The organism is Halonotius sp. GCM10025705 (assembly GCF_042662885.1).
GTDB lineage: Archaea > Halobacteriota > Halobacteria > Halobacteriales > Haloferacaceae > Halonotius > Halonotius aquaticus.
The window spans coordinates 778,196-834,429 of sequence record NZ_JBHSZD010000001.1 but is presented as its reverse complement, the minus strand read 5'-3'; the positions used below and the strand labels follow the sequence as shown (position 1 = coordinate 834,429).

Genomic DNA, 56,234 nt, shown 5'->3' with positions numbered 1-56,234 from the left:
TGGTCGGTGTGGCGACCGACGAAAAACAGCATGGGGCCGTCGATCCCGAGTTCACTCTTGATGTCGACGCCGCTGGGTTCGACCGAGGTAAACCCGTTGTGGACGACATGGGAGTCCGCGCCGTAGAGCTCTAAGACGTCTTGGCGGACGATGTCGCTGACCGAGATCAACACGTCGGATTGGTCGGCGACGCGCTGTTCGGTTTCGACCTCTCGCTCCGGTGGGTTGATATTGCGATCCGGCGACAGCGAGTGGAACGACGACACCCACGTGGCGTCGGTTTCGCGTTTAGCGCGCAGTCCCGGGCCATACCCGAACCAATCGTTGGTGTGGGCGATATCGACCGTGTCGGCGAGTTCAACGAATTTGTCGCCCATGCGGCCGACCCGGGAGATGATATCGCCGTCGCCGGTGTCGACGCTGTAGATGTTGTCGTAATCGTCAGGGGCGTACTCCGCGGGAAGCAGCAGTTTCTGCTCGATGCCCTTCCGCTCGAAGGCATGGAACACTTCAGCGACGTAGGTGTCGAGACCGCCGGTCACGTTCGGTGGGAATCCCCAGCCCAGTGTGAGTACGCTCGGAGCCATATCAGTCCAGTCCACCCACCACCACTTAGGGGTTGGCCATAGGGCGATCCGTTCGCGGGGGACACCAGTCGATGATCGCGGCCGTCGGATGACCGATATCTTAACAGTCGGCAGGCCAAACTGCACCGTATGAGCCTCGAAATCGAGCAGTACTGTCCGGAGTGTGAGACCGAACAGACGTTTTACCGCACGGCGAGTACGACGCTGCATCTCGGTGAGAAAACAAAGTGGGCCTGTGAGGACTGCGGCTATGCCTTTGCGAGGGTCGGCGACATCACGACGCTGCCGGCCTGATCGAGTCACTGCACGCCCATCGAACCAGCGTCGCCGTCACGATGGCGACACGGCTAAGACACGTCCGCCCGTACAGATCGCTATGGGCAGGGCTGGCAGGTCATCGGGAGTGAGCGCGGGCTATGGCTGACGAGGAGTACCAGATAGCCGATGCCACAGGCCGGTTCACGATCGCGGTCAAAGACGGCCGCAAGCTCAACAACATCTCTTGGGAGAACGGCCGGATCCTGCTGTCGAACAAACGGCTCATTCTCGCGGGCAACGATGGCAAACGCACGATCAGACTCTCGGATGTCACGGGGCTCTCGGGACGGGAAGACGCCACCCAGTCGATCGCCGCGCTGTCGAACTATCTGAGCGTCAAGGTCGGCGACGACGTGATCATCATCGCTCCCAACGACCATGAGGCGTTCAAGACCGCCTTTTTTACCGCGATGCTCGGGGAAACGGTCATCAAGGCCAAACATCCGGCTGTCGAAGGCGGGGTCGTCCAAGACAGTCCATGGGAGAAAGCTCGCCTCGCTGTTGAACCCGAATCCCTGCTGGTCACCTTAGAGAGTGGCACGCTCGTCGAGTTGGAGCTCGATGAGATCAGCGAGATCGACACCGAACAGCGAACCGTCGACGGCGGGAAGCGAACGGTCATCGAGGTCTCACACGTAGAGGGGACAACGAACGTCGAAACGCATCTCACCGGCACAACACGAACCTGCATCTTCGCTCAGGCGTTTCTCAAAGAGGGAGAGCGACGCAGCGAAACAAACGTTGATCTTGCGCCCGCCGAGGAAGAGGTGCTGATGGCATTGTATTCGGGTGTGTCACCGTTTAGCATCCCGGAGTTCATCGACCAAGATGTCGAGACGGTTGAGGAAACCTTTGAGAAGCTGATCGAACTCGATATCGTCGATAAGGTGCGGGAACGACGGGAAGTGACGCTCAACTCACGCGGGCGCAACATCGCCAGCGAGGCGATGGGCGACCAATAAGGGAGATTGCGGGCTGCTGTCACGGTATGTGTACCTGAGTCAGTTGACAGGTGTGTTTATAATGGCTCCCGGCCAAGGGTACGATATGCCAGAGGAAGTGCTCTTCAGTTCGGAACAGCAGTACAGCCGCGAGGAGGTCGCTACGTACCTCCACAATGTCGCCGACAAACTCGCAGCCGGCGAGGCGATCACGCTCAGTTCCGGTTCGGAGTCAACGACGATGGATCCACCGGCGCGGCCAACCTTTGAGGTCAAAGCCGAGCGAGAGGGGCCGGCGGCGGGCCCAGCCGAGTTGAGCATCGAGTTTGAACTTGAGTGGGACGAAGGTGACAGCGGAAGCGAGAGCTCCGACAGCGAGTTGCGGATCGAGTGAGTCGGCTGTCAGCACTACAATCCTGATTTGAGTCTGGAACGCACGCAAATAGTTCGGCTGTGAAGCCACGCCACAATGGCCGATTTCATCGAGCGACTCCAACAACGATCGAGTGAGCCGACCCAGCAGCCTCGCATCATGGAGATGGACGACGAGGGTGCCGATGAGGTGCTGTCAGCGTTGTCGCCGACCACACGTCGCCGTGTTTACCGGGCCCTGTTTACCGAGCCACAGACCACCTCCGAACTCGCCGAAAGCGTCGACACCTCGATCCAAAACGTCCAGTATCACTTAGAGACACTCCAAGACGCCGGTCTCGTCGAACCGGTCGAGACAGTCTACTCCGGGAAAGGCAACGAGATGACCGTTTTCGCGCCTGCCAGCGATCCGCTGGTTTTCGTTGGCGACGCGGATCGACTGCCGGCGATCAAAGAATCGCTCCACCACGTCGTCGGCGGATTGGCCGTGTTGGGTGTGGCGAGTCTCCTCGTGCAGTGGCTCGTTACGCGTGAGTTCGCGGTGCGCCCGCAGGCCCGCGAGGCTACGACGATGACAGCCACCGAGGATGCGGCGATGGAAGCGGCCGCCGAAGCAAGTACCGACCCAACGCTCCAGTGGCTCATTATCGAGGTGCTTGAACCTGGACTGGTGTTTTTTGTTGGCGGCCTTGTTGTGGCCGCACTCGTCGTATGGTTCCGCCGAGCATGAGCGACGGCGGCGTGTGATTTGGCAGTGGCTTCGCGCTGTGAAATCCGCCATCGCGGTTTATCTGGATTGTCTACGCAGGGTCACTCGTGCAACGACGCTGCCCTCCACGACAGACCGGCTGCGACAGCCTAGTCGCTACCGGTGACTGCAAGGCAACCTCCCATCGACTGACGATGGTCGATCGTAACGATTCACAGAAAGCAACCATCCACAACGACGCAGGGTCAACACCCGACCACCGTGACGCCCGACCGGAGGCCAGCGATGGCGACAACTGACCGCCTCCAAGCGGCTGGCGGCACCACAAAGCGATACCTCGCGGCCCTCGGCATCAGCGGGTGGCTCACACTCGGTGTCGTCGTGCTCCTGTTTTCGATCGGTGCGGGGGTCGGGATGAACACGCTCGGTGTCCTTACCCCTGAGCAGCCAGTGGAATCAGTCAATTGGCAACAAACCACTGGCCCACTGCTATCGCACTCCTGCTTGTCGGTGTCGTCGGATACGTGGCCGCCGTTGCCGAGTTTGTCTTTGTCGCCTCGCTGCGCTCCGGGCGGCTCCCGGTACGATCATACGTCAGAGCAAATCTCCGGCGGGCCGGCTGGCTGATGGCGTTTCGTGCGGCTCTCATCCTCGGTGCAATCGCAGTCGTCGCGGCGGTGGTCGCCGCAACTGTTGGGATCACGCAGCCGCCAGCAGCCGGAGAGCTGACCGACAGCGATATCCTCCTCATCGGAGTGACCGCAGCCGTGGCGGCCGTCGGCTGGCTCGTCACCAGTACGCTGACCAACGCCTTTGTCGTGCCGATCATGCAGTACGAACATCGCGGCCCACTCGGTGCGTGGCGGCGGTTCACCCGCGCGATCAGCGGCCACTGGACGGCCGTGGCCGTATTTCTGCTCGTTGCCGTCGTGATCAGTATGGTGGTCGGCGTCGCGCTGTTCATACTGAGCTTCTTCGCGATGACCATCGGTGGCTTGCTGTTGGTCGGCGGTGGCGTCCTTGTCACCGAGAGCGTTCCCGCACTCGAACCGGTTGTAGCGGCCGGGGTCATCGCCGGCTATCTTGGCTACCGGTATGTGGTATCACTGATACGGGCTCCCGTCCGGAGCTACCTGCGGTACTACGCGCTGTTGCTCCTTGGTGACGTGGAGCCGTCGTTGGCGATGATCACCGACGACCTAACCGGCGGAAGCGATACAACCGAAGGAAGCAGTGCGGGCACAGCCGTCGTTGAAACCGAACCTGACGACGGAGCCGACAACAGCAATCCTGGCGACGACACGGCCGATAGCAATGCTGGTGGTGACGAAACAGCCACCAAGCCTCAGGTTGGCGACGACGACGAAACCACCGCTGACGACGAGACAGCTACCACCGAGTAACTCGGGTGTAGCACTGAACCACACACCGACTACAGCCAGCGCGGCCTACAGTTCCTCGACGGGTTGAATCCGGTCAGCGAACTCGGACATCCGGACGAAATCGATCGTCACCCAGTAGTCGGTGCCATCGTAGCGCGTGAGCCACTCGGCTTCCGAGTCATACTGGGTAAACAGCGCCGGCTGGCGCACGAACTGCTCGGCGACACCCTCGAAGACACCGTCGTCCACGTCGTCAAAGCCACCCTTGTAGAAGGAGCCCTCCTCGATGACCATCTCGAAAAACTCACGTTCAGCATCGTTGAGCCCGGTCAGCGGAAACCGGTGGGCCGATCGAAGCTCCCGGCCGAACGCCGCTAGCGACGACGCCCGTTCGGTCGCGGTGTAGGCAAAGACGTCAAGCTTGACGGTGACCGGTTCGACCGTCACCGTCACCGGGTAGCCGTTAACCTCAATGGTATCATACGCTGGCTCGGGCACCAACGCTGACGCCTCGCGGTCAGCCGGTGGATACCACGCCTGCCGCTCGAAGAGCTCCGGGAGGCCGGCGGTTTCGTTTGCCTCTTCGATCTGGCCGATAACGCGTGGAAGCGGGGTCAGCCGTTCCTGATCGACAGCCGGCAGTTCGTCGAAGCTGATCTCGGGGGCATAGTCGCTGTCAGCGTCGTGGATGGTCACCGAGAGGAGATACTCGGTGCGCTGTTGTTGTCTGCCGGTGGCATTCCAGTTGAGATCGTAGACCGTGCCGTTGTATCGAACCGGCCGATCGGGTTGATACGGTGGGTTCCCGCGGTCGTTCCGGCTGGTGCGGTTCGTGCCGCCGGCGACGGTTTCAGCGACCAACTCGGCTGTCTCAGCATCACGGCTGTCCGGTGCTGTCGTCGCCTGCGTTGCGATGTCGGTAGCGGCGGGAACCGATTCAACATACATCACCGCATCGGGATCGGCACAGCCAGCCAGGCCGGCGGTTAGTCCGGCCGCACAGCCGGCCAACAGCTTACGTCTGGACAGGGAGGGCATAGCCGACGGACGCGTCGCCACCGACATAGGTCTGTGGGCGTGTTTCCGAGGCTGAAACACGGTCGCTCAGCCCGCGTCATCAGATTCGTCGGCGAAGGCAGTAAGGGCAGCTTGATCGTCGGTCGCGTCGTCAGTCGCGTTGGTGTCGGTCGCCGCAGCTTCGGTGCCGGTACCCTGACCGCTGACCCGAACCGGCGTTGGCTCGTCGCCGTCGGCGATCGTGGCCATCACTGACTCCGCGGTGGCGACGGCCTCGTCGCGGGTGACAGCCTCAGCAAAGATCGGATAGCGCGGCCCGTAGCCAGCCAGCCCCTTCACCGTCCACGACTCAACGGCTTCGGGGTCGGCTGAAGCGGGTGTAGGCTCGGTCGGCCGAACGAGCAGTGAGCGGCCATCCGGACGGTACAGTAGGCTGAGATGTGTTGGCTGGGAAGTGCTGACAAGCCAGCCCGAGGGGCAGGTTGGGGGCATCGACATAGATGCGTTGTCTCGGGCGGAGGGCTCAAAGACATCGGTTCACGCCGACGCAGCGTCGGATGCTGGGAGCGTCGCCCCTGACACCATCGTCACACGTTCGGGCGCGGGTGAACGTATGAACGCGTTGTACGAGTTCGATATATCGTTTTGCCGGACTGTTGGGTGATATTTATATGTCCATGATAAATATAGACATTCGTATGCCAACAGATCAAACACGACGGCGGTTCATTGCAACGACTGGTATCGCAAGTGTCGCGGCCTTAGCCGGCTGTGCAGGTAACGGCGACGGCGGCGATGGCGGCGACGGCAGCGAAGAAGACGGTGGCGATGGCGGCGGCGGCACCGCCAACCGGCTGAGCTGGCACGCCGGCGGCACCGGCGGGACGTATTTCCCGCTGTCTAACGAGATCAAGACGATCGTCGAGGCAAACACGGACTTCTCGCTGAACGTCCAGTCGACGGGCGCCAGCGTTGAGAACGTCGGCAGCCTCTCGGATGGCTCAGCGGACTTCGCGCTCATCCAAAACGACATCGCCTCCTTCGCGAAAAACGGCACCGGGATCGATGCCTTCGAGGGGAGTCCGATCGAGTCACTGCAGGGTGTCGCCACGCTGTATCCGGAAACGATCACGCTCGTCACGTTGGCCGGCAACGACATCTCGACGATCGACGACCTCAGCGGCGCGACGATCAACACCGGCGACCTCGGCTCGGGGACACAGGTTAACGCCAACCAGATTCTCGAATCCGCGGGCATCAGCGACTACAACGAGCAGAACGCCGGCTTCTCGCAGGCCTCCGAACAGCTCGCCAACGGCGACATCGACGCGGCGTTCGTCGTCGGCGGCTGGCCGGTCGGTGCGATCGAGGATCTCGCCAACACCAACGATGTCCAGATCGTTCCCATCGACGGCGAGGTTCGAGAGACCGTCAAATCCGACGCCTCGTGGTTCGCCGACGACACCATCCCCGGTGGCACCTACAGCGGCGTCGAGGAAGATGTCGAAACCGTCGCCGTCCAGGCGATGATCGCCACCCACAGCGGCGTCGACGCCGACACTGTCGAGACGGTCACCGCGGCCATCTTCGACAACCTCGATGAGCTGACGATCAAGACTGACTTCATCACGGTCGACAGCGCCCAAGATGGCATGTCGATCGAGCTCAACGACGGCGCGGCAGCGTACTTCGACGCCTAAGTGCACGCCCGCGGTGGCGACGCCGCCGCTGCGGTCGACTGCTGTCGCCGCGACTGATCGACCGAGCATCGCTGTCGACGGGCAACTGACTATCGATAGCGGTGCTCGAAAAACGACGGAACCCATGTGACAACGCAGAGTGGTTACCAAACGATTCACAGCACTGCGTCAGGGCGTCTCCGGGCGATGGTGGCTCCTCGCTGTCCTCGTAGCCGCGGTGCTCGGGGCCGGACTTGTCGGGACGCTGCCAGCCGAGCGTGTCCTGATCGTCGAGGATATCGACACCGGCGAGCAGTACCTCTCAGAGCCGGTCGACAACGAGAGTATCGTGGCCCTCGAATACACCCACAGCGTCGAGAAATCCCGCGTCTACGACCGGTATCACGTCGAGGGAACGACGCTGGTCAACACCCGCATGGAGTTCGAATCCTACGGCTGGGGGTTGCCCGCCCGTGTTAACGTCACGAACGTCAACGGGACGCTTGTGTACGCCCCCGAGGAACCGATCACCAAACTTGAGGAGTTGTTGGTGTCACCTGGCCGCGTCGCCGACCATACATTGATAATCGATGGCACACGACATGACCTCGTTGCCGTGAGCGACACCCGGGACGTCCGTCTCCACATCGAACGACGATCTCTCATCGAGCACATCCTATGAGCACATCCACACCCGCCGACGGCGGCGACGAATCGGAGCAAGAACTCTCACAAGCGGAGGCCGACGAGCTGATCGACGAGATCGAACGGCGGCGATCGTTACAAGGCATCGCCGCCGTCGCCGTCGCAGCCATCGGCATCCTGTTTTCGCTGTTCCAACTGTTCCTTGCCGCACGGAGTTTCACCTTCGTCGTCCCGCTGCCGTTCGTTGAAAACTTTCAGGTCTCCCTGCAGTTGCTACAGGCGAATGCCGTCCACGTCGCCTTCGCGCTCGTCATCACCTTCCTGCTGTTTCCATCAAGCACCGGCGATGGGATCGTCGTCCGGAACCTGGGCCGTATCGTCCCCGCGCTGGCCGACGCTATCGGCGAACAGAATCCACTCACGCGGGCGGCAGCCATCCTGCGGCGTGGCTTCCGGTGGGCCTTCGTCGACCCCGAGATGGAACGGGTCACCGCCTTCGACATCGCCTGCATTATCGGGGCGGTGTTGTCAGCGTTTTACTTCCTGACGGAGTTCGCCGAGATCCAGAATATGCGGGTCTTCGGGATCGACTCCGGGCGGCCGGTGACGGCGATCTACACGTTCCTCCAGCCGCTTTTCGGCGGTGTTCCCTTTGTCAGCGAATACTCCTATGCGATGGCCCTCGGCGTGATCGGCATCCTGCTCGTCTTGGAGGCGACCCGGCGAACACTCGGCCTGCCGCTCATGCTGATCGTGGCGAGTTTCATCGTCTACGCGCGGTGGGGCTACCTCATCAGCGGCAACACGCCGTTTCTTGGCCTGCTGGCGATCCCGGAGCTAACGTGGCCAGATATCATTCAAAATCTGTGGTATAACACTGAAAACGGCGTCTTCGGAATCCCGGTGACCGTCTCGGTGAGCTTTATCTACATCTTCATTCTCTTTGGCTCGTTCCTCGAAATGAGCGGTGCGGGTCAGTGGTTCATTGATCTGGCCTACGCTGCGACCGGCCAACGCAAAGGCGGCCCGGCGAAGGCGAGTATTCTGGCCAGTGGCTTCATGGGGACAATCTCGGGGTCGTCGATCGCCAACACCGTGACGACCGGTGCGTTCACGATCCCCTTGATGAAGCGATCAGGATACTCCCCGGAGTTCTCCGGGGCTGTTGAGGCCTCAGCCTCCTCGGGTGGGCAGATCCTCCCGCCGGTGATGGGCGCGGCCGCGTTCCTGATGGTGCAGTACACCGCAACACCGTTTGCGGATATCATCATCCTCGCGACGATCCCAGCGATCGTTTTCTTCTTCGGCGTCTGGGTGATGGTTCACCTCAAGGCTGTTCAGGAGGGCATCGGCGGGCTTGAAGAAGAGACAGTGTCGATGGGCGAGCACCTCAAACGAGGCTGGTTTTACCTTGTGCCGATCGGCCTGCTGTTGTACTACCTTATCATCGAACGGCTGTCGGTCTCTCGGTCAGCGTGGTTCACGTTGGTTGCGCTCGTCGCGTTGGTCGCCCTCGTCTCAGCGTACAGCAAAGAGACACGTGGGCGACTCCTCGGCGTCCTCATCGCTGTCGTCGCCGCTGAGTTGGCGAGTTTCACGCTCGCCGGTGTGCCGGTTACCGGACTACTCGGAGGGGCCACCGCGGGCATTCCACTCGGTGAGGCCGCAGGGATTGTCGGCTCCCGACTCGGCTGGTATATGATGATCGCGGGGGCGGTCACACTGGTCTCGAAGCCGGATCTCGATGCGTCGCTGCTCAACCTTAATCCGAAGGTCACCGAAACGACGACGATGCTCTCGGAGAAGACCGGACGTGATCTCGACACCCAGCCGGCCCGCCTCGGTGCGTTCATCGTCAAATCAATGGACGAGGGAGCCCGCACCGCGGTGCCGGTCGTCATCGCAGTCGCCGCCGCCGGTATCATCCCCGGCGTCATCAGTGTCTCTGGACTTGGGCCGAATCTCACCTCCCTGCTGCTCGCGCTGTCGGGTGGCTCGATTGTTATCATGCTCCTCGTGACTGCTGTCGCCAGCATCATCCTCGGGATGGGGATGCCGACAACCGTGACCTACATCATCCTCATCTCGATGTTGGCGAGTCCGCTCGTCGAGTTCGGGATTCCGCTGTTGGCGGCCCACCTCTTCATCCTGTACTTTGGCGTGATCGCCGACATCACGCCGCCGGTGGCGGTGGCGGCCTACGCGGCCAGCGGCGTCGCCAAATCCGATCCCTTCGAGACCGGCGTCAAGGCGTTCTCGCTGTCGTTGAACAAGGCGGTTGTCCCCTTCGCGTTCGTGCTCGCCCCGGGGATCGTCCTGCTGCGAAAGAAAGCCAACGCCGCCGAGTTGCCGATCCGCGATCAGTACCGCGTTATCGGCCTCAACGATCTGGCCGAGCTATCCTACTCAGTGCCGGAGATTCTCATCCCGGTGATCGGCGTCTTCCTTGGGGTGATCGCCCTCGGGGCAACCGTGATCGGGACACTCTACACCCGTGTTGGTGCGGCCGGTCGGGCTGGCTTCGCGCTCAGTTCGCTGCTGTTGATGGCCCCACGGCTCATCTCCGAGAGCGTCTTCGATCTGCTGGGGCTGGTCGGGGTGAACATCTCGGTGAATGCGTTGCTGTTGGATCTGACACTCCGCACGGTCGGCTTTGGGATCTTCGCCGCCCTCGTCGTGCGGAACCGGCGGAAACGCGATGACGAGCCAGACAGCGATGACAACCTCACTGCCGCCAGCGCGTCGAACTGACACCGACGCCGCTACGTTTAGCACGCTGTAGCCCCGATGTCGACTATGTTTGCGGCACTCGATGATCTCCTTCGGTTTGACCCCGGCGAGCGTGGCATCGGAGCGCTACACGCTGCCGCGACCCACGACACACCGCCGGTCGAAGCCGCCGCACGAACGCTCCGAGAGGTGGCAACTGCGGGCGACGCTGTGTTGTTGACGACGGGGTTCCCGATCCCACCGGATTGGCAGCCGGAAACTGACGGCCCGCCAGGGACGGTTGTGCTGGCACGCGCGCTCAAGGAACTCGGTGCCCAGCCGGTGATCGTCGCCGAGCCACGGGTAGAGGCACCGATCGATGCGGCTGCTGAGGTGTGTGGGCTTGCTACCCTGCCGTTCGAGCCGATACCACCGGACGCAACGACGACAGCGACCAGCGAAGCACTCATCGATCGCTACGAGCCGGGGGCTGTCATCGCTATCGAACGGTCAGGGGAGACGGCAGACCACACCTATCGAAGCATGACAGGCACCGACATCACAGCCCACGTCGCGCCGATGGATCCACTGTTTTCGCTGGCGCGTGAGCGAGAGATCCCAACGATCGCGGTCGGCGACGGCGGCAATGAGATCGGGATGGGTCGGATTCGGTCGACCGTCGAAGCTGAAATCGAGCACGGCGAACAGATTGCCGCCACCACCGCCGTCGACCACCTTGTCGTCGCTGGCGTCTCAAACTGGGGTGCCTATGCGATCGTTGCCGCGCTCGAACACCTGACCGGCCAAGCGCGGCTGCACGAGCCATCGACCGAACGGGAGCTACTGGCAGCCTGCTGTGCCGCCGGCTGCGTTGATGGCCGTGCGGGCGTCGCAGAACGATGGGTTGACGGTCTCAGCGACGGCAATGCACGAACACGTTGTTGGGCTGTTTGGGGAACTCTCAGGCCACGAACGGACAGAAACGGAAAGCTGGACAGGGATTTGAACCCCGGAAGTCTCGATTACAAGTCGAGTGCATGAACCGCCCATGCTCTCCTAGCGCAGTCGGTAGTTACGGGTCATCCTTTGAGTGTGTATCGTTTTCGATCCGTTTTCGCAGCTCGATCCGATGGGGATCGTAGCCGCGATGATCATAAAATTCTCTGGCGGCCTCATTTGCGGTCAACACCTCAAGCGAAACTGTCGCCGCGCCGCGGTCGGCCAACGCCCGCTCGGCGGCCGCCAACAGTCGGGTTCCGATCCCTTCGTTTCGCGCGGATGGCCGAACATAGAGCGTGGTGATCGTCCCGGTCGGCTCGGTTTGGCTGTAGGTGCCGGCATCGACATGGAACATGACGAACCCCCGGACGCCGTCCTCGCGGGCGACATAGACGCCATCGGTGACGACATGGCGGGCGATCGTCTCGGTCGCCGACGTTCGGTTTGGCTCGGCCTCCAGTCGTGAGCCATGCTGTTGTTGATCGGCCGCCAACGCGACCCAACAGTCAGCGATCGCATCGATGTCGTCGACTGTGGCGAGTTCGATAGTAACTGCGTCGTCAGTACTCACAGGACGCCTCCATGGGCTGATACGTGAAGGACAGTCAAGAGTGTTGGCCGTCGTGGGACAGCCAGCGGAGCGGGGAGCGATCGCTCACCGCGTGCGGGTGAACTGATCGGCGCCTTCGTAAAACCAGAGATCGTTGTCCCGCATCGCGGTGCCGACCTTCTTGTGCATCGTCATAATGTCGTCAAACTCCGTTGCCTCAACGTGCTCGAAGATGTCCCGGAGCGGCACGACAGTCTCGTGGTCGATCCGGATGGGATCGTCACCGTACTCGGAGACGAACGACTCGACATCGAGTGGGAAATCGTCCTCCTCGTCGACCTTCTTGGCGATCACGGCGTGGCCGTAAACGCGGCGGCCTTCGCTACCCTGCTCGCCGTCGGGATCGTGTGGCCAGTCCATGTCGTGAAATGGCAAGCAGGGGAAGTTAGTCTTACGCTCCGGCGGCCGCGACGGTCAGTCAGTCGTCGTCGACTCGGCGGTGTCGGTGCCGGTGATCGCCTCGATCACCGGGAGCCGAACCCCTCACCTTCGGTGAGTCGGGCCCAGACGACGATCGTCGACGGCAACACGAGAATCGACGACAGGAACGCATACAGCACGCTCAGCGAGATCAGGATGCCGAACGCGCCGAGAGCGGGGTTGAGCGCCAGTACCAACACACCGATCCCGAAGACGGTAGTGAGCATGCTCCCGGTGAGCGCGCCGCCAGTACCGACAACCGTCCGTTGGAGGGCGGGATACAGTGGTTGCTCGTGGTACTCGTCGGCAAACCGGTGGACGACGTGTACCGCGTAGTCGATGCCGATCCCGACGGCGATCGCCAGAATCGTCCCGTTGATCGCGTTGAACGCCAGCCCAACGGCCCGCATCGAGGCGACAAGCGCGACGACGGTGACGAAGATCGGGACGATATTCACCAGCCCCAGCGATGGCCGCCCCTCGATCACCCAGTATGCGAACACGAGAAAGCCAGATGCACCGACGAGCGTGAGGATGAGGCTCTGGATGACCGACTCAAGCACCAGCGAGAGGGCCTCATCGAAGATGATGACGCTGCCGGTCGGCTGGGCGGTCGTCCGGAACCGATCGGCGACAGCGTAGGCGTCGTCGGTGACCACGTCGTCTTCGGCGTCGCCGTCAACGGTGTAGATCACCTGCGCGCTCCGGCGATCCTCGCCGAGGAAGCCGCTGAGGTCGCTATCGTCGGTTGACAGGGCGTCGTAGATCTGCGGCAGATTGTCGTCAGGGATACCGTTGTCGTTGCGGTCGTTCCGATTGACGAGTGCGCGGAACTCGGGGTCACGCTCGGCGCGATCCTCGATAACCGTGATAATGCTTCGAGCTTCGGCCTGCCGGCGCTCCTCGCGAAACGTCTCCGGTGGCGACTGACTGGCACGATAGATCTCCTCAAGCGCGGAATCCCGCGTCATCGGCCCCTCAACGTACATCAGCACCTGACTATCCTGCTGGTAGTTGCGGTCGAGATAGTTGTTGATGCGGACGTACTCAAACTCCTCGGGCGGCCGAATCGATTCGGGGAGATACTGGAGGTACTCGGGGGTTTCCTCGGCGGGCTGGAAATCATCCGGGCTAAAGCCCGTATCGACGCCGGTCGCATACACGCCACCAGCCGCGGTCGCAACCAGAATCAACAGCAGAAAGACCAGTGGCCCGCGTTTTGAGACGATGACACCGACCGACAACAGCCGGCCGAGCAGTGATCGCTCGGAGCCAAGCGGCGTGGTTGCAAACGTCGGGATCGGATACCGCTGGCGGGCGCGGTCGACGGTCACCTTCAGTGCGGGAACAAACACGCCGAAAATGAGGAAGGTGAAGATGATCCCAACGGCAGCGACGATCCCGAAATCCTGTGTCGGGGGAAACGCGCTGACGACGTTTGAGAGAAAGCCGATCGCGGAGGTGCCGACGACGATGGCAAAGGCGACCGACATCTGGTCGGTCGTTCGCATCATCGATTCCGAGATGCCAAGTCCGGTCACCCGCTCCTCACGGTAGCGGTTGATCGAGTGGATCCCAAAGTCGATGCCGATCGCGATGAGGATCGGCGGCACCGCGATCAACAGAACGGCAAAGGGGATGCCGACATAGCCGATAAACCCGAACGTCCACAGCAGCGTCATGATGATCGCCAACAGCCCGATCCCGATATCAACTGGATCGCGGTAGGCGACCGCCAGAAACACGATAATCAACAGCAGTGCAGCCGGCAACACGACGCTCGTGGTCGTCCCGGTCGTATCTGGGGGTGTTCCCTGTACCCAGATATTTGAGGCGTCATCAGTGACGACACTTTTGATACGATCGACTTTGTTCGGGGGTACTCCGAGCCGCCACCGGGGCCGCCGCCGGAACCCTCACCGGGGCCAGCGAGGTGACTGACGCTCCCTCGACTCGACGTTGCCGACGCCGACTGGCGGTTGAAATCGTCGCTCAGACTGGACGTAAAGCCAGCATCGTCGGCAGCGGCTTCCCGAACAGCCGCATCGATCTGTGTCGGCGTCGCGCGTTCGACCGCCCGCAGGTGTGCCGCAGGCGTCGTCGCATTCGGGTTCAGCGTCTCGGCGACGGTCACGGCCGGTGTCGACACTGATTCAACCCGGAGTGAGTTGGTGTTGATAATTCGTTCTCGCGTCGCCAACATGTCCGTCAGCGCGCCTTTCGAGAGGACGTTTGTCGACGCTTGGACGAGCGTCGTACTCGTCGTCACCTCGCTGAATGACGCGCTGAAATCCTCGTTGATATCCTCGACCGCCTGGAAGGAGGGCAGATCCTCGATGAACTGCTCTTGGCCGCTTTCGGTCGTAATCGACCCAAGCCCACCGACAAACAGCACGGTCACCAGCAGAAACGCAAGGATGACCGTCTTTGATCGGTTGACGATAATCGAATCAACCCGATCGATCAGCCACTGGTACTCCATCTAAATCTGTTTACTGTTTCTTCCGGCGGCGACCGGATAAGGATGTCTTCTCGCGTGGTCGTTGTCGGCGAGCGACATATAACACCCACGGCCCTGTTTCAGCCCGCGAAACAACCCGGAAACGACAACGTCTATGAGGCGGCCCTGACTACCGCCGGACAGCATGGACGAACGCACACGGGAGTATCTCCGCGGCCGGTTTGCCGACTACTACCGGGCGGCGGAGATACCGCTGCCACCGGCGGCCAACGAACGCGAGTGGGGGCATATCCCGTGGACACCGGGGTCGGGAACGACGATGGTACGCCACCAGTCACAGTTGGATCTCGGCGACATCGGCGAGTTTCTGACCCGCACCGCGCCGCGACACGTCTACTTCTCGGCGGCGCGCTACGACGATCCGGGGGCGAGCACGATGGGCGCAAAAGGGTGGCGCGGCGCGGATCTCATCTTCGACCTCGACGCCGATCACCTCCCGAGCGTCGACCCGGCCGAAACGAGCTACAAGGAGATGCTGGCAGCCTGCAAGGACGCCCTCCAACGACTGCTCTCCTTTCTCGAAGCCGACTTTGGATTCACCGATCTTCGGATCGTCTTCTCGGGTGGTCGCGGCTATCACGTCCACGTGCGTACCGACTCGATCCAGTCGCTGGACAGCGACGCACGCGGAGAGATTGTCGACTACGTTCGCGGTCGCGACCTCGACACCGATGGGCTCATCCGCACCGCCTCGGCGGGCGGCGCAACACAGCGGTTGCTCCGCACCGAAGGTGGGTGGGGGCGGCGCGTCCACGACGAGCTGCGATCGTTGACAACGGAGCTCCGGGAACTCCCAGAGACCGACGCCCTCGACCGACTCACCAGCTTTGACGGGATCGGCGAGGGACGGGCAGAGACGATCTTCGGCGCGCTGGCGGCCAACCCACAGGCGATCGAGCGCGGCAACATGGAGGCCGGCGGGCCGGGGATTCGGCTGTTGGCCGACGCCTTGGCCGACCGCGTCGTCGACAAACATGCCGCGCCGATCGACGAGCCGGTGACGACCGATACCCACCGCCTGATCCGACTGCCGGGGTCGCTGCACGGCGGCAGCGGGCTGGTCGTCACGCCGATCGACCGCGAGAATCTCGACAGCTTCGAGCCGTTGGTCGATGCGGTGCCTGAGCGATTCACCACTCAAGACATTGCGATCGAGGTCGAGGAACCCACGGAAGTGGCCCTTGGTGGCGACACGATTAAGTTGAACCCCGGTGTGCATTCAGTACCGGAATCAGTCGCCGTCTTCCTGATGACGCGCGGCGACGCAGCCAAGGCCCCAGCATGAATCTCGACGAACTCCGCTCCGTACAGTCCAAAGAACGGCGGAAAGACAGTCTCCAACAGCTGCGGGACTCGTTTTATCAGGATGTCGCGGCCTACATTCAGGATCTGCGCGCCGAGCGCGACCGCCGCGCCGAACAGGTCGACAACCCCTTCAGCGATGATGAGGTGCGGCAGCTCTCGGATAAACTCGATACCGCCGAAGAGGTCGCCGAAGCCCTCTATGAGCGACGCGTCGGCAAGGTCGTCAAGCTCGCCTCGTTTGCGGCCGCCGATATGTCCGCCAGCGAGGAGGGGATGACGATCGAAGAACAGGAACTGTTCGACGACCTCGTCGACCGGATCAAACGGAACAAGGCGTCCGTTCTCGATGTGCTGGCCGGCGAACAAACCGCTGACAATTCGCCAGCAACCGAATCCACCGACTCGCCGGTATCCACACCGACCGAGTCGACACCACCAGCGGAATCACCGGCGACAGCAACCGATGACCCGACAACGATCGGCGGCGCAGACCCCCACGATGGGGGTCGCCACCGACGCCACCGGAAGCCGACGCCGAGGCCGACGATGTCTTGGCCAACGCGATGGGCGGGGCGGCCGAAGCCAAGTCGGGAGAAACAGAGCAACCACCGGCCGGAGAGCCTGCCAGCGACACCGAGTACGAGGGTGGCAGCGATGCCGCTCTCGGTGACACAACGCCGACTGACACCACCGACGGCGACGACGGTGTCCCGACGCCTGACGGCGGGAGCACAGTGGGATCCACACAGCCCAGCGACACACCACCGACACAGCCAACGCCCTCGTCGCCGGGCAACTCTGAATCAGGTGCGTCGCCATCGCAAGCACCGCAGCCCGAGTCAACCGAGCCGACGACCGGATCGACGGCACCACCCGAATCAGACACGACAACCGGCACGGGGATGGCGACCCCAGACGGCGAGTCGGCAGCGACCGAGCCGGCGGTACCCGAATCACCGTCGACCGAATCGGCTCAGACTGAATCGACTCCAACGGGAACGACAGCCACAGCCGCGATGGCAGAACCGGAACCCGCGGCTGAGTCGACGGCCAATGAATCAGCGACCCAGCAATCGACCCAACAGGAACCCGACGCGACGACCGAACCGGTCGCTGCAGCCGCCGATACAACGCCGCGGACAGTGGTGCGGATCACCGACGATGTCGGGACGATCTTCGGGGTCGACGAACGCGAATACACGCTGCAAGCGGAGGATGTCGTGACGCTGCCCACCACCAACGCCGAGGTACTGCTCCAACAGGACGCCGCGACGAAACTTGAGTAGGGCTCGACACAGTAGTACTGCCACCGTTCTCAGCCAACGCAGGAGGAGCAACGTCGTCGATTACTGACTCGGTGGGCCGGGTCGAATTCCCTCGTACGCAGCATAAACAGCGTCTCAGTAGCCGCGGTCGATCAGATAGTCAGCGATATCTTCTAACAGCCCACGGGCGTCGTTGTCGGGAAGTACCGAGAGCCGATTCTTGCTGCGCTCGGTGAGCTCGGTGGCTTTCTTGCGGGCGTGATCGATGCTGCCAGCGGCCTCAAGCTCGGCGACCGCCGCATCGATCTCAGCCTCGGTGACTGCGTCGACGCTGTCGGTATCGAGGAGATTGTCGACATCGACACCCTGCTGGCGGGCATGCAGCGTGATCAACGTCTCTTTGTCCTCGACGAGATCCGAGCCGCGCTGTTTGCCCAGCTTCTCGCTTGGCACGGTGAGATCCAACACGTCGTCTTGGATCTGGAAGGCCTGTCCGGACTCGATGCCGTACTGGTACATCGCCTCAACCACTTCATCGTCGGCACCCAGAAGCTCGGCCGGAACGGCTGCGGAGGCCCCGTAGAGGACGGCCGTTTTGTGTTCGACCATCTCCAGATACTCCTCCGGCAGCAGGTCGTTTCGGGTTTCGAAGGCGATATCGAGGGCCTGACCCTCACAGATCTTCGTACAGGTCGAGGAGAGCAACCGCATCGCTGCCAACGCGTTGGCCGGGTCGCCGCCGGTGTCGGCCATGATCTCGAAGGCCGAGGAGTACAGCGTGTCGCCGGCCAGGATCGCCGTCGAGGTATCGTACTCGTTGTGCACCGCGGGCACGCCCCGCCGGAGGTCGTCATCGTCCATGATATCGTCGTGGATCAGCGTAAACGACTGGATGACCTCCAGCGACACCGCTGCCCGCATCAGATCGATCTCAGCACCGGCCAGCGTCGGAAATGCTCGATAGTCTCGGCTGGCTGGCTCGACATCGGCAAGGGCTTCACCGGCCAGCAGCGTGACTGTCGGTCGAAGTCGCTTTCCGCCGGCTTTCAGGAGGTATCGGGAGGCCTCATACAGCCGTTCCGGCGTTTTCAGCGGGAGTTCCTCGTCGATGGCCTGGTTGATGCGGCTGCGCCGCTCGTCGATCGCCGCCAATACCCGTGATTCAGTCGTGTTTGAGGTCATTAGGTCACCAGTTAGATTCGTTCCCAGTGGCGCTGCAGTGGCGCGCTCGGCCGCGTTCGGAACACCCCCGCTGATCGAAGCCCGCAACAGCGAGCCCCGCATAGACAGGTGTCAGCCGTCGGGTGGTCGCCTCGTGCCCGTCAGTTGGTGAGCGGTGAATATCCATCGTTATACCGCGTGGGCTACCCCGACGGCCGGACGCACCGTGTCGCCGCGGCCGCCGCAGTGCCGAACGACCGAGCCAGCGTTGCCGGTTCGGTGGTATCGATCCGTTGTGCGTGTGGTACTAAAAACTCCGTGGCTTCAGGCGTCGTCAGCCTCAGCGTCGGCGGCCGCCAGATCATCCTCTGGGACGCCCGTTTCCTGGCCGTCCTCGAAGCTGATCGTATAGGTTGCATCGCCAAACATGTTCTCGACGACCTGGGTGATCGTCCCCGTCTCGCCGTCGTAGTCGCTGTGTTTGTCGTCCAGCACCACGGTATCGTCTTTCTCGAAACTCATACCTGACGTTCCCGGAGCATCGACAAAAGCGCGTGGATTTGGACTAGTCGGCGTTGGAGACCGCGGTATGGTACGGCTGGGCAGCGATCAGCTCGCGAAGCTCACGTAGGGAGTCGCCACCCTCGCCGTGCATTGCGGTCATCACCGCGCCGACCTCCTGTCTGGAGATCTTCACACCGCGGTCGGTGAGGGCATCCTCCGGGCGGCTTCGAAGCTCACGAAGCGTCCCAACCGCAAGCAGGAAGGGAACCCCCACGCCGCCATGGTGTTACCGTGTCGCAGCGGCATCGCCTGCAGGTAGCGTTCGGCATCATCAAGGAACGACCGGGCGTGGCTGACGGTGCGGCTGACGACGGTCGCCGCCTCTTCGCGGTTGTCAGGGTCGACGACGGCATCCTGGTCGACGCCTTCCTCTGCGAGCCATTCGGCCGGCAGATAGACGTTGTTCTCCTCGGTGTAATCGTCGTAGACATCCTTCGAGATGTTGACCAACTGCAACAGCAGGCCGAAGTCGACGGCCGTGTCGTACAGTTGCTGGCGGCGGTCGGCGGCGATCTCGCCGCGGGTCAACAGGTTCGTGATGAGCGTCCCGACGGTGCCGGCGGCGTAGTAGCAGTACTCTTCGAGTTCCTCGCCGTCGTCGATCCGGAGCCCACCGCTGTCGGCATGTCGCTCGACGAACATCGCCATCCCGTCGATCAGTTCGCGTACCGGCGGGATGATCGCCTCTTGAACATCATCGGGAAGTTCCTCAAAGGCGGCGGCGATGCGAGGTGCTTCGTCAACGACAATCCAGTCATCTGACTGCTCCTCGCGGGGCGGCAGCCACTCATCGACGGCCGAGCGGAACGTGTCGATATCGGTGTCGGTCTCGGGGTCGATCGCCGCATCGTAGGTGCGGAGGAGGTCGGCCTGTGGGCCAGGTGGAATGTGGTTTGCGTCCTCGATCGTGTCGGCGACACGACAGAGGAGATACCCCAGGCAGATGTGTGTCGACATGGGCTCGTCCAACGCGTCGATCGTCAGCGCGAACGTTCGGGAGACCCCTTGTACCGCCTCGTGGCACCACGCGAGGTCGGCTTCGGGATCGACGCCGGGAGGACGGGATTCGTGATCCGTCATTCAAGTATCCATCCGTAGGGTGCGGGGCATAAAAAGTCTCTTGGGGTCGACCGGCCGGAGCACCACCGCAGCAAGCTGACGGTCACCGTACAGATGGTGGGAAGATTCTTTTATGAGCACTGCTGTTTTCCGGGCGAACGAATGGAGCCATACGCACGCGGTCGACAACTACTGCGCGACCAACCCGGGCTCGTGGTCGTCGCGGTCGCCGCCATGCTGTTGGTCGGTGACCTCCTTGCCAAGCTGCTCGGCGGGGGACTCACCGTCGCGCGGTTCGGCGGCTTTGTCTGGGACGGGTTGGTGATCGGGCTACTCATCGGGCTGGCTGGGATCGGCCTCTCATTGACCTACAGCATCCTTGGATTTGCGAACTTCGCCCACGGCGATTACATCTCCTGGGGTGCGTTCTCAGGGTGGGCAGTCGCCTATCTCTTGGCTGGCATTGATCGGTATGCGGCCGGCGGATTGCTGCTTATCGGCGCCGGCGACGGCCCGCACCCGGTGACGTTGGCGTCAGCATCACAAACACACCGGCCAGCATTCTCGCCGGGCTCGTCGTCGCCGTCGGCTTCACGATCGGCGTCTCCCTGCTGGTCGATCGGCTGGTCTACCGACCGATCCGCGATGCCGACGGGATCACGCTACTCATTGCGAGTATCGGGGTCGCCTTCGTACTCCGGTATCTCATCGTCTTTTTCTTCTATAGTGGTCGACAGGGTGTCACCGACATCAGCCGGGTTCCGTCCTACGACATCGGCGGCGTCGTCATCAACGCCCACGAACTCACAATCGTCGCCATCGCCCTCGCGCTGATGGTTGGCGTCCATCTCCTCTTACAACGAAGCAAGCTCGGCAAGGCGATGCGGGCGATGGCCGACAACCGCGATCTCGCACAGGTGACAGGGATTCCGGTTGAGGGCGTGATCCGAACAACGTGGATTCTCGGCGGCGGGCTGGCCGGCGCGGCTGGCTATCTCGTCGTCCTCACGCAGGGCACCATCGCCTACGATCTCGGCTGGTTGCTGCTGCTGTTGATCTTCGCCGCCGTCATCATGGGTGGGATCGGGTCGGTCTACGGTGCGATCGTCGGTGGCCTGGTCATCGGGCTTGCCAGTCGGCTGTCGCTGATCTGGCTGACCGGCGATCTCTCCAGTTTCGCTGAACCCGTCGCCTTCGGGCTGATGATTTTTGTTCTGTTGTTCCGTCCAGAAGGCATCTTCGGCGGGGTGAGTACGGCATGAGCACCGATCAGTTCCAGACCGGTCGTCTCACGCAGCTCCGCGAGTTGCTCGAACGCTCCGATGCCGCGCTCGTTCTCACGGCGATGGCGGCGTTCTATCTGCTGTTTCTCGGCATCGGTGCGATCCTGAACTACGATGTCGCGGGGCTCATCTCGATTCTCGGACAGGTCACCTTTTTCACCGCGGTCTACGCGCTGATCGTCCTCGCGTTGAACCTCCATTGGGGATACGCCGGGCTGTTCAATATCGGGATTGCGGGCTTCATGGCCGTCGGCGTCTACACCATGGCGATGTTGACCGCGCCGCCGACAGGCTCGCCGCCCGGCCTCGGCCTCCCGGTCGCGGTTGGCATTGTTGGCGGCATGCTCGCGGCCGCACTCGTTGGCCTCGTGACCGCGTTGCCGGCCCTCCGGCTGCGCGCCGACTACCTCGCCATTGTCACGGTCGCGATCTCGGAGATCATCCGACTGACGTACAACTCGCCGGCGTTTAGCACGTTCACGCTGCCCGGCGGCATCGCCCTCGGTACCGGCGGGGCCAGCGGCATCGGGAACTTCCCGAGCAACCCGGTCCGGGCAATCTATTACGCCGATCCGAGCAGTGCGGCGTCGGGGACAACGCCGATCGGGGCCGCTGTCTTTGGCTTCTTCGAGGCTGTGTTCGGCGTCGTTCGCAGTGCTGTCATCGTCGATCTCACCTATGGGCTGGTGCTTGCGGTCGTCGTGTTCCTCGTCTACACGCTGTTGGCTCGCGTCGGCAACTCGCCGTTCGGCCGCGTGCTCAAGGCGATCCGGGAAGACGAAGTCGTCGCCAAATCACTCGGCAAGGACACCAACCGATTCAAGATCAAGACGTTCATGCTCGGCTGCGCGCTGATGGGGCTGGCCGGCGTGCTCTGGCAAGGGTTCGGCACCGGTGCGGTCTACCCACAAGCCTTCCGCCCCGAACTCACCTTCTACATCTTCATTGCCGTCATCATCGGCGGTGCGGGTTCCAACACCGGCAGCGTCCTCGGTGGGGCGGTCTTCGCCAACCTCCTCTTTCTCCTGCCGCAGTACCTCCCCACCATGATCGAGCAGACCTTTTCGATCCAGGCCAACCCCAACAACTTCATCGCCGCGGTCGGCCCGATCGCGGCCGGCGAGATCGCCCCCTGTTGGGCTACATCCTGAACCAACGACTCCCCGCGCTCCGATTTGTCTTCGTCGGCGTCCTGTTGGTCTATCTGATGCAGAATCGCCCCGAGGGGCTGCTCGGCCATCGCACCGAGACGGCGGCCGCCGTCGATCTCAGCGAGGGCCACACACCAGGAGGCCAAACAGGGACAGATTTGACGGCTCCCGATGAAGGAGGTGTCGACGATGAGTAGCGAGTCAGCCGCCGACAGTATCGGTGAGGATCCGGCCGTCGACACCGCCGGAGACGGTGACGAAGACCCACCGCTCCGTGTCGAAAACCTCCGCAAGGAGTTCGGCGGCATCACCGCTGTCGATGGGGCGTCGTTTACGGTCGCCGACGAGTCCCTTACAGGGCTGATCGGGCCGAACGGCGCGGGGAAATCGACGACGTTCAACTGCATTACGGGAGTTCACGAGCCGACCGACGGCGCGGTCTACTTCAACGGCACGGATATCGCCGGGCTCGCGCCGAACGTCATCGCCAACCGCGGGCTCGTGCGAACCTTCCAGATCGCACGCGAATTAGCCGAGATGACCGTCCTCGAAAACCTGATGCTCGCTCCACAGCGACAACAGGGCGAGGCCCTCTATCGGTCGGTACTCCCGCCATTCAGAGACGGTGTGATCGAGGAGGAAACCGAGTTGCGCGAGGCGGTGTGGGAATCGCTTGAGTTCTTCGAGATCGACCACCTCGCTGAGGAGCAGGCCGGGAATCTCTCCGGCGGCCAACGGAAACTGCTGGAGTTGGCCCGCGCGCTGATGACCGACCCAGACATGCTCCTGTTAGATGAACCGTTCGCCGGCGTCAACCCGACGCTGGAAACGAAGCTGCTTGACCGCATCAATCAACTGCGAGCCGAGGAGGGGCTGACCTTCCTGTTGGTCGAACACGACATGGACATCATCATGGAACACTGTGATCCCGTTATCGTGATGCATCAAGGGCAAGTCTTGGCTGAGGGTCGCCCCGAAGAGATCCGGAACAACGAACGCGTTGTCGATGCCTACTTTGGTGAGCAACAATGAGCGAGACGACTGCAACCACCGAGGTGACGACCTACGACGACAGCCTGCTGTGCGTTCGGTCACTGGACGCCGGCTACGGCGACCTTCAAATCCTCGAAGACGTTGATCTCGATGTCGCCGACGGCGAGTACGTCACCATCGTCGGCCCCAACGGCGCAGGGAAGTCGACAACGATGAAATCGGTCTTCGGGCTGACGACCTACATGGGCGGCCACATCGAGTTCAACGATGAACCGATCCACGGGCTCCGCCCCGAGGAGATCATCCACCACGGCATCGGCTACGTGCCGCAGTCGGACAACGTCTTCCCGTCGCTGTCGGTCAAGGAAAACCTCGAAATGGGCGCGTATGTACTCGATAGCGTGCCCGACGACGCCATGCAGGCCGTCTACGATCGCTTCCCGATCTTAGAAGAGCGACAGAGCCAGAAGGCGGGGACGATGTCGGGCGGCCAACAACAAATGCTGGCGATGGGGCGGGCGTTGATGCTTGATCCCGACCTGCTGTTGCTCGATGAGCCGAGTGCCGGCCTCGCGCCCGATCTCGTCGACGACATGTTCGACCGGATCGACCGCATCAACGACGATGGGACGGCGATCCTCATGGTCGAGCAGAACGCAAAACAGGCGCTCAAACGCTGTGACCGCAGCTACGTCCTCGTCCAAGGGAAGAACCGCTACGAGGAGGACGGCGATGCGTTGCTGAACGATCCGGAAGTGAGAAGACAGTTCCTCGGCGGCTGATTCAGGTCAAAAATCGTCGACAACGGTCGTCAGGCCGAGAACTCGATTGTCTCGGTCGCCTCGTAGCCGTCCTCGTTGAACGCGAAGACCTCGTAGGTCGCTGCCGTCAGGTCGCCGTTCTCGTCAAAGTTGACCGGGCTGGATGCTCCTTGGTACTGGATCTCAGTGCCTTCAGCTGCCATCGCCAGCCCGTCGGCCAGCGTCGATGGCGTCACTTCCTCGCCGCCGGGGTTGGCGACGGCCTGCATCTGTTCGGCGATCGCCGAACCGCTGTTCTCGCCGGCAGCGGCGTTGGCGAGCAAACAGACGGCCGTTGCGTCGAAAGCCTGTGAGGTGAAGACGCCGGGTTCGCTGTCGAACTCGTTTTGATACTCGGTGGTGAAAAAGTCCCGACCGGGGCCGGACGCACTCGGTGCGCTTCCCTGCACGTTGGTCATCGCGTTGCCAACATCGCTTGGCAGGTCGCTATCCTGTAGCCCGTCAGTCACGAGGAACGGCGTCGAGCCGTCGTACTCCGAGTAGTAGTCACGGAACAGTTGGACGCCGCTTTCGGGATAGCCGACGACGACGACGATATCCGGATCATCGCTGAGAGCCTGACTCAGCTGTGAACTGTAGGAACTCGCGCCTTTCGGGAACGATACCTCGTTTTGGACGGTGCCGTCGAACGCTGAGACGAAGCTGTCGGAGAGAGCCTGCCCGTAGGAATTATTGACGTACATCGTCGCGGCCGTCGACGCCCCTTCGTTTTCTGTTGCGACCTGCGCCAGCACCTGCCCCTGCAGCGCGTCCGACGGTGGCGTTCGCCAGATGAGGTTGTTATCGTCGAGATCGGTGATTGCCGGCGACGTTGAAGCCGGCGAGCAGGCCACAACGTTGTTCGGAATAAAGACGTTTTCGGCGACCTGAATCGTGATCTCCGAGCCCGCCGCGCCCGTGACGGCCGGATAGCCGGCATCAACAAGCGAACTTGCGGCCGTCTGACCGGCGTTGGGATCAGTCTGTGTGTCTTCGACTTGGCTGTCGATGGTAAAGTCTGTCTCTCCTTCGAGGAGTCGGAACGGGAGCACCGCACCGTCACGAATTGGTTGGCCAAGATTGCCGAGGCCACCAGACAGTGGCATCAGAATCCCTTGGCTGAGGGTTCGGCCGCCGCTACCGCCGCCGTTGCCGGCACAGCCAGCCAGCGCGATCGTTCCGCTTGCACCCAGTGCTTTCACGACATCCCGTCTTCGTATGTTGTGTGACATATTTAGCCACACGTACCTGACAGCTCGTATTAAATCCCAGGGATAGCCGCGAAACGAGCCGACACAGTCGAGGTATCGTCCGTAAAAATTCAAACGCAGCGCAGTGATCGCGTCGACAACGAGGCAACACTACCACAGCTGTCTCGGGCTGAGATCGGCGTCAGTCGTGTGGGTGCAACTGGTCGATCGCCTCGTGAACCGCTTCCGTCCGGCCGAGGATCGTCAGATGATCGCCGTACTCCAACTCAAGGCTGGCTTCTGGCACGGTATTTTCCTCGTCACGGCTGACGAGTGCGACAATACAACCCTCGGGGAGCATCTCGTTGACGTCGCTGATCGTTTTCCCGGCCAGCGCTTCGTCGGTCACCTCGACCTCCTGGACATCGCCGCTGCGACCAAGTTCCGTCATCCATCGTGACATCGCCGGCCGCTCGATGAGGTTGTCGATCCCCCATGCTGTCGAGGCCGACGACGAGATGGTCTTGACGCCAAGTTCCTCGAAGGCGTCGACGTTTTCGGGCTCGTTGACACGGGTGATCACCGTCTCGGTGTCAAACGTCGATTCCGCAAGCTGTGCCACAAGCAGGTTGGTATCATCGTCGCCGGTGGCCGCGACGATCGTTTTCGACCGGTCACCGCCGGCTTTTCGCAGCAACTCGACGTTTGTGCCATCACCCTCCCGAACACTGAAGCCGTTGTTGCGGAGTTTTTCCGCCGCCGATTTTCGCTCCTCGATGATGACGACGTTCTCGCCGCGTTCTTCGAGTCGTTCAGCCAGTTCTGTGCCGACACGTCCACCGCCGATGATGAGTACTCGCATTGGAATCACCTTGAACCATTCCGCAAGCTGCCGTGCAAACCCGCCTTCAAACACCACCGTGAGCAGAATTACCAGAAAGACCGTGCCCGCAAGGATGCTCGCACCCTCCGGGTTCGAAGGGGCTTCCGGCGTCCCGAGTTGGATCGCAAACAGCGTGGCGACGCTGGCGGGAATGATCCCACGCGGGCCAACAAAGCTCATAAACAGTTTCTCGCCACGGGTGAACCGATCGCCGGTCGTCGACAAAAACACCAACAGCGGTCGCAGGATGAGTGCGACCACCACGACAACGGCCAGCCCAGCGAGCCCAAGATCCAGCAGGGTCTCGAACTCGATCAAGGCAGCAAGGGCGATAAACACGAACGAGAGCACGATGATCGTGATATCGCCTTTGAACTCCTCGATCTCGGCCTCATACGGCAATCCAACGTTTCCGAGGACGATCCCGGCGGTCGCCACCGCCGCAACCCCGGATTCGGTCACGATCGTATCCGCGGTACTGTAAGCCACAATCGCGCCGACAAGCGTCAGCAACCGGGCGTTTTGGGGTGTCCAGCCCGTTGGCGTCCGCACCCGAGTAAGGAGAAACCACAAGATCGCCGAGATAACAAGCCCGATGAACACGCCGACGCTTAATCGCTCGACGAAGTCAGTCAGATACGCCAGCGGTGTTGTTCCCTGTGCCGCGAGGAGTTTGAAGATCACGACCGCGAGGATCGCCGCCGTCACATCGTTGACGATGCCTTCGGTTTCAAGGGCGGCAGCGACGCGATCACGCACCGGAACGACCGCGAGGATCGGCGTGATGACTGTTGGCCCGGTGGCGATAAGCAAGGCCCCAATGAGAGCCGCGATCCCCCAGGTAGTATTGAGAAAGAACCGGACAGCAAGCGTCGTCCCGATAAATGAGAGCGCGGCCCCAACTGTGATCAGCCGGAGGGCTGCGGAGGGCGATTCTCGCAGCTTCTCGATTTTGAGGTGGAATGAGCCCTCAAAGACGATGATCGCCACACTGAGCCCAACGATCGTTGTGAGCGCCCCGCCGAAGACATCCTGGGTGACAATTGAGAGCCCCTTCGGTCGACAGCGACGCCAGAGAGGATCAAAAAGAGGACGCTGGGGACGCGAAACCGATCAGCCAGCACCTGCGAGGTGACACCTAACCCGAGGATGGCCGCGACGATCAACAGCGTGTTCGTGCCAGCCTCACCAGCAAGCGGAATCATTGGCTCCCTCCCAACTGCCGAGCCCAACAAGTGGTGGCCATCTACGTGTGTGTTCCCCGCGTCGACGCATATAAATCGCTTCGTTGCTGTCGCAGGCAGTTAGGTAACAAACGGAGATCGTACTACCGATTTTCGTCCAGCCACTCCAAGGCCGGCTCCAACGCTGTTTTTGGCGGCGAACAGGTGAACGACTCACAAGCGTAGACCGTTGGCTCGCCGTCGATGGCCTCCCGGTCAGCCCAGACCGGCGGCGCGGTCTCTAAGCCCAGTTCATCAAGCCACGCTTGGAGCCCCGATTCCGTCGGCGGACGGTGTGCGAGCGTGACACCCGGCAGGTAGCGGTCGGCTAACGTGTCCCGCCAGTCGGTCGGGAGGTCGTCGGCCGCAACGGTGAGTTCCGCGCCGCCGTTGGTGTAGCGGTCGGCCGCCAGCGTTAGCGAGACGTGTTGGAGTGGATTACCGGTGATACGGTTGCTGTGGGTTGCCAACACCTCACCAGCGATCTCTCGGTAGTCGGCGTCGGCGACAAAACCATCAAGCTCACAGAGCAGGTCGACGGTCGCGCCGAGGCTCGACGGCGTCGAGCTATCGGTGAGTTCCTGGGGTCGCGTCACCAACTCTTCGCCGTCATCGGGGGTGAAGTAGATCGTTTTCGTCTCCGCGTCCCAGAACGCCGAGACGATGGTATCGACGAGATCAAGCGCGACACTGAGGGGCTGGAGGTCGCCGGTCGCCTGATACAGATCGAACGCGCCACGCGCGAGGAAGGCATAATCCTCCAGATACCCCTCGCCGGCGACATCGCCGTCGATAAACCGCCGTTGGAGCCGCCCCGTCTCGCTGTCGAGGAGGTGGTCGGTGACAAAGTCCAGTGCGTCGCGAGCCGGCTCGGCATAGTCAGCGTCAAGCATGCGTGCGGCGTCCGCGTACGCCGAGATCATCATCCCGTTCCAGCTGGCCAAGATCTTCTCGTCGCGTGGCGGTCGAGTTCGTTCCTCACGAGCCTCGAACAACGTGTCGCGTGCTGTCGCTACCGTGTCTTCGACCTCATCGGTCGACAGATCGTGTTCGTCAGCGAGTGCTTCGACCGTGGCTGAGACGTTCAGCACAGTCGTCCCGCGCTCGAAGTTGCCACCGTCGGTCACACCGTAGCGCTCACAGAACAGCGTCGCCGCCGAGTCATCAAGATGCGCATGAACGTCCTCAGGCGTCCAGACGTAGAACGATCCTTCCTCGTCGCCGCTGCGGGCGTCAAGCGTGCTGTAGAAGCCGCCATCAGGGTGTGTGAGTTCGCGGTCGACGAACGCCAGCGTCTCTTCGACAGTCTCGACGTATCCGTCGTCGTCGGTGAGTTGGTGGCCGGCGAGATACAGCGGTGGCAACCCGGCGTTGTCGTACAGCATCTTCTCGAAGTGCGGCACCGTCCACTCCCGGTCGGTCGCATAGCGGTGGAAGCCACCGCCGAGGTGGTCGTACATCCCGCCGTCTGCCATCGCATCGAGCGTCGTCGTCACCGCGGTCAGTGCGTCGCTGCTACCGCTGCGACCCGCTGCCCGCAGAAGCAGATTGATCCGCCCCGGCTGGGGAACTTCGGGCCATCGGAGCCGAAGCCGCCGTACTCGTCGTCGACCGAACGGAGTGCGGTTCGAACCGCGCTGTCGAGGGTGTCGTCGCCGGGTACCTCGCTTGTGCTGTCGGCGTCGGGGGTGTCGTACTTGTCGCGGGCGGTGTCAGCCCACTGCTCGGCGCGGGTTTGCATCTCGCTTCGCTCCTCGGGATCGTTCCATGAGGCTGCGATCTTGTCGAGGAGATCGAGCAAGCCCGGCATCTGTCCCTGTGGTTCCTTCGGGAAGTAGGTGCCAATGTAGAAGGGGTTGCCCTCGGGGGTGAGCCACGCCGTCAGCGGCCAGCCGCCGCGGCCGGTGACGCGCTGACAGATTGACATATAGATGCTGTCAATATCCGGTCGCTCCTCGCGGTCGACCTTGATCGGAATGAAATGCTCGTTGAGCCGCTCGGCGACGGCGTCGTCTTCGAAGCTTTCCTCCTCCATGACATGACACCAGTGACACGCCGAGTAGCCGATCGACAGAAAGATCGGTTTGTTCTGATCTTTCGCTGCCTCCAAGGCGGTCTCATCCCACGGCTGCCAGTTGACGGGATTGTCCTCATGTTGGGTGAGATACGGACTGCCCTCCTCGGCCAGTCGATTGCGACGCAGTGGATCGGTCATCAGTGTGGGTCGGCGCGGCGGATAGAAAAATGATCGGTGTCGGAAGACTGTATGTGCAATCGGTTCCGATTAGCCGCTTTGGTTTGTCGGCTCCGCTGTGGCCTGAGCCTGCTGATCTTGTTGCAGTTCCTCAAATCGATCAGGGCTGGTAAGGCCGGTGACCACGTCGACGTTCATGTAATCCAACAACGCACCCTCCGAGCCAGACACAAGCAACAGCGGTGACCCCCGCGATGGCGTGATCGAATCCTCAACAGTCAGCCCAAGTGATTCAGCCTCCGTGGTCGCGTTGTCGATGAGCTCCTCGTTGAGCTCGGTCTGGAGTTGAGATGCCTGCTGGCCAGCCTCTTGTCGAGAGATGTTTCCACTTTGGAGCTCCTGTCTGAGCTCCTGGTTTTGGGCCTGTAGTTCAGCTTGGGCGTCCTCTGACAGCTGCAGGAAGGCGGTGGCGCGTCGTTCTGAACCGGGGGCCATACAGCCGGCAGCGGCCAATCCGAGGCCGACACCACCGGCGGCGAGCAGTCGTCGTCGACTAACGGACGGCGTCTCAGTCATATACTTGTGCGCTACTGACACCATACATAAAACCACACTGATCGACTGCGCACAGCAAACCACTGTTGGATCACGACGGGGGCCAATACGATTACACGGTACCTACGACAACAATACGTATGGAACCGACTGAAACGCCTCCAGAAGATCCGGCCGCCGCAAGCGACGCCTTGGCTGCCCATCTGACTGCCACCGCCGAGCGACCGATTCCGCCGGCGACCAATCGATGGCTTGGCGAAGCCGAAGCAGTAGCACGGGATGCAGCCAGCGACGACATCGATCCCGCGACCAGACGACAGCGAGTCCAGCAGGTCGCCGCGCTACTGGCTGAGGCCGACGCGACCGGCGACGAGATCGCTGATGAACACATCGCCGACGCTCGCGCCTGCTGTCGGGTGCTCCTCGACAAGTAGCCCACCGACTTATCCGACCCGGCCGCAGGCATCGATCAGATCGAGAAGGGTCTCACGAGCCGCTGTCGGATCGATTGCCTCGGCGACAGCGTCGACAACGTCTGAGGGGCCGCTGTCGGGCGGCCCAGCCGGGGCACCGCCGCCGGCAACATGGTAGTCGCCAGCGGCCGCCCAGACACCGAGGACGGCGGTAATCGGCACCGACAGCAGCGCAGGCGAGGAACCGTGAGCGTGACTGGCGGCATCGGTGCTCTCGTCAGCAACAGCCGGCGAGTCGGTGCCATCGCTGTCCTGAATCGACCGCCGAACCAGCCCGCCGTAGGTGACAAGTAGTCCCGACGTGTCGCCGATCGATCGGTCGCGGCGACTGCGCTCGGCGACCTGCTCGATGCCGCGATCGGCAAGGCGGTCGGTGAAGCCGGCAGCGGCCTTCCGTCGTACCAGCTTCGTCAACATCGGCCCTGGGTCGCGTGATGGCTCAAGCCGAATGCGACTCACGAAAAAGAATTGCCAGGGGTGATCACAGCCGGTCTGGGCGTGAATCCGCTCGCGTGCCTCGGTCTCCTCAAATACGACCGTATGCGTGTAGACGGTCACAACCGGCGTCGAAAACGCTTCGTCGACGGTGGCGTCAGTCTCCCGCCAGCCGGCCAGGTGGTCGCTCGGAACGGCCGGCCGGGGAACATCCATCTAGTGGTCGTCCTCGCGCCACTTGTGTTCGCATTCGGTACACACAAAGAAGCGAGTCTCGCTTTCGTCGGCCGCCCGGATCTGTTGCATATACCAGTAGGCGCGGTCGTTGTCACACTCCGGACAGGCCGCCGTCGTCGTCGGGAGCCCCTTGTCCTCGGCGTCGCTAATGTCGATGATTTCGCCTTCCTCCTGTCCCTCAGTTGTTACCATCGCAGCCTCGGCGGCCTCATCGCGAAGCTTCTCGAAGCCACACGACCCACAGACCCATTTGTCGCCCTCAGTCTTCAGCATCGAACCGCAGTCGTCACAGAATTCCATTAAGCGGAGGCAATCAACTGTCGTACTTAAACCACAGGGTTGCGACGGTGCGTCACGACGCCGCTCCATCGACCGGAACCCGGAACCACGATATGGGACGGTTGCAAACGGCCGGTATGAGCCTCACCGACGAGGAGCTCTCACGGCTGGAAGATGTCGTCGAGCTCCAGCCGACAAAAAACGGCGAGCTACAGGAACGCTGGGAGTTAGACAGCGGCAGCGAGTCCATCAGTATCTCGAAGGCCACCTGAAAGACTACTACTACCGCGACGACGACAGCCTGATCCGATCGACGCCGGAAGCCGTCGAGCTCACGGGCGTCGAGCCGGGGGTCGCCCCGCCGGCCGACGGTGAAGATGACGACGCGCCGCCGAGTTCCGTCCGACTCTCGCCGTTGGAGGCCAACGTGTTCGAAACCGTTGCCGGAGCTGATGAGCGATCCGAGAGCGTCGTCAGCGTGCTCAACGGGCTGCGAGCGGCCTACGACATCGACCCCGATGTCGACGACGTCCGGCAAGCCCTCCAGCGATTGAAGCGGATCGGTGTTGTCGAAGTCATCTATCGTGCGGTGCCGACGTTCCGCGCCTGCGTTGACCGCGATACCGTGTCGGTGTCGACAACTGAGGAGTAGCTATCGCTTGCGGGCGGCCCGAGCAGCCAACAGTCGCCGAATGCCGGCTCCCGGCCCGCCGTCGATGGGCCACCCCTTCGTTCGCCACGCCGGTGGTTCAGGTTCGAACGCCTCGCAGCCACCGCTACAAACTGACGACGACTGATGGCACTCCTTGGCAGCACACCATGGAAGCAAAAGCCGGCCAGTGCGTCGCAACTCGAAATGTCGGCAATCCGGCCGCATCGTCGCGTGATAGTCCCGCCAGCCGCGGCCATAGGCGCGTTCGGCGAGTTCGAGTCGGCGTGACACCCGGTAGTCGTCGCCGTGGGTCGGTGTCAACGAAGTTGGATGCCAAGCGACGCTGGCGGCGTCGCTGTCGACACCACCGGCGAAATCCGTCGTGAGGATGCCGGCTTCCACGGGGAGTGCTTCCAACAAGGCTGGCTCGACGGTCGCCCCAGTTTCGGCGGTGGCAACCCAGACCTCATCTGCGAGGCCGGTTTCGACATCGTGGTCGATCTGCTCGGCCAGTCGGTCGGCCGCCGCGGCGTCGAGATCCGGTTTGTTCTCGATGGCGATCAGCCGCCGCACCCAGTCGGGGTAGGGCGCGATCTGTTTGAGCTGAATCCGGTTGCCCTCACTGCGTGTTTGTACCACACCACGGTCGGCCGCGCGATGGACGGCTTCGCGGACGTAGCGCCACGGATAGTCGGGCTCGGGGAGTGCGTCGCGGTACCACGCCCACTCAGCGGGCGCGTTGCGGACGACATGGAGGAGGTCGGAATCGAGTTCGTCGTCGCCGAAGGCCGCCCGCGCCTGCAGTGCGTCCGGATCACACTCGATAACGACGGTATCCCAGCGTCGATGCTTGGTGCCGAGTTGCCGGGCAACAACATGAACGGTATCGTCGCTGGCGTGTGCGTCACTCTCGTCATCGCTGTCGCTGCCTGGCGGCCACGCGAGTTCCGCCCAGCGACAGACACACAGCTCGTAGCTAAACTCCGAGTCGGCGGTTGCAGGGCCGGACACGACCCGGATTAGATGTAATCGCCCTCCTCTTCAAGCCGCTCATCAAGAAACTCGTCGGCCTGTTTGAGGATCTCTCGGGGGCCGTCTTGGGTGATTGTATTGAGGGCCTGCTCGTAGTCGCGCCACTGCAGGTCGCGGTGTTCCGTCGAAAGCTCCGCGCTGGCCTCAAAGGAGTGGGCGATGAAGAGATGCACCGTCTTGTGGATGGTGTCGCCGCTGGCCTGGAACACGTAATCGTAGTCCTCACGAAAGCCGTTGATGAGTCGGAACTCTTCGATCCCGGCTTCTTCCGTTACCTCTCGGATCGCAGTTTGCTGAAGCTCCTCGTCTCCTTCGACCCCGCCTTTGGGGAACTCCCAGTCCCCCGGTCGGCTTTTGAGGAGCAAATACTCCCGGCAGCCACGGGTATCGCGGAAGAGGATCGCTCCAGCACTGGTTGCCTCAACCGTCATTGCGCCCTGCTACGGAGGCCCACCCTAAGAGGGTATCGGAGGCGGCGGTACCACACAATCGGTAGCCCAGCCGGCGGTCGACCGAAAACGAGTCCGGCTGTGCCATCGTGGATGAGAGGGTACCGCACGCCACGAGGCGGTAGACGGGCTTTTAGTGCTTGCCGTCTCAGGGGTGGATATGACCTTCGTCACCAAACTCACCTTCCAATCCGGCGATCGAGCCGTCCTCACTGAGACGGTTGACGATCTGAAGGAACTGGTCGAGCGGAAAGGTGGCCAGTGTAAGGGGCCGCATACCTCCCCCGAAACCCGGCTCACCGTCCCCCAGTACCAGACCCTCCAACCGGGCGATAGTTTCCAAAACTGGGACTACAGTGTCTATGAACGTCGGATCGACATCCACGGGGCGGAACACATCGCCAACGAGGTCGGCCACATGGACTTTCCGGACTCGATCCACGTCGAAATTGAGGTTGAACAACAGCAACCGCTGGGCGGCAACTGACGCCGACTGACTGGCTGTTTGGGAATATCAAAAGTCGACAACACCCACACATATCGGTCGAATGGAGAAAGATTCACTTTGCCGAGTACGGTAGATAGCTCTATGACGGAGTCGCCAGCCGATGGAGGGCCCTTCGAGTTTGATCCCGACGTTGTCGAGTTAGCGGATGAGTTGGCGGAGGCCTTCATTCTCGAAGAACTCGATCCGGCCCTGTTGGACGACCTCAACCAGGACTATCTCGAACTGTTAGCGAGCCAATCCCCCGAAGAACTCCACATGGACATCGAAGAGCCGGTGTTGGCCGCGGCGGTACAGGTCGCCGGGATGGTCGTCGGCCGGATGGAAGCCGCCGAGAATCGGAACATGGGTCGCCCTTCGCGGATCCCGTACTCGCAGTAGCGAACAGGCCTCAACGACCCGAATCGACGACGCGACCGCAGTCGGAGGCGACACCTCGACAGGGTCGCCGCGTTTTATTTTCGCTGCCGTCCTGCTGCTGGTATGGCCGACTCCACACTGGCTGCGAGCTATCGTACCTTCCGTCGCGACCTCCACCAACAGCCCGAACCGGCATGGTGTGAGTTCTACACGACGAGCCGCCTACTCGAGGAACTCGAACAGCGAGAGATAGACGATCTCCTGTCCGGCCCAGCGATCCACGCGCCCGACAGTCGCCGAAACGTCCCCGATGACACGACGTTCACCGAGTGGCGACAGCGCGCCCGCGAGGCCGGCGCGAGCACGGACGTACTCGCAACCATCGGTGACGGCTTCACCGGCGCGGTCGCCGTCGTCGAGCGCGGCGCTGGGCCAACCATCGCACTCCGGGTCGACATCGACGCGTTGCCGATCATCGAAGCCGACAGCGACGATCACTATCCCACAGCCGCAGGGTTTCGCTCAACCAACGAGGGCTACATGCACGCCTGCGGCCATGACGCGCATGCGACCATCGGCCTCGGCGTGCTTGATCGGGTGCTCGACAGCGATTTCGATGGCACGTTCAAACTGCTCTTCCAGCCCGCCGAGGAGACGATCTCGGGCGGCAAGTCGATCGCCGACTCCGGCGTCCTCGACGATGTCGACGCCCTGCTGGCTCCGCACATCGGCCTCGATCACCCCTCGGGCGAAGTTGTCGCCGGCATCGACGAGTTTCTCGCCGTCAGACAGTTCGAGGCGACGTTTACGGGCGAATCGGCCCACGCCGGCGCGCGGCCCGAGGACGGCGACAACGCGGTACAGGCGATGGCCGCCGCGGTGCAAAATCTCTATGGGATACCGCGCAATTCCGCCGGCGGCACCCGCGTCAACGCTGGCCGTGTCGGCGGCGGCACCGCGAGCAATATCGTCCCCGAAGAGTCGTTCATCGAGGGCGAGGTTCGCGGCGAGACGACCGGCCTGATGGAGTATATGTGGGATCGCACCGAAGATGTGCTGGCGGGAGCGGCGAGGATGCACAACTGCGAGGTCGACATCGAACGACTGGGCGACGCGCCGAGTGCCCACAGCGACGCCGCAGTCGTCGAAGTCGTCGACCGTGTTGCTCGCCAAACGACCGGCGTCGACACCGTCGTTGAATATGACAGCCTCGGCGGCAGCGAAGATGCCACGTATCTCATGCAGCGCGTCCACCAACGGGGCGGACTGGCAGCCTACGTCGGCGTCGGCACCGATCATCCGGGCGGCCACCACACGCCGACGTTCGACGTACAGGAGCGCGATATCGCCGTCGGGATCGACCTGCTGGCCGGTGTTATCTCCGATCTCGCGGCCGACTTCCCGGTTGGTGGAGCAGCGGCGACCTAAGTTAGCCGCCGAGGACACCAAAGCCGAAGGATTCCAGCCCGAAGACTGGCCCCCACAGGAAGTGCAGCGCGACGCCGACGATGAGCGCGGGGATCGTCGTGTAGATGCTGGCGATGATGGCGGCCTTCTTGTCGATGGCGATCAGCGGGAACAGCGCGTCGCCATCCTGGCTGATCGCGTTGGCGGCCAGCGCGGAAAACGGGATCCCGCCTTGGGCGTAGGCGCCCGCCAGCACGATCTGGGGGCCACAGCCCGGGATCAACCCCAACAGCGCGCCGCCGACCGGCGCGAAGACACCCGCCGCGGCGGCGACGGCGGCGATATCGATCTCGAAGAAGGCGACGGGATACTCATAGAGCAGATAGGCAACAAGCACCCAGACCGTGACGAAACTCGTCTCCATGGCGGCATGTTGGAAGGTGCTATACAGGCTTCCAAATGACTCCCGGGCGCGGCCGACATGCCCCTCGCCGATGTAGTGTCGCCCGACGAGATAGAGGTAAAACGACAGCGTCGTCCCCGCGATGCCGACAATCGTAAACAGGCCGGCAAAGGAGCCGCCGACCATCAGCGGCACCTCCGGTGCGCCACGAAGGAGGTAGGTAACGCCCAGGATGAGAGCCGCGACGGCTGCCACCCACCACAGCGCGTGGATCGCGTGACTCAGCGGCGTCAACACCCTCGATGCACGATCGGGGCCGGACTCGTGGGTGTGAATTGGTGTCTCGCCGTCGTACTCATGGGCCGGGTTCGAGCTTCGGCCGACGACACTGGCGGCGGTTCCGCCGTCGGTCGCTGTCGTCTGCAGTTGGCTCACCGCGCTGTCGACGTAGCCGACGCCCATGCCGAAGCGGTCGATAGCGTACCCCGAGAGAATCGCCGCCGCGAAGGCCATCCCGTAGGCATAGAGGGCAGCCTCCGGGGCGAGCGCAAGGATCACGAACGCCGAGTCACCGGCGGTGGCGATCAGTGTCGCCACAACAGTGCCAAAACTCACCGTGCCGCGGATGTACAGCGGCATCATGACGATCGCGCCGCCACAGCCCGGCGTCAACCCCATCGCCGCGCCGACAAGCGGCTGGTACCGGCGGTTTGACTCCAGTCGCTCGGTGAGCGCGCCCTTGGTTCGATACTGGACGTAGCTGAACGCGAGGACAGTCACCGCAACAAACGCGCTGACCTGCACGTAGCCATCCCGCACTGAGGCGAGAAAGATGTCGAGAATTTCACCCGCCATCGAGCCACCTCCGTGGGTGAGCTGCCACCACGCCGGTGTAAATTAGACTCATCTAAATCTAGGATTAGCCAATACCAATATAACGGTTTCGGCACCGCCAGCAGGCTGGACAGGTGTTCGGTGGAAGGCAGTCACCGGTTTGACCGAAGTGCCGGGCCGATGACGTAGCCGAGATATGGCAGCAGAAAGCCAGCGACGTAGCCCGTGAGATGTCCCCACACATTGGTGCCGCGCGGGACAAGCACCAACGCGCCGACAACGCCGAAGACAAAGACGGTCGTCCCGATCAAAAACGCCAACCGACGATCGGGTGACAGCGACCGCGCGGTGGCGACGACACCGGCTGGTGGTTGCAGCCACCAGAGGAGCCCGCCGGCGAGAACCCCGGTTGCGAGACAGCCGAGGGCGATCAGCGGTTGGACGGGGAAGTACCACACCGAGGGGGCGGCAAAGACAACAGCCAACGAGCCAGTGAACGGCACCACACTCCATGCTGGATCGATCTCGCCGTCAGTAACCTCGCTGCCAGCGGCCACCAGCATGACCGGCACCAATCCAAGAAAGGCAGCGACGATCCCCGAAAACCCAACTGAGAGTTGGTTGGTGACCTGTCCAAGCGTCGCCAGTGTGACCCAGGCGATACAGAATGGGACGCCGAGAAGATAGCCAACTGTCAGGCGACGAAACTGCTGTTCCCAGCCCGCGATCGCCACCAAGGGGTAGAGGCCGAACAGGGTGACCCAAAAGTTGAGCAGATTGTCGACGAGGTGTCGACCGCTGACGTGGACGTAGTTCGCGGTAAAGGCTGTGAGCAGCGTTCGCCTGTCGGCAAACAGCGAGTCAGCGGCGAGACTGAACCCCAACCCGTCACCGATACCGAGCAGCCAACCCAGACTCAGAACTGCTGGGAGGGCGACCAACAGCAGGTACTGTTCGGCGGGTGGCGCGGTCGTTGTGCGTCGCCACCAGCGGGCAGCGGTCACCGGGACGCCGAGCAGCGTGCGAAGCCGACCCGAAGACACAACCTACTCCCAGCGGTCGAGCAACTCAGAGATGGCTGCGATCAACGAGTCAAAGTCCTTGAGCTTCAGCCCGTCGGTCGTCACGAAGACGCCGCTGTCGCCGACGCCGATCCGCACCAGAAACCCGTTTTCGAACACGCGGATCGAGTAGCGATATTGCCCCAACTCGGAACCGGCGTAGGCGTCGGTCGTCGTCTTGTAATCGTGCCACTCGTGGCCGATAAACGACATCAGATCGGCGTCCTGTTCGAGATCATCGCGGAGATACACCTGCATGTAGTTGGTCGCATCAAAGTAGGTGACTGACCGACAGTCGTCGCCGACCGCGCTCCGGCAGACGGTTTTGAGTTTGTCGGCGCGGCTCTCGGTGAGTGGCTGCTCAGACAGCGGTTCTTCATCGCTCATGCCCGGCGTTTGGTGGGGGCCGGCTTCAAACCACGGGTCGGTGTCGACAGCCCCTCGCCGTAGCTACGTTTCAAGCACCGATGCTTTGGCTGCCTCGAAGTGGGCTGCAGTGACTTCCAACTCGTCGGCGTGGTCGTTGGCTGTGGCTCCTTCGTACTGCTCAGTCAACTCCGTGATCGCCAGCAGCGATGCCTCCCGACAGATCGAGGTGAGATCGGCACTGGAGGCCCCCTCGGTTGAGGCAGCGATCCCATCGAGGTCGACATCATCGGCCAACTGCATGGTTCGAGTATGCACATCGAGCACTGCTTGACGCGTCGCTCGATCCGGGTTCGGTACCTCGATCGATCGTTCAAGCCGTCCCGAGCGGAGCAATGCCCCATCGATGCTCTCCCGACGGTTCGTCGCGGCCAACACGACAAGATTCGGGGTGTCGTTGAGACGATCGAGTTCGGTCAGCAGTTGGCTCACGACGCGGTCGCCGACACCCGAGTCGCCGCCCAGCCCATCGCGGTCGCCGGCGATGGCGTCGATCTCATCGAAGAAGATGATCGCTGGCGCGGATTGTCGGGCGCGCTCAAAGACCTCTCGGACGGCCTTTTCGCTCTCGCCGACGTAGCGATCCAGTAGCTCGGGGCCCCGAACCTGAATGAAGTTGACCTCGCTTTCGCCGGCGATCGCCCGGGCCAACAGCGTCTTGCCGGTGCCCGGTGGGCCGTGGAGCAACACCCCGGTTGGCGGGGTTGTATCGGCAGCATCGAACAGCGGGCCGTACTGCAGTGGCCACGTCACGGCCTGTTCGAGCTGTTCTTTCACCGCGGTGAGGCCGCCAACATCGTCGAAATCGGTTGTCGGCTGCTCGGCGACGTACTCCCGCATAGCCGAGGGTTCGACCGCCGTCATCGCCGTCTCGAAGTCCTCGCGGGTGACCTCGACGGCCCGGAGATCATCGCCGGCCTGTCGGGTTCGACGGAGCGCCGTCATCGCTGCCTCCTTTGCGAGGCCCTCCAGATCAGCGCCGACAAACCCGTGGGTTCGCGCCGCGAGTGTGTCGATATCGACATCCTCGGCCAACGGCATCCGGCGGGTGTGAACATCGAGAACCTCCCGCCGGCCAGCCTCGCCGGGAACCCCGATCTCGATCTCCCGATCAAAGCGACCGCCCCGCCGGAGTGCGGGATCGAGCGAATCGACGCGGTTGGTCGCGCCGATGACGATCACGTCGCCGCGGGCGTCAAGACCATCCATCAGCGAGAGGAGTTGGCCGACGACCCGACTCTCCACGTCGCCGCCATCGTCGCGTTTGCCCGCGATCGAGTCGATCTCATCGAAGAAGACGATGGCGGGGGCGTCCTCGGCGGCCGCCTCAAACTTCTCGCGGAGTTTCTCCTCGCTTTCGCCCTTGTATTTCGACATGATCTCGGGGCCGGACACGGTGAGGAATGTTGCATCAACCTCGTTGGCGACGGCCTTGGCGATGAGCGTTTTGCCGGTGCCCGGCGGCCCATGCAGCAGGACGCCTTTCGGCGGGTCGACGCCGAGGCGGGTGAAGACCTCCGGCTCCGACAGCGGGAGTTCGATCATCTCCCGGACGAGTTCGAGTTCCTCGTCAAGACCACCGATATCCTCGTAGGTGACACCGGTCTCTGGTCGCTGTGGCGCGTCGTCGCCGGCACCCGTTGCCCGATCAACGGTTTTGCGGAGTTTGTCGCCGGCAGACTCGCCGGCGTCGCTGCCGGTGGTCGGTGAGACGGTCACCGTCGTCGATCCGCTCACCCGAACCGTACCATCAGGATCGGTGTCGGTCACAACGAATCGACTGCCGGCGAGTCGTTCAATGCGAACGCCTTCGCCGGTTCTGATCGGGCGATCCCGCAGCCCGCGTTTGACCGCCGTTTCGATCGTCTCGTGATCGATGTCAACGGTGCCAAGCTCTTCGGGTGCCTGGAGTGTCACCGCGGTTGCCTCGGCGACAGACTCCTTTCTGACACGCACCTGCTGGCCAACTTTCACGTCGGCGTTAGCGCGGGTGTCGGCATCGATCCGAACGGTGCCGTCAGCCACGTCGTGGCCGCCGGGCCAGACCTTGGCGACGGTCGCCTGCGTACCCTCGATGACGACCGTATCACCGCTCAAGACGCCGAGTTCGCGGATCGCCCGCTCCGACAGGCGAGCGATACCACGGCCGGCGTCGCGTTTCTCCGCGCTCTTGACGGTGAGGCCCAAGCCCTCGTCGTCGCTCATGGTTTTACCTTGGGGTGCTGGTGGTATAGACGTCTCGACACGATCGGACAACGAGGTCTCCCCGCGGTTCAGCCGTCGTTGTTACTGTCGGTTGGGCGCAACACAACGAGCCGATCGTCGGTCGTTGCACGTGTCTCGACGGTCACCCGAACCTCGGCCCCGATGAGATCAGTGGTATCACCGACTGCGTCGGGGTCGACACCACGAACGACACCTGTGATCCGAACCGGGCCAAACGAGGCGATCGCGCTGACGTAGGGCGCGTCGTCGTCGAACCCTGGGGTTGCGACGTGGACGACGCTGTAGGTGTCGATAGTGCCGGTCTCGGGGAGCGGCTCGCAGGTAAGGTCAGTCGACCCAGTTTCGGGACAGACACGGCGGGGTGGCAACGAGCCGACGCCGGCCGGCGATTCAAGATAGAACCCCTCGCCGGCGTCGATGGCGTCAAGCCACTCGTCGTAGCCGGCTGGCTGGCCCGCTGGGGCAGATTGGGCGTCTGTCATTCGGCCACCTCCAACACGTGAACCACCGCGCTGGCGACGGTGCCGCCGGCGTTGTGCGCGACACCGGTGGTCGCGTCGGCGACATACTCGCTGTTTGGGTGGTCGCCCCGAAGCAACCGGGTGAGTTCGGCGATCTGGCTGCCACCGGTTGCCCCGACCGGGTGGCCCTTGGCTTTCAGCCCACCCGAGAGATTGACCGGACAGTCGCCGTCGGGGGTCGTGACGCCGTCGCGAGCGGCGACAATCCCTTCGCCCGTGTCGGCGATGCCCAGCGATTCGAGGGCCATCGCCTCCGCGATAGTGAAACAGTCGTGCACCTCAGCGACGTCGATGTCAGCAGCACTGATCCCGCTGTCGGCGTAGGCGACCTCGGCGGCCTCCGTCGCAGCCGGCGTTTCGGCGATGACGGTTCGATCCTGCAAGGCGAGGCGATCTCCGCCCTGGCCGACGCCCGTGATCGATACCGGCGCGTCGAGATCGTGGGTGGCGGCGTAGTCGTCTGATGTGAGGACAATCGCGCTCGCGCCGTCGGTGATCGGACAGGCGTCGTAGAGATGGAGCGGTTCTGCGACCGGCGGCGCGTCAAGCGCGTCCTCGACGGTGATCTCGCGTTGGTACTGGGCGTACTCGTTGGGGACGGCATTGGCGTGGTTTTTGACCGCGATATGGGCAAGATCCTCACGGCCGCCGCCGAAGCGGTCGAAGTACGCCTGTGCCATCAGTGCGTACGCGCTGGGGAACGTGATGCCGGCGCGAACCTCGTACAGTTCGTCGGCCGCGATGGCGAGGGCGTCGGTGGCCTCGCCGGTGTCGAGGCAGGTCATCCGCTCCATCCCGCCGGCGACGATGACATCGGCAGTGCCCGCACGAATCGCTTCGACGCCGGCTTTGACCGCGACACCGGCGGAGGCACAGGCCTCCTCGTAGCGCGTTGCCGAGCAGTCGAGGCCGGCAGCTTCGGCCATCAGCGGGGCCTGGTGGCCCTGCTGCTCGGCGAGTGCGCCCATGAAGTTGCCGTAGTCGAGGCGATCGACGGCCGCGCGGTCGATCCCGGCGTCGTCGATAGCGGCCGCGGCGGCGTCAGCAAAGAGGTCGCGGCCGGTGCGGTCGCCGTGGTCGCCGAACGGTGTGAGGCCGACACCGGCGACACGCACAGTCGTCATATCAATCGATTCAACAGCCGGGAATAAAATGATGACTCAGTCAACGGCCACGATTGTGGCTGCCAACGCGTCGACAACAGCCGCGGTTCAACCGATGTATCGCAGTTCTTCGTCGGGGATCGCCTGCTGTTGGGACTGCATCTCCTGGATCTTGCCGACGACCTCTTCCATCTCCTCGGCGCGATCCTCCAAGGAGCTGAAATCGACCTCGAAATCAAGCACCGTTTCGAGCACTTCAAGCACGGCCTGCGCGCTCTTGGGGTCGACGAGATAGCCGCTCGTTTCACCCATCAGACAGGCTGCATCGAGACCGCGTCGCTTGCCCAGTCCAAGGATTAAGCCACTGACGCCGACGATGCCGCCCTCCGGCTCATCGGGGCGGAACTCGACGCCGGCGTCTTCGAGTGTCGCTTTCTGCTCGGCACCACTGACCGCCCCAAGGACGGTGTACTCCTCGATGAGTTCGCCGGTCGGAACGCCGCCGAGTGCGTAAGCCGTCTCGACGCCCAACGATTCCGCTGCATCGAGGAAGGCGGTGGTCAGCCGGTAGTGGCCGTCGTTGGTGGCCGCCTGGTGGTCGCCGGTCAACACGACGAGATCAGGGCCGTCGCCCTCGGTTGTGACGGCGTGGAGCTCAGCGCAGGTGAGGTCAGCGACCCCCTCGTCGTTGACGGTGACCTGCGGGGGAACTCGTCGGCGTAGACCTGCCGCACCAGCTCGCTGTCGAGCTTCCTCGACGAGGTGTTCCGCCGCGAGCTTCCCGACATGGCCGACGCCCGGCAGTCCTTCGATCAACACCGGATCGCGGAGATCAGGCTCCGCAAGCGAGTTGATCTCGATTTCGTCCATGGCCCTATTCGCGGTCGCTTCGCTTAAGAGCCCGTCGGTACTCGCCGTAGGGATCCTCCGGGCTAAATGGCGCGGGCGCGGTGTTTGCGGTGGGGCTGCCGCACTCGGGGCAGGTGTCGCCGAGGCTGTAGACCGGCCGCTCGTGTTCGGTCTCCCACACGCTACAAACACGAATGTCAGATTTCATGAAAAAGCAGGAGAACGCGGTTATTCGTCGTCTTCGCGTCGCTCGCGGTGGTACTCGCCTTCGCCGCCAACGGCCTCGATGGCTTCGGTGGCGCGGTCGGCGCTCGCCTCAAGCTCGGATTCGGCGGTCTTGTAGTCGGGGGCCTGTACCTTGATGCGGTACTCCGGCGCGCCGACGTAGGTGACTTCGAGTTCGACCTCCGGCGGTACCTCGCCGTTGCCCTCCGCCGCCTGCAGGGCCTCTTTCACGTCATCGACACCGTCGGGGCTTGGACAGCGGAGGTCGACATAGCCCGTGACGGTGACGTAGGGCACCGAGACGTTTTCGCGGGCGGTCTGAACGATCGCCTCAACGTGTTCCTCGCCGAGATCAGTGTCGTCGAGGGCCTCGATGCCGTGGATCGCTGCCTGCTCGAAGGCCTCGTACAGCGAGTCATATTCGGCCAAGAGGCCGTTGACGACAGTACTGTAGGTGTCGTCGTCGACATCCTCACCGAGGGCGAGTTCCATCCAGTTGTCGGCCTTCTGTTGGTTTTTCCAGGCTTGGATGGTGTCTTTGCGCTGGTGTTCGTTGACATCCTTGATCGAGAGATCGATCTGCTGAGAGCTCTCGTCGACATCCAACACCTTGGCGACGACGGTCTGGCCCTCTTGGACGTGATCGCGGACGTTTTTGATCCAGCCACTGGCGACCTCGCTGATGTGGGCCAGCCCGCGTTTGTCCTCGTACTCATCTAGATCGACGAACACGCCGAAGTCGGCGATCTCGTCGACCTCGCCGACGACAAGGTCACCGACTTCAGGGTAGCCACTGTACTTCATAGGTCGCGGGGCCTACCGTGCCTCGACGGTTTCGCCGACCTCGTGGTCGATATCGGCCTTGCCGCCGGTCGGCGTTGCCAGCGTGGTGCCGCAGACCGCACAGTTGACGACCGTGGCGGTCTTCTCGAAGACGATCTGTTCGTTGCCGCAGTCGCTGCATTCGACGGTGACAAAGTTGCCTGCCATACTTACTCCTGGAAGGTGAGTCGGCCGGCGCGCCATCCCTCACGGATGTGGGCGGTGCCACAGTCGCTGCAGCGGTAGGTGAGGTTGGTTTTCTTCGTTGGCTTGTCGCCACCGGGCACCTTCGAGAACTTCCCGGCGTTGCCGATCGTCGAGGTCTGCCGGTCGCGCTGGCGGTCTTGCACCTTCTTCATTCCGGTGGAGCGACCCGAGCGAACCTTCTCGACTTCGTGTTCGTGGTGAGCATCACAGTGCGGACAGTATGTATTCATCCGGCGTGGCATTTCCATGGTATAATCTCCTTGGCGTCGCTTTGCCGTGAGTATATAAAACGCGTTTGGTTCGCGGACGGAGGACGCTGCCGTGAGAACGCTGCCGATCAGTTATGTATCACCTGTCAGTAGATCGTCGATGAACCGAAAGCCGTTCACGAATGTCACCGAGTCGCCGTACCCCTCATCGGCGAGCACCGTTTCGGCCCCATCGCCGGCCGCGATATCGGTCGTGTAGATGTACACCGCCGTTACTTGTCCCGTGCTGAGTTACTGGGCCGCCAGCGCGGCGAGTGCCGCATCGGCTTGCTCGACGTTGTCGGCCGGTCGGTCGTCGACACTGGCGATGTATCGCTGGACACCGTCCATGACGCGAGAGACGATTGGCTCCGAGAACGGAAGCGGAGCTGCAACCTGCACCCAGCCCGCTTCAATTGCGGTGTCGACGGGTGGATTCTCAACAGCGGGCTGGTCGGTTGTCAACTCCTCGTAGACACGATCCGGAACCACGAACGTGAGATCGTTGCGGCGAGCGAACCGGCGGACAGCCTGATAGCGACTGTTCGACGGCTGTCCCATTGCGACGAACAACCCGGTGTCAGCGATATGCAGGCTACTCACGCGTCGCTGGCAGTATCTGCCGGGTCAATGTCGTCGAGCGAGCCGCCGGACGCATCAATGGCATACTGTTCAATCACGACCGGGCGCAGTGCTTGGAGGATTAGTTCCGCAGCAAGCGGCGAGATATCGAGATCGTCGGCCATCAGCCGGTGGGTCGTTTCGCCGCGCTCACGGGAAACGGCATACGTCAGCGCCGTCGCAAGGCCGGCGACGCCGTGGCGGTCGATGTAGGTGTCGATGTCGTCGTCGGTCTCGCGGCGGCCGACAGCGTCGATGAGTGCCGGCGTGATCGTGTACTCGCCCGCGGCCGTCGTCACGGTGAGGTCGATCTCGCGGGCCATATACCGCCGGGGTTGTTCGTCGTGCGTGATCTCGACAACGCCGGCGTCGACGAGCCGATTGACGTAGCTGTAGGCCGTCCCCTGCGAGAGATTGAGAGCCACCATTGCCTCTTTGACTGTCGCGGCACCCTCGCGGTCGAAATACGCGTAGAGCCGCGCCAACTGCGGCTCGTCGAGTAAATCCGCCACCGAGAGGAAATCACGAACGATGTCGCCGTCAGTGGGAGTTGCGGGTTGTGACACTGTTGGATCTTAATTACAGATTACAGCAAAACAGCAAAAAGTGTTCTGATACCCCGGTCTGCAAGGGTTCAATTCCGAACTGCAGCCCTGAAATCGGCGAAGCGAATGTAGACGTGCCCAGCTACCGGTTCAACAGACGGTTCAAACTACAGCCAGACTTTGAACTGAGTTTGAGCACTCTTCGTGTCGATTCCGATCGCTTGTTGAAAAATCACTATCCGACCACCAGCCGCAGCCTCATCTGCATGTCAGCATTCACCCTCTACGACCGACCGGATTGTCCGTACTCGAAACGTGTGCGCCGCGTGCTTGACGTACTTGAGGTTGACCACGAGGAGGTCATCGTCCCGGAATCAAAGCCCGACCGCGACGATCTTGAATCGATCACGGGCCAACGTGGCGTGCCAGTGCTCGTCAGTGACGACCTCCCGGAGGGCTATTTAGACGACAGCTCCGAGATCTCGACGTACCTCAAAGAACATTACAACTGACGACACGCACAGCGGTGACAACAAATTAGGTGGGACATAACGAGAGCGATGGCCGCCAGTCGCTCCACAGCGACTTTTTTCACAGGCGGTAGTGACCACCAGTCAGATCGAAGCGACTCACTCACAGAGCAAGAGAGTCACTCCGTTAGGGATCGGTCTGCATACGCGAGCAGGAGGGTCAGTACAACCATGCCTGCTAACATGAGATAGATTGCGGCACTATATAGCGGAGAGTGGTCACCGATCTGCGTAGCAAAGCCGATTCCGGCCAGCGGCATCACTCCCAGTGCGATCGCATACCGTGCGTTTCGAAACCAATGCATCAGGCTGTTGTCGAGAAGCGTGGGGTATCAGACTTTGGCCTCACGCTATTCGAAAACCCACGGGATGAGTAGCGTGTGGGTCAGCACGAAAACACCAGGTGGAGTGGGTGGCCACCGAACGGTGGCACAGTGGGACGACAGGGGAACCGATCGCGTCAGCGGCGACGCCGCTGGGAACGACGCCGGTAGATGGTACCGCTCGTCGCCCGCAGACTGCTGTACCGCGAGCCGCTGTCGGTGGTTGCCCGGAAGCGCTTGTACCGACCGGTTTCGATACGTGATCGTTTCGTTTCAGCTACTTTTCTTGCCATCATTGCAGTAGATAACACGGTATATACATACATTTGTTTGTCTAAAGCGGCAAACTCTGAGTTACCACCGTATTTCCTGCAAACAAAATAATGAACAACTCGGATAAGAGTAAATTCATTCATTCACGCGGCGGGCTAGCCGCGGAAAGGCTTACAAAGCTGAACTGTCACAAATTTTCATGCGTATGTGCATGTGATTGGCAGAAATAAGATATTTCCTAACATATTTTGGCATCAATTTGGGTATCCTTGTGACTAATTGGCGGGATTTCTCTTGATAGCCTCAGTCACCGTAATGAAAACACTCTCTCGCGGTGTTGTTCGCCGCAGGAATGTGCCGGCCGGGATTTGAACCAAACCCAGACGTGCTCGTTCACTTCGTTCGCTGTGCGCGACTGGTAGGATTCACATCCGGCGTGTTACAGATGGCCTCAGACGAGGTGCGAGCGACCGCCGCGTCGCTCGCAGTGTTGTCCTCAACAGTATGTGCCGGCCGGGATTTGAACCCGGGCCATGAGCTTGGAAGGCTCCAATTCTACCAATCACCGCACCACACCCGATTGGTAGCAATAATTGCCTACTTTCGCCACCTCGCAACTCCGTATGGACACAACGTAGAGAGATCGTTTTAAAGTATTGGTTCGGTTACGACCATGTGATTAGAAAATCCCGTCACAACGTCTAATTTTCACCAACAAAAATACTGATATTATCTCTACGTAACAGTATAATATGGACACTGTTGATCTCACTGTTCGGCAGTTAGCTTTCCTGCGGGACGAGATGTTCCACGTTGAGAACAACCAAGGGCGGCACTCAAGTGAACGGAAGATGGCTGAGAACATTCGGGAACAGAGTGACGATCTCCTTGAGATGGAATGCGATGAGGTGGTGAGAAGTCGTTGACCGTGGGCCATTCGAAGGACATGATCGCTGTAGGGTACATGTCTTACGAAGTGATGGACAAGCACTACGACAAGGCGACGAAGAACGAACAGATGGACGTGGTGAAGATTATGTTAAAGACATATAAATAATGTGAACTGTTCTTCCAACAACGGTTATTCTTTGTCGTACTCGTTGTGGTTGGACTTTTGATAGTATGCGATAGCCAATAGGTTCCCTAACATGTACGCCGCCGCTGCTTGTTTCAGGGGCAAAAACCGAGGAAGACCACCGATGAGTCCGCTGGCTACGAAGAGTAGATATTTATTGTCAATTCTCTCACCGACTATTTGTAATCCTTTATAAGTGCGCTGAAATGCAAGCTGAAAATGAAATCGGTAGTAAAACTGTTCAATCTCTACATCAAGTCTTTGTTTTGTCTCAGAATCAGTAGAAGTAATATTATTAGTTTTGTTTGTCGTATTTAATGCATGACCAATAGAATCCAAACCCAAGTCTGACTGATCAAATATATCTACCTCACCCAATGGATCAAAGGGATCATACGTATCAGATTCGCCCAACGGTTCAAATGTTTCTGAAGTATCTACTCCGCTCAATGAACCAATAGTATCTGACATATATGATTTACCTAACGGATCAAAAGCACTTGAAGAATCTACTCCATCTAACGGATCAAAAGCACTCGAAGAAACTCCACCTAATGGATCAAAAGTATCAGAGATATGCAATTCATCTTTTGGATCAAAAGCACTCGAAGAAACTCCACCTAATGGATCAAAAGAATCTACTCCATCTAACGGATCAAAAGTATCAGAGATATTTAATTTATCTTTTCGATCATAAGCACTCGAAGAAACTCCATCTAACGGATCAAAAGAATCTACTCCATCTAACGGATCAAAAGAATCTACTCCATCTAACGGATCAAAAGAATCTACTCCATCTAACGGATCAAAAGAATCTACTCCATCTAACGGATCAAAAGAATCTACTCCATCTAACGGATCAAAAGAATCTACTTCGCCTAATGTGTCGGCGGTTTTAAACAAACCCGAGTTCTCTTTGGAGGAATCGTCAGACATTTTGTGCATATAAGAGTTATAATAAAAAAAGTGTTATGCCATATCACTTACTCACAAGAATTTTCTCCGAATAAGATGACTTTTGATCACTCTCACGGAGTGGATGAATAACTCCTTACAGATTCAAGACACTTAGATCGATTGTTTAATCTCGTCTGATAAAGCGGCCATTGACAGATATAAAAAGAGTAATCCAATTCCCAACGAAGGGAGTAGCATTATTTCTAAAATCCGGTTGACGAACCAGAGCAAAGCACCGCCAACAGAGAAACCCCTTGAGAGCAAGAAATTGAGTATTAGCACCTGAAGTTCTACAAAACCAAAGAAAGAGAGAGATAGAAAAATCATAGAGATACAATGATAGTAGTATGATTTTGGCTGAAACCATCCAGTACCACGTTGATTCAGTACTTGACCATACTCATCTATTTCGAGTATAGGTAGAATGAGCGAGAATATTCCTAATATGAGAGAGCCAATTATTGCAGCCAAATCACTCGTAGCCACATCTTTCACGATCACGATCCCGAGGAGCAAGAGTGATATGTTCGATAAATGGATTATTGGGAATCTCCCGAGTGGTGGCAAGAATACAAATAAAAATGGGAAAGAGGCGCGTTGCTCTTGCACTGTAGATCTCAAACTAACACTATCTCTTAGGAAGGAACATAGTGCAGTCACAACGGCTAATAGAAGAGGTATAAATAGAGCAACTGCTTCGCTAACCATCTTATTCGTAATCTCGGGTGAAGACTGAAAATCATTACGAGTGTGTCATTAACGACTACCCATACCTTTCTTATACGAATTCTGCCGGAGATGAAGTGGAATATAATTTCGCAGTATTTTTTGCATCTGTCTTAATTAAGTATTAAAGGCGAGTTTATATTCTTGAACTCTCTGTTTCAATGGCAGATTTGATTCACTGGAAATCCGTTCTCTTTCGCTCAACCATAGTGGGCCGCGATGAGTCGGTGTAGACAGAGATCTCCGAGATAATCGCCACGTATTTACGTGTGCGACACCTTATATACAGTAGGAAGAAGACGTTTTCTCGTCCTCGTTTTAATCCGCTAAACAGCCGTACACACTGAGTTTAGCTGTTGTTACGGTGTTCTCGCTTTTTGCGCGTCAGAGCGGGTCGATATGGTATCTGTATGACAGAGTGAGTTGCATCTCTGTCTCGTGTAGCAAAGACTGAGAGAACCCATTCTTCCGTATTAACTTATGAAATCCGACACAACTGATTCTGACTGTAGTACCGGGAGTTCATCGCGCGTCCGATGTGCCGAAGATCCGCGCCGAGAACGTCACGAGAAGGAAACGGCCCTGCACCTCGAAGGTGACAGCACTCGTTTTTCCGTTACCTCGTTCAAGCGGGTCATCTACAAGAAATTGCTTCAGCGGCCCAACTTCCATATCAAGTTTCTCCATGTGCTTGATGACGACATGGAGGAACACACCGTGGACTGCCTCGATGAGGCCGTGGAGAAATCACTGACCATCATCGGTGTGACCGGTCAGCTTCCGGTTGGGTCTATACACATAGGGGTACCACGTAACACGAATAGCCCTGCCCGTATCGTGAAGTAATCAACCAGTAGGGAGAGTACTCATACTCATCCAGAGTACCAACTGTCTCTCTCCCTTCTCTACTACTTACCTATACCACTCACTTCCACTATGTTATGGTGCAAGGATCGCATGACACCAGTGGGGTAATGGAAGCGAACAACCTCCTCCCTATTTAAAAGAATCATTGAGCTTTCACCGCCCTCAGTACCCAATCCGGTAGTATCGATCCGGTGAGATGCGTCCTTCTCACCTGAACCAGTTCTGATGCCGACCACAATGAGTACCACCACAAATAACGACACTTCGACCAGCACCGCAACCACATCCATCCCCGCCCATTGGAATCATATTCCCTGCATACAGTATGGGTTTCCGGAGGGGCCGACACGCGCTCCGAAGCTACGATCAATCTTCGAGCCGATCCCCGATGACGCCGCAACTGCAAGCCCGATATATCGTTTGACGCGAGAGCAGTACGAGCGGCAAGATGATTTCGAGAGTGGCTATGAGGTCAAAGGCTATACCTCGATAGCAACGGAACTCCAAGACGAGTGCGAGGCCAACGATAGCGTTCTCTACCCCATTCATATCGAGAGCGACGCGTACCACGAAGAAGGCGCGGCCACCCTCATCAGGTGGTTCGAGGAGTTCGTAGAAGATTATCTCGGCGTTCCATTCCACTCCTGTACGCTGTACTTTTCGGGGAACCGCTCGATTCACGTTCATGTTCCTCGCTTCATTTCGGGAGAAGACCAACGGGAATACCTCAAGGAGCTGGCTGAGACATTTAACGTCGAGAAGACTGCAGACTTGGACTGTGGCTTGTACTCCTCGAAGCGCATGTTTCGTCTCCCCGGGGTTGAACACGCGAAGACCGGCCTGCAAAAGGTGGAGATCGAGCCTGAATGGAGTGAAGATCGTATCTTCCGCGAAGCGAACGGAACTACTTCGAAGAGGCCTGACTCCTACCAAGCGTTGATTCGCCGCGTGTTCGCCACACAGTCATCGCTGAAGATCGATTCACCAGACACAAATCTTTGTCCACCTTTCGATCTGTTCCAGATCCTCGATGGCGAGAAGGCGGTGCTGAAATTTGAGTCCGGCAAGCGAAACATCGAGACGCCACTTATCGAGCAGACTGAGTACCCTGAAAATCCGCCAGAATCAATCACATGGCTACAGTACAACGCCAAAGAGTTCTCACCGTATGCGCGGGCCGACGGGAACGGGCGAAGTGTCGCAGTCGTGAAGGCAGAAGGTGGAACCTTCGCTCGTGAAAACGTGCGGGATGGTGCGGCACTGGTTCCCGCGTACTTCTACGGAGCGCGAAGTTGTGCTGGCGAGGAGTTCACGAAAGCCGACGAACACGCACCACTCCAACTGTCGGCCCGCGATTTCGAGAAGTGGGACTATGAGGCTGGTGACAACGTGGTTGTTATCGGCGGTCAAAGCCGGAACTCCCGTATTTTCAGCGTTGATTCGTGGCAAGCAACTGTCATTGGTCACGCTCTGACAGGCGAAGATGCGAGCCGGGAAGCCGCGCTTGACTACTTGGAGAGCGAAGGGTATGATGTTGGAAGTGCTGGTAGCAGTGGGGGAACCACGAATTCAGTGACAGCAGGATCGAACACAACGTCCGATTATGTTGCTGGCGTACAGACAGCCAACTCTGAGGCGGCCAAATTCCAACAGCGGGCTGAACGCGACGGGATAGATACGCTGAGCCATGATGAACGCTGGCGGGTTGCCTGTCGATTGCTCAAATTCGGATGGGAGCAGGCTTGGGAATGGTTCAAGACGCAGTTCGGGACTGATTTCGATGCGGAAATCACTCGGGAACAGTTCCGGAGCATCATCAAAGCGTTCCCCGAAGACTACGATCATGTCCAACCACCTCAGTAGTGACTGCCGTTCCTGTCCAGTCTCTATCCGTAACTACAACAGTAGTCCTTGACCACTTCACCACACAACTTCACCTACTTACCTTTACCACTCACCTTCCACTATGTTATGGTGCAAGAATCGAAAGATGGCATAGAGGGAATGGTGTTGAGCTGATGAATGGTATATAAAAGAAATATCCGTCTCTCGTGAGCCTCAGAACAATTTTCTCCCGTTCCGGCGGTTGTGCCTCATATTTTTTAGGACTCTCTCAGCGGTTTGCGAAAGCCGAGAAAACTGGTGTCTGGAGGGTAACGATCCTCGCTTCATGCTCTCCGTTTCACCATCTCTCTACCGCCCAAAATCAGGCAGTACAACGTACCTCGAATACGACAGATTGGATCTCCAAGCGAGATATTTCTCAGTCGGAGTTACTATTGATATGCCCATGCGGTTCCGTTGATGTTCCAACCGTGGGCACTGAATACACCGTAGTGGAACGCGATGAGTCGGCAGTCTCAGGCTGATTCCTCATCACTGTGGAGCCACCACACGGTATTACGGCCGCCGATCTTTTTGCTGTCCAGCCGCCCCTCATCACGTAAGGATACGAGGCGGTTAAGCACAGACCGGCGTTCCAGTGCTACCTGTTCGGCTACCTCTGCAGTGGAAAGTACGGGGTCACTTGTATCGCGGAAAACATTCAATAGTTCCTCATCAGTCACCTTTGGTTTCGGCCCCGGCTTTGAATTTTCTCCCATACGGGATGATACTACTCTGCTCACAAAATAGTTCCCTCTAAGGCATAGACTTAAGTTAATGCCTTCTAAGGTAGTAATACGAAGGTCGTCATCCCTCGGGGCGTTGTGGTTCGGAAAACGCCCGGTGCGCCAACACCGGACGATGGCCTTCTTGGAGCAGAAAGCCAATGGAAGATACACAGACACCGGCTGATAAGACTGCTGTTGATGAATTGAATTTCGGCGCGAAGACAGCGAAGCGCGTCGGATGGGAACAGTTCGAGTTCGCTATCGAATCACCGCACCTTGTTCGAGTGACGAACGCAAGTTACGGGTACGAAAAGGACGATCATAGTTACCTCGTTGGTGTCGAAGATCGTGGCGGTCTTCTCGTACCTGCGGAGTGTGATTGTCCGGCCGACAAGTACAACGAGGAATACGACTGCAAGCACAAGGTGGCTCTCGCAACCATCGGAGGCTCTGTCGTTATGGAGGCGGCTGTCGAGCAGTCAACCCCCACAATGGAAGCGGGAGAACACACATCCACAACGCTCGCAGAACGGATGCGACCGGACGGTGGTGTGATCGTCGAGGAAGATCGCGGTGACGACACCCGCCTCATCGAATCCCAGATGAGTGATTGCCCGAACGATGAGAAGTTCTGTTCGGGGCCTAACGGAGATTCACTGCCATGTTTCGCGTGCTTCAGTACAACGGAATAGTGTGGGGAGTAATCGCGTCCGTGCTGTGGTTGGCGGCTAAATGAGCCGAAGGCAATCAGCAACACTACACTTTACAATGGCGTGACCTACGCCCGCCAATTGAGTAAGTGCTGATCTCTCAGTTTATACCGTAGTTACCAGTGTGCGTCGTTGCCTCCGGTGTCTTTCTCCCCGTCGCGCTGGTATTTCTCAGTAGTGCGAAGCGATGAGTGCCGCATTTGGGTCTTTGCTTTGGATAGCCCTTCCTTGTCAACCCAAAAACTCGCCGATCCGTGGCGGAACGAGTAGAAGGAGAGGTTTCGGTTTCGATCAGAAACCTCGGCAAGCTCCATCAGCTTATCGAGTATCCGATTGAGTGAGCGGGCTTGGTATTTGTTGCCGTATTTTGTGAGCCAGCAACCCTCCTCATCGCGGTACTTCTCGTATTTCTTGCGCTCGTTAATCCAATTGGAGATCGCGTTAACTGACTTTGCAGATAGTTCGCAGTGCCAATGCTCTTTGTTTTTCGTTGCTTCATCAGCGGGAATGACCATCATGCCCCGGTCGGTGTCGAACCAATCAACCGTCGCCCGGCCAATTTCTATCGGGCGAAGCCCGGTATCGCAAGTCACTGCGATCATACTCGGGATTTTCCACGATGAGGAGTTGTTGAAGACCTCGGGCGTGATTTTGTCCTTCGGGATACCTCGGCGTGCCGAGATCAGATTTTTCAGTCGCTCACGTTCTTGCTCGCTCAGGCTTTCCGAGTAGATGTGGGGGAACGAGTAATGGTCAAGGGCGGCCTCGTAGATCGCGCTCATCTCACGAGGGTAGAATTTGTCCTTGATGTGATCGTTGGAGCCATCCGTCTTTTCGATGGGTAGATTGTGTTCCCATTCCTCGATGCTCTCCCCGCGCTCGTTACGGAAGAACTTGAACAGTCGCCGAATGCACTTCTCCATTGTGTAAACGTAGCGACCGGGGTGGTTGGTGTACCGAATCATAAACTCGATCAATTCGGTAGCGTCATCAGGCGTAAACTCAGTTGTGTACTCGTCGTTTTGATCCCACTTCCAGCGGTAGGCTTCGTCCACTTTGTAGTGGGTGTGCTTGACTGTGGTTGCGGCGTACCCTTTGTGCTTGTAGGTGTTTTTGCCCTCGGTCTGTAACCACTCCATGAATTGTTGCTTGAACTTCTCGTAGTCGCTCGCCATCATCGCGCCCCACTGCTCAAGTTCTGTTCGCGTGTTTTCGGCTACGGGAGGGCAGGGAAGTTCAACGGAACTGTTCGCTGGCTGTTGTGGTTGGTCGGTTATATCCATATTGAGCCTGTCATTTTCGTGAATCGCAGTACGGCGCGGCGTCTCAGGTTCGCGGTTACGTCCTGAGTGCTAATACGATTGATTCACTGTTTTTGGAGTTGGAAAATAGCGAAAACAGGCAGTAGAGCCGATATGTGCCGGCCGGGATTTGAACCCGGGCCATGAGCTTGGAAGGCTCAGGTCCTACCACTAGACCACCGGCACGCACCACCCACTTTCCGATGGGCCATTAATACCTTACCGATTCAGCGTCGTCAGTCGTCGCCAAACGCCTCGGCGGCGTCCCGAATATCGGGGAGACCCCGGGCACCTCGGTCTCGCCGACCGGCCCCTCAGCTTCGAGCTCATCCAGCGACTTGGGGAAGGTTCGCAGTTCCTTGTGGATCGCCAACCCGGCTTTGGCTCCTTTCCCCATCGCAACCG

The 56,234-nt window shown here is 60.4% G+C and carries 53 protein-coding genes, 2 tRNA genes and 8 pseudogenes (2 of these 63 running past the window's edge); 24 read left to right on the top strand and 39 right to left on the bottom strand.

The window, feature by feature from the left end; all coding sequences use genetic code 11:
* Positions 1 to 587, bottom strand: partial view of a glycosyltransferase family 4 protein gene (locus ACFQJB_RS04760; RefSeq protein WP_379724545.1) — the 5' portion only. The gene continues 460 nt to the left of window position 1, outside the view; the window shows 587 of its 1,047 coding nt (coding positions 1-587); its start codon is at positions 585 to 587; the stop codon falls past the left edge of the window.
* 129 nt (positions 588 to 716) lie between these two features.
* Here ACFQJB_RS04760 and ACFQJB_RS04755 point away from each other — a divergent pair, with 129 nt between their 5' ends.
* From ACFQJB_RS04755 to ACFQJB_RS04735, 5 genes are all read left to right on the top strand, one after another.
* Positions 717 to 881: a hypothetical protein gene (locus ACFQJB_RS04755; protein WP_165853290.1), complete on the top strand. Its 165-nt coding sequence runs from the start codon at positions 717 to 719 to the stop codon at positions 879 to 881.
* Between the two features lie 122 nt (positions 882 to 1,003).
* Positions 1,004 to 1,867, top strand: a complete 864-nt coding sequence (locus tag ACFQJB_RS04750) for a CheF family chemotaxis protein (RefSeq protein WP_379724542.1) — start codon at positions 1,004 to 1,006, stop codon at positions 1,865 to 1,867.
* 85 nt (positions 1,868 to 1,952) lie between these two features.
* Positions 1,953 to 2,240 carry an amphi-Trp domain-containing protein gene (locus tag ACFQJB_RS04745; protein ID WP_379724539.1) on the top strand — a complete coding sequence of 96 codons (288 nt, stop codon included), beginning with the start codon at positions 1,953 to 1,955 and terminating at the stop codon, positions 2,238 to 2,240.
* Positions 2,241 to 2,315: 75 nt separating this feature from the next.
* Complete coding sequence (locus ACFQJB_RS04740) at positions 2,316 to 2,948, top strand: ArsR/SmtB family transcription factor (protein ID WP_379724536.1); 633 nt, start codon at positions 2,316 to 2,318, stop codon at positions 2,946 to 2,948.
* 443 nt (positions 2,949 to 3,391) lie between these two features.
* Positions 3,392 to 4,330, top strand: a complete 939-nt coding sequence (locus ACFQJB_RS04735) for a DUF7544 domain-containing protein (protein ID WP_379724533.1) — start codon at positions 3,392 to 3,394, stop codon at positions 4,328 to 4,330.
* A 45-nt stretch (positions 4,331 to 4,375) separates the two neighbouring features.
* Here the strand turns inward: ACFQJB_RS04735 and ACFQJB_RS04730 are convergent, their stop codons facing one another.
* Both ACFQJB_RS04730 and ACFQJB_RS04725 read right to left on the bottom strand, forming a co-directional pair.
* Positions 4,376 to 5,347, bottom strand: coding sequence for a hypothetical protein (locus tag ACFQJB_RS04730; protein WP_379724531.1), 972 nt, complete (start codon positions 5,345 to 5,347; stop codon positions 4,376 to 4,378).
* A 66-nt stretch (positions 5,348 to 5,413) separates the two neighbouring features.
* Positions 5,414 to 5,824, bottom strand: coding sequence for a hypothetical protein (locus tag ACFQJB_RS04725; RefSeq protein WP_379724528.1), 411 nt, complete (start codon positions 5,822 to 5,824; stop codon positions 5,414 to 5,416).
* A gap of 200 nt (positions 5,825 to 6,024) precedes the next feature.
* On the opposite strand from ACFQJB_RS04725, the gene ACFQJB_RS04720 reads away from it, so the two are divergent.
* From ACFQJB_RS04720 to ACFQJB_RS04705, 4 genes and pseudogenes are all read left to right on the top strand, one after another.
* Entirely contained in the window at positions 6,025 to 7,026 is a 1,002-nt protein-coding gene (locus ACFQJB_RS04720) for a TAXI family TRAP transporter solute-binding subunit (RefSeq protein WP_379724525.1), read from the top strand.
* Between the two features lie 139 nt (positions 7,027 to 7,165).
* Positions 7,166 to 7,687, top strand: coding sequence for a DUF1850 domain-containing protein (locus ACFQJB_RS04715; protein ID WP_379724522.1), 522 nt, complete (start codon positions 7,166 to 7,168; stop codon positions 7,685 to 7,687).
* Positions 7,684 to 10,401, top strand: a complete 2,718-nt coding sequence (locus ACFQJB_RS04710; RefSeq protein ID WP_379724519.1) for a TRAP transporter permease — start codon at positions 7,684 to 7,686, stop codon at positions 10,399 to 10,401. Before ACFQJB_RS04715 ends, ACFQJB_RS04710 begins: the two co-directional genes overlap by 4 nt.
* Positions 10,402 to 10,437: 36 nt before the next feature.
* Positions 10,438 to 11,217, top strand: a pseudogene (locus ACFQJB_RS04705) (DUF4392 domain-containing protein); the annotation flags it as partial.
* Between the two features lie 126 nt (positions 11,218 to 11,343).
* Here the strand turns inward: ACFQJB_RS04705 and ACFQJB_RS04700 are convergent.
* From ACFQJB_RS04700 to ACFQJB_RS04680, 5 genes are all read right to left on the bottom strand, one after another.
* Positions 11,344 to 11,415: transfer RNA gene (locus ACFQJB_RS04700), tRNA-Thr, on the bottom strand.
* A gap of 16 nt (positions 11,416 to 11,431) precedes the next feature.
* A complete protein-coding gene (locus ACFQJB_RS04695) occupies positions 11,432 to 11,929 on the bottom strand; it encodes a GNAT family N-acetyltransferase (protein ID WP_379724515.1) in 498 nt (165 codons plus the stop codon).
* Between the two features lie 84 nt (positions 11,930 to 12,013).
* The gene (locus tag ACFQJB_RS04690; RefSeq protein ID WP_120103041.1) at positions 12,014 to 12,328 is read right to left on the bottom strand and encodes a DUF5785 family protein; all 315 of its coding nucleotides are present in this window, start codon (positions 12,326 to 12,328) and stop codon (positions 12,014 to 12,016) included.
* A 104-nt stretch (positions 12,329 to 12,432) separates the two neighbouring features.
* Positions 12,433 to 14,163, bottom strand: a complete 1,731-nt coding sequence (locus ACFQJB_RS04685) for an efflux RND transporter permease subunit (protein WP_379724512.1) — start codon at positions 14,161 to 14,163, stop codon at positions 12,433 to 12,435.
* Positions 14,139 to 14,870, bottom strand: a complete 732-nt coding sequence (locus tag ACFQJB_RS04680) for a hypothetical protein (RefSeq protein WP_379724509.1) — start codon at positions 14,868 to 14,870, stop codon at positions 14,139 to 14,141. Before ACFQJB_RS04680 ends, ACFQJB_RS04685 begins: the two co-directional genes overlap by 25 nt.
* A gap of 163 nt (positions 14,871 to 15,033) precedes the next feature.
* Between ACFQJB_RS04680 and priS the strand changes: the two genes are divergently transcribed.
* Both priS and ACFQJB_RS04670 read left to right on the top strand, forming a co-directional pair.
* Complete coding sequence (gene priS / locus ACFQJB_RS04675) at positions 15,034 to 16,194, top strand: DNA primase small subunit PriS (protein WP_379724506.1); 1,161 nt, start codon at positions 15,034 to 15,036, stop codon at positions 16,192 to 16,194.
* A gap of 571 nt (positions 16,195 to 16,765) precedes the next feature.
* Complete coding sequence (locus ACFQJB_RS04670; protein ID WP_379724503.1) at positions 16,766 to 17,500, top strand: hypothetical protein; 735 nt, start codon at positions 16,766 to 16,768, stop codon at positions 17,498 to 17,500.
* 114 nt (positions 17,501 to 17,614) lie between these two features.
* Here the strand turns inward: ACFQJB_RS04670 and idsA3 are convergent, their stop codons facing one another.
* The 3 genes and pseudogenes from idsA3 to ACFQJB_RS04655 all read right to left on the bottom strand — a co-directional run bounded on the left by idsA3 (position 17,615) and on the right by ACFQJB_RS04655 (position 20,284).
* Complete coding sequence (gene idsA3, locus ACFQJB_RS04665; protein ID WP_379724501.1) at positions 17,615 to 18,661, bottom strand: geranylfarnesyl diphosphate synthase; 1,047 nt, start codon at positions 18,659 to 18,661, stop codon at positions 17,615 to 17,617.
* A 303-nt stretch (positions 18,662 to 18,964) separates the two neighbouring features.
* Positions 18,965 to 19,162: a DUF1918 domain-containing protein gene (locus ACFQJB_RS04660; RefSeq protein WP_379724498.1), complete on the bottom strand. Its 198-nt coding sequence runs from the start codon at positions 19,160 to 19,162 to the stop codon at positions 18,965 to 18,967.
* A gap of 43 nt (positions 19,163 to 19,205) precedes the next feature.
* Positions 19,206 to 20,284: pseudogene (locus ACFQJB_RS04655) on the bottom strand (phytoene/squalene synthase family protein).
* Positions 20,285 to 20,425: 141 nt separating this feature from the next.
* Here ACFQJB_RS04655 and ACFQJB_RS04650 point away from each other — a divergent pair.
* The 4 genes and pseudogenes from ACFQJB_RS04650 (at position 20,426) to ACFQJB_RS04630 (ending at position 24,472) form a co-directional block, all read left to right on the top strand.
* Positions 20,426 to 21,525, top strand: a pseudogene (locus ACFQJB_RS04650) (branched-chain amino acid ABC transporter permease).
* Positions 21,522 to 22,894, top strand: a pseudogene (locus tag ACFQJB_RS04645) (branched-chain amino acid ABC transporter permease). The pseudogenes ACFQJB_RS04650 and ACFQJB_RS04645 overlap by 4 nt, the downstream one beginning before the upstream one ends.
* Entirely contained in the window at positions 22,869 to 23,729 is an 861-nt protein-coding gene (locus ACFQJB_RS04635; RefSeq protein WP_379724489.1) for an ABC transporter ATP-binding protein, read from the top strand. Before ACFQJB_RS04645 ends, ACFQJB_RS04635 begins: the two are co-directional and overlap by 26 nt.
* On the top strand, positions 23,726 to 24,472 hold the full coding sequence (locus ACFQJB_RS04630; protein ID WP_379724486.1) for an ABC transporter ATP-binding protein: 747 nt from the start codon (positions 23,726 to 23,728) through the stop codon (positions 24,470 to 24,472). Before ACFQJB_RS04635 ends, ACFQJB_RS04630 begins: the two co-directional genes overlap by 4 nt.
* A 29-nt stretch (positions 24,473 to 24,501) precedes the next feature.
* Here ACFQJB_RS04630 and ACFQJB_RS04625 read toward each other — a convergent pair whose 3' ends face one another.
* From ACFQJB_RS04625 to ACFQJB_RS04610, 4 genes and pseudogenes are all read right to left on the bottom strand, one after another.
* Entirely contained in the window at positions 24,502 to 25,722 is a 1,221-nt protein-coding gene (locus ACFQJB_RS04625; RefSeq protein ID WP_379724483.1) for an ABC transporter substrate-binding protein, read from the bottom strand.
* A 160-nt stretch (positions 25,723 to 25,882) separates the two neighbouring features.
* Positions 25,883 to 27,768: pseudogene (locus ACFQJB_RS04620) on the bottom strand (cation:proton antiporter).
* A gap of 122 nt (positions 27,769 to 27,890) precedes the next feature.
* Positions 27,891 to 30,001: pseudogene (locus ACFQJB_RS04615) on the bottom strand (thioredoxin domain-containing protein).
* A gap of 69 nt (positions 30,002 to 30,070) precedes the next feature.
* Complete coding sequence (locus ACFQJB_RS04610; RefSeq protein ID WP_379724480.1) at positions 30,071 to 30,556, bottom strand: hypothetical protein; 486 nt, start codon at positions 30,554 to 30,556, stop codon at positions 30,071 to 30,073.
* 119 nt (positions 30,557 to 30,675) lie between these two features.
* Between ACFQJB_RS04610 and ACFQJB_RS04605 the strand changes: the two genes are divergently transcribed.
* On the top strand, positions 30,676 to 30,969 hold the full coding sequence (locus ACFQJB_RS04605) for a hypothetical protein (protein ID WP_379724477.1): 294 nt from the start codon (positions 30,676 to 30,678) through the stop codon (positions 30,967 to 30,969).
* A 9-nt stretch (positions 30,970 to 30,978) separates the two neighbouring features.
* On the opposite strand, the gene ACFQJB_RS04600 is transcribed toward ACFQJB_RS04605, so the two are convergent.
* Both ACFQJB_RS04600 and ACFQJB_RS04595 read right to left on the bottom strand, forming a co-directional pair.
* Complete coding sequence (locus ACFQJB_RS04600) at positions 30,979 to 31,659, bottom strand: hypothetical protein (protein WP_379724474.1); 681 nt, start codon at positions 31,657 to 31,659, stop codon at positions 30,979 to 30,981.
* Positions 31,660 to 31,980 (bottom strand): transcription factor S, encoded by a 321-nt coding sequence (locus tag ACFQJB_RS04595; protein WP_120103025.1) that lies wholly within the window; start codon positions 31,978 to 31,980, stop codon positions 31,660 to 31,662.
* 116 nt (positions 31,981 to 32,096) lie between these two features.
* On the opposite strand from ACFQJB_RS04595, the pseudogene ACFQJB_RS04590 reads away from it, so the two are divergent.
* Positions 32,097 to 32,611: pseudogene (locus tag ACFQJB_RS04590) on the top strand (DUF5797 family protein).
* Here ACFQJB_RS04590 and ACFQJB_RS04585 read toward each other — a convergent pair.
* A complete protein-coding gene (locus ACFQJB_RS04585; protein WP_379724470.1) occupies positions 32,612 to 33,622 on the bottom strand; it encodes a DUF5787 family protein in 1,011 nt (336 codons plus the stop codon).
* A gap of 8 nt (positions 33,623 to 33,630) precedes the next feature.
* On the bottom strand, positions 33,631 to 34,074 hold the full coding sequence (locus tag ACFQJB_RS04580) for a bis(5'-nucleosyl)-tetraphosphatase (RefSeq protein ID WP_120103022.1): 444 nt from the start codon (positions 34,072 to 34,074) through the stop codon (positions 33,631 to 33,633).
* A 178-nt stretch (positions 34,075 to 34,252) separates the two neighbouring features.
* Here ACFQJB_RS04580 and ACFQJB_RS04575 point away from each other — a divergent pair, with 178 nt between their 5' ends.
* From ACFQJB_RS04575 to ACFQJB_RS04565, 3 genes are all read left to right on the top strand, one after another.
* Positions 34,253 to 34,579 (top strand): uS10/mL48 family ribosomal protein, encoded by a 327-nt coding sequence (locus ACFQJB_RS04575; RefSeq protein WP_120103021.1) that lies wholly within the window; start codon positions 34,253 to 34,255, stop codon positions 34,577 to 34,579.
* 102 nt (positions 34,580 to 34,681) lie between these two features.
* On the top strand, positions 34,682 to 34,978 hold the full coding sequence (locus tag ACFQJB_RS04570) for a hypothetical protein (RefSeq protein WP_379724466.1): 297 nt from the start codon (positions 34,682 to 34,684) through the stop codon (positions 34,976 to 34,978).
* A gap of 102 nt (positions 34,979 to 35,080) precedes the next feature.
* Complete coding sequence (locus tag ACFQJB_RS04565) at positions 35,081 to 36,385, top strand: amidohydrolase (RefSeq protein WP_379724463.1); 1,305 nt, start codon at positions 35,081 to 35,083, stop codon at positions 36,383 to 36,385.
* Between the two features lies 1 nt (position 36,386).
* Here ACFQJB_RS04565 and ACFQJB_RS04560 read toward each other — a convergent pair whose 3' ends face one another.
* From ACFQJB_RS04560 to ACFQJB_RS04500, 13 genes and pseudogenes are all read right to left on the bottom strand, one after another.
* Positions 36,387 to 37,622: a putative manganese transporter gene (locus ACFQJB_RS04560; RefSeq protein ID WP_379724460.1), complete on the bottom strand. Its 1,236-nt coding sequence runs from the start codon at positions 37,620 to 37,622 to the stop codon at positions 36,387 to 36,389.
* 131 nt (positions 37,623 to 37,753) lie between these two features.
* Entirely contained in the window at positions 37,754 to 38,644 is an 891-nt protein-coding gene (locus tag ACFQJB_RS04555; RefSeq protein ID WP_379724457.1) for a hypothetical protein, read from the bottom strand.
* 3 nt (positions 38,645 to 38,647) lie between these two features.
* Positions 38,648 to 39,049: a DUF7522 family protein gene (locus ACFQJB_RS04550; RefSeq protein WP_379724454.1), complete on the bottom strand. Its 402-nt coding sequence runs from the start codon at positions 39,047 to 39,049 to the stop codon at positions 38,648 to 38,650.
* A gap of 63 nt (positions 39,050 to 39,112) precedes the next feature.
* Positions 39,113 to 41,293, bottom strand: a complete 2,181-nt coding sequence (locus tag ACFQJB_RS04545; protein WP_379724451.1) for an AAA family ATPase — start codon at positions 41,291 to 41,293, stop codon at positions 39,113 to 39,115.
* A gap of 68 nt (positions 41,294 to 41,361) precedes the next feature.
* On the bottom strand, positions 41,362 to 41,796 hold the full coding sequence (locus tag ACFQJB_RS04540; RefSeq protein WP_379724448.1) for a Zn-ribbon domain-containing OB-fold protein: 435 nt from the start codon (positions 41,794 to 41,796) through the stop codon (positions 41,362 to 41,364).
* On the bottom strand, positions 41,793 to 42,959 hold the full coding sequence (locus tag ACFQJB_RS04535) for a thiolase C-terminal domain-containing protein (RefSeq protein ID WP_379724445.1): 1,167 nt from the start codon (positions 42,957 to 42,959) through the stop codon (positions 41,793 to 41,795). The genes ACFQJB_RS04540 and ACFQJB_RS04535 overlap by 4 nt, the downstream gene beginning before the upstream one ends.
* A gap of 87 nt (positions 42,960 to 43,046) precedes the next feature.
* Positions 43,047 to 43,808, bottom strand: a complete 762-nt coding sequence (locus ACFQJB_RS04530; protein WP_379724442.1) for a proteasome assembly chaperone family protein — start codon at positions 43,806 to 43,808, stop codon at positions 43,047 to 43,049.
* Between the two features lie 4 nt (positions 43,809 to 43,812).
* Positions 43,813 to 43,995, bottom strand: coding sequence for an RNA-protein complex protein Nop10 (locus ACFQJB_RS04525; protein WP_379724438.1), 183 nt, complete (start codon positions 43,993 to 43,995; stop codon positions 43,813 to 43,815).
* 20 nt (positions 43,996 to 44,015) lie between these two features.
* Entirely contained in the window at positions 44,016 to 44,816 is an 801-nt protein-coding gene (locus ACFQJB_RS04520) for a translation initiation factor IF-2 subunit alpha (RefSeq protein WP_379724435.1), read from the bottom strand.
* A 12-nt stretch (positions 44,817 to 44,828) separates the two neighbouring features.
* Complete coding sequence (locus tag ACFQJB_RS04515) at positions 44,829 to 45,002, bottom strand: 30S ribosomal protein S27e (protein WP_120082595.1); 174 nt, start codon at positions 45,000 to 45,002, stop codon at positions 44,829 to 44,831.
* 2 nt (positions 45,003 to 45,004) lie between these two features.
* Entirely contained in the window at positions 45,005 to 45,289 is a 285-nt protein-coding gene (locus ACFQJB_RS04510; RefSeq protein WP_120082597.1) for a 50S ribosomal protein L44e, read from the bottom strand.
* A gap of 93 nt (positions 45,290 to 45,382) precedes the next feature.
* Positions 45,383 to 45,892 (bottom strand): annotated as a pseudogene (locus ACFQJB_RS04505) (hypothetical protein).
* Entirely contained in the window at positions 45,889 to 46,476 is a 588-nt protein-coding gene (locus ACFQJB_RS04500) for a DUF7437 domain-containing protein (protein WP_379724432.1), read from the bottom strand. Before ACFQJB_RS04500 ends, ACFQJB_RS04505 begins: the two are co-directional and overlap by 4 nt.
* 245 nt (positions 46,477 to 46,721) lie before the next feature.
* Between ACFQJB_RS04500 and ACFQJB_RS04495 the strand changes: the two genes are divergently transcribed.
* Positions 46,722 to 46,967 carry a glutaredoxin family protein gene (locus ACFQJB_RS04495; RefSeq protein ID WP_379724429.1) on the top strand — a complete coding sequence of 82 codons (246 nt, stop codon included), beginning with the start codon at positions 46,722 to 46,724 and terminating at the stop codon, positions 46,965 to 46,967.
* Positions 46,968 to 48,333: 1,366 nt separating this feature from the next.
* On the top strand, positions 48,334 to 48,507 hold the full coding sequence (locus ACFQJB_RS04490) for a hypothetical protein (RefSeq protein WP_379724426.1): 174 nt from the start codon (positions 48,334 to 48,336) through the stop codon (positions 48,505 to 48,507).
* Between the two features lie 155 nt (positions 48,508 to 48,662).
* Here the strand turns inward: ACFQJB_RS04490 and ACFQJB_RS04485 are convergent, their stop codons facing one another.
* The 3 genes from ACFQJB_RS04485 to ACFQJB_RS04475 form a co-directional block, all read right to left on the bottom strand.
* The gene (locus ACFQJB_RS04485) at positions 48,663 to 49,592 is read right to left on the bottom strand and encodes a DUF4573 domain-containing protein (protein ID WP_379724423.1); all 930 of its coding nucleotides are present in this window, start codon (positions 49,590 to 49,592) and stop codon (positions 48,663 to 48,665) included.
* A gap of 132 nt (positions 49,593 to 49,724) precedes the next feature.
* Positions 49,725 to 50,321 carry a hypothetical protein gene (locus ACFQJB_RS04480; RefSeq protein ID WP_379724420.1) on the bottom strand — a complete coding sequence of 199 codons (597 nt, stop codon included), beginning with the start codon at positions 50,319 to 50,321 and terminating at the stop codon, positions 49,725 to 49,727.
* A 540-nt stretch (positions 50,322 to 50,861) separates the two neighbouring features.
* Complete coding sequence (locus tag ACFQJB_RS04475) at positions 50,862 to 51,053, bottom strand: hypothetical protein (protein WP_379724418.1); 192 nt, start codon at positions 51,051 to 51,053, stop codon at positions 50,862 to 50,864.
* A gap of 573 nt (positions 51,054 to 51,626) precedes the next feature.
* On the opposite strand from ACFQJB_RS04475, the gene ACFQJB_RS04470 reads away from it, so the two are divergent.
* A complete protein-coding gene (locus ACFQJB_RS04470; protein WP_379724415.1) occupies positions 51,627 to 53,069 on the top strand; it encodes a hypothetical protein in 1,443 nt (480 codons plus the stop codon).
* 497 nt (positions 53,070 to 53,566) lie between these two features.
* Here ACFQJB_RS04470 and ACFQJB_RS04465 read toward each other — a convergent pair whose 3' ends face one another.
* Positions 53,567 to 53,809: a hypothetical protein gene (locus tag ACFQJB_RS04465; protein ID WP_379724412.1), complete on the bottom strand. Its 243-nt coding sequence runs from the start codon at positions 53,807 to 53,809 to the stop codon at positions 53,567 to 53,569.
* A 167-nt stretch (positions 53,810 to 53,976) separates the two neighbouring features.
* On the opposite strand from ACFQJB_RS04465, the gene ACFQJB_RS04460 reads away from it, so the two are divergent.
* A complete protein-coding gene (locus tag ACFQJB_RS04460) occupies positions 53,977 to 54,510 on the top strand; it encodes an SWIM zinc finger family protein (RefSeq protein ID WP_379724409.1) in 534 nt (177 codons plus the stop codon).
* Positions 54,511 to 54,644: 134 nt separating this feature from the next.
* On the opposite strand, the gene ACFQJB_RS04455 is transcribed toward ACFQJB_RS04460, so the two are convergent.
* The 3 genes from ACFQJB_RS04455 to ACFQJB_RS04445 all read right to left on the bottom strand — a co-directional run.
* Positions 54,645 to 55,811, bottom strand: coding sequence for a tyrosine-type recombinase/integrase (locus tag ACFQJB_RS04455; RefSeq protein ID WP_379724406.1), 1,167 nt, complete (start codon positions 55,809 to 55,811; stop codon positions 54,645 to 54,647).
* A 133-nt stretch (positions 55,812 to 55,944) separates the two neighbouring features.
* A tRNA-Gly gene (locus tag ACFQJB_RS04450) sits at positions 55,945 to 56,015 on the bottom strand.
* A gap of 25 nt (positions 56,016 to 56,040) precedes the next feature.
* A protein-coding gene (locus ACFQJB_RS04445) for an NAD(P)/FAD-dependent oxidoreductase (protein ID WP_379724403.1) crosses the window boundary here: on the bottom strand, positions 56,041 to 56,234 show its 3' end. The gene runs 865 nt beyond the window's last position; 194 of the gene's 1,059 nt are visible here — the last part of the coding sequence; its start codon lies beyond the right edge, outside the window; it ends in the stop codon at positions 56,041 to 56,043.

Coding starts and splice junctions, on each gene's coding strand:
- ACFQJB_RS04610 (WP_379724480.1), bottom strand. CDS start 30,556: ATGACTGAGACGCCGTCCGTTAGTCGACGACGACTGCTCGCCGCCGGT.
- ACFQJB_RS04580 (WP_120103022.1), bottom strand. CDS start 34,074: ATGACGGTTGAGGCAACCAGTGCTGGAGCGATCCTCTTCCGCGATACC.
- ACFQJB_RS04600 (WP_379724474.1), bottom strand. CDS start 31,659: ATGGATGTTCCCCGGCCGGCCGTTCCGAGCGACCACCTGGCCGGCTGG.
- ACFQJB_RS04750 (WP_379724542.1), top strand. CDS start 1,004: ATGGCTGACGAGGAGTACCAGATAGCCGATGCCACAGGCCGGTTCACG.
- ACFQJB_RS04680 (WP_379724509.1), bottom strand. CDS start 14,870: ATGGAGTACCAGTGGCTGATCGATCGGGTTGATTCGATTATCGTCAAC.
- ACFQJB_RS04515 (WP_120082595.1), bottom strand. CDS start 45,002: ATGGCAGGCAACTTTGTCACCGTCGAATGCAGCGACTGCGGCAACGAA.
- ACFQJB_RS04595 (WP_120103025.1), bottom strand. CDS start 31,980: ATGGAATTCTGTGACGACTGCGGTTCGATGCTGAAGACTGAGGGCGAC.
- ACFQJB_RS04495 (WP_379724429.1), top strand. CDS start 46,722: ATGTCAGCATTCACCCTCTACGACCGACCGGATTGTCCGTACTCGAAA.
- ACFQJB_RS04725 (WP_379724528.1), bottom strand. CDS start 5,824: ATGTCGATGCCCCCAACCTGCCCCTCGGGCTGGCTTGTCAGCACTTCC.
- ACFQJB_RS04575 (WP_120103021.1), top strand. CDS start 34,253: ATGACCTTCGTCACCAAACTCACCTTCCAATCCGGCGATCGAGCCGTC.
- ACFQJB_RS04560 (WP_379724460.1), bottom strand. CDS start 37,622: ATGGCGGGTGAAATTCTCGACATCTTTCTCGCCTCAGTGCGGGATGGC.
- ACFQJB_RS04660 (WP_379724498.1), bottom strand. CDS start 19,162: ATGAGTTTCGAGAAAGACGATACCGTGGTGCTGGACGACAAACACAGC.
- ACFQJB_RS04455 (WP_379724406.1), bottom strand. CDS start 55,811: ATGGATATAACCGACCAACCACAACAGCCAGCGAACAGTTCCGTTGAA.
- ACFQJB_RS04535 (WP_379724445.1), bottom strand. CDS start 42,959: ATGACGACTGTGCGTGTCGCCGGTGTCGGCCTCACACCGTTCGGCGAC.
- ACFQJB_RS04540 (WP_379724448.1), bottom strand. CDS start 41,796: ATGACAGACGCCCAATCTGCCCCAGCGGGCCAGCCAGCCGGCTACGAC.
- ACFQJB_RS04480 (WP_379724420.1), bottom strand. CDS start 50,321: ATGGTTAGCGAAGCAGTTGCTCTATTTATACCTCTTCTATTAGCCGTT.
- ACFQJB_RS04570 (WP_379724466.1), top strand. CDS start 34,682: ATGACGGAGTCGCCAGCCGATGGAGGGCCCTTCGAGTTTGATCCCGAC.
- ACFQJB_RS04745 (WP_379724539.1), top strand. CDS start 1,953: ATGCCAGAGGAAGTGCTCTTCAGTTCGGAACAGCAGTACAGCCGCGAG.
- idsA3 (WP_379724501.1), bottom strand. CDS start 18,661: ATGACCTCAAACACGACTGAATCACGGGTATTGGCGGCGATCGACGAG.
- ACFQJB_RS04525 (WP_379724438.1), bottom strand. CDS start 43,995: ATGAAATCTGACATTCGTGTTTGTAGCGTGTGGGAGACCGAACACGAG.
- ACFQJB_RS04720 (WP_379724525.1), top strand. CDS start 6,025: ATGCCAACAGATCAAACACGACGGCGGTTCATTGCAACGACTGGTATC.
- ACFQJB_RS04565 (WP_379724463.1), top strand. CDS start 35,081: ATGGCCGACTCCACACTGGCTGCGAGCTATCGTACCTTCCGTCGCGAC.
- priS (WP_379724506.1), top strand. CDS start 15,034: ATGGACGAACGCACACGGGAGTATCTCCGCGGCCGGTTTGCCGACTAC.
- ACFQJB_RS04520 (WP_379724435.1), bottom strand. CDS start 44,816: ATGAAGTACAGTGGCTACCCTGAAGTCGGTGACCTTGTCGTCGGCGAG.
- ACFQJB_RS04490 (WP_379724426.1), top strand. CDS start 48,334: ATGGACACTGTTGATCTCACTGTTCGGCAGTTAGCTTTCCTGCGGGAC.
- ACFQJB_RS04690 (WP_120103041.1), bottom strand. CDS start 12,328: ATGGACTGGCCACACGATCCCGACGGCGAGCAGGGTAGCGAAGGCCGC.
- ACFQJB_RS04545 (WP_379724451.1), bottom strand. CDS start 41,293: ATGAGCGACGACGAGGGCTTGGGCCTCACCGTCAAGAGCGCGGAGAAA.
- ACFQJB_RS04465 (WP_379724412.1), bottom strand. CDS start 53,809: ATGGGAGAAAATTCAAAGCCGGGGCCGAAACCAAAGGTGACTGATGAG.
- ACFQJB_RS04635 (WP_379724489.1), top strand. CDS start 22,869: ATGAAGGAGGTGTCGACGATGAGTAGCGAGTCAGCCGCCGACAGTATC.
- ACFQJB_RS04460 (WP_379724409.1), top strand. CDS start 53,977: ATGGAAGATACACAGACACCGGCTGATAAGACTGCTGTTGATGAATTG.
- ACFQJB_RS04755 (WP_165853290.1), top strand. CDS start 717: ATGAGCCTCGAAATCGAGCAGTACTGTCCGGAGTGTGAGACCGAACAG.
- ACFQJB_RS04530 (WP_379724442.1), bottom strand. CDS start 43,808: ATGGACGAAATCGAGATCAACTCGCTTGCGGAGCCTGATCTCCGCGAT.
- ACFQJB_RS04710 (WP_379724519.1), top strand. CDS start 7,684: ATGAGCACATCCACACCCGCCGACGGCGGCGACGAATCGGAGCAAGAA.
- ACFQJB_RS04740 (WP_379724536.1), top strand. CDS start 2,316: ATGGCCGATTTCATCGAGCGACTCCAACAACGATCGAGTGAGCCGACC.
- ACFQJB_RS04510 (WP_120082597.1), bottom strand. CDS start 45,289: ATGGAAATGCCACGCCGGATGAATACATACTGTCCGCACTGTGATGCT.
- ACFQJB_RS04550 (WP_379724454.1), bottom strand. CDS start 39,049: ATGAGCGATGAAGAACCGCTGTCTGAGCAGCCACTCACCGAGAGCCGC.
- ACFQJB_RS04730 (WP_379724531.1), bottom strand. CDS start 5,347: ATGCCCTCCCTGTCCAGACGTAAGCTGTTGGCCGGCTGTGCGGCCGGA.
- ACFQJB_RS04605 (WP_379724477.1), top strand. CDS start 30,676: ATGGAACCGACTGAAACGCCTCCAGAAGATCCGGCCGCCGCAAGCGAC.
- ACFQJB_RS04625 (WP_379724483.1), bottom strand. CDS start 25,722: ATGTCACACAACATACGAAGACGGGATGTCGTGAAAGCACTGGGTGCA.
- ACFQJB_RS04630 (WP_379724486.1), top strand. CDS start 23,726: ATGAGCGAGACGACTGCAACCACCGAGGTGACGACCTACGACGACAGC.
- ACFQJB_RS04485 (WP_379724423.1), bottom strand. CDS start 49,592: ATGTCTGACGATTCCTCCAAAGAGAACTCGGGTTTGTTTAAAACCGCC.